The sequence below is a fragment of the Dyella sp. SG562 genome (assembly GCF_011759495.1).
Taxonomy (GTDB): domain Bacteria; phylum Pseudomonadota; class Gammaproteobacteria; order Xanthomonadales; family Rhodanobacteraceae; genus Dyella_D; species Dyella_D marensis.
In genome coordinates this window covers 112,208-169,878 of the sequence record NZ_JAAOYS010000003.1, presented here as the reverse complement: position 1 = coordinate 169,878, position 57,671 = coordinate 112,208, and the positions used below count along the sequence as shown (strand labels likewise).

The 57,671-nt window shown below is 69.1% G+C and carries 49 protein-coding genes (2 of these 49 running past the window's edge); 37 read left to right on the top strand and 12 right to left on the bottom strand.

Going from position 1 to position 57,671, the window contains the following annotated elements; translation table 11 throughout:
- Positions 1–642, bottom strand: the 5' portion of a protein-coding gene (locus tag FHW84_RS07710; RefSeq protein ID WP_343203584.1) for a transporter. 327 nt of this gene lie to the left of the window's left edge; 642 of the gene's 969 nt are visible here — the first part of the coding sequence; it begins with the start codon at positions 640–642; its stop codon lies beyond the left edge, outside the window.
- A 122-nt stretch (positions 643–764) separates the two neighbouring features.
- Here FHW84_RS07710 and FHW84_RS07705 point away from each other — a divergent pair, with 122 nt between their 5' ends.
- Positions 765–2,240: a PLP-dependent aminotransferase family protein gene (locus tag FHW84_RS07705; protein ID WP_167254106.1), complete on the top strand. Its 1,476-nt coding sequence runs from the start codon at positions 765–767 to the stop codon at positions 2,238–2,240.
- A gap of 1 nt (position 2,241) precedes the next feature.
- Here FHW84_RS07705 and FHW84_RS07700 read toward each other — a convergent pair whose 3' ends face one another.
- Entirely contained in the window at positions 2,242–2,871 is a 630-nt protein-coding gene (locus tag FHW84_RS07700) for a YceI family protein (protein ID WP_167254104.1), read from the bottom strand.
- 210 nt (positions 2,872–3,081) lie between these two features.
- Here FHW84_RS07700 and FHW84_RS07695 point away from each other — a divergent pair, with 210 nt between their 5' ends.
- Entirely contained in the window at positions 3,082–3,948 is an 867-nt protein-coding gene (locus tag FHW84_RS07695; protein WP_167254102.1) for a hypothetical protein, read from the top strand.
- A 21-nt stretch (positions 3,949–3,969) separates the two neighbouring features.
- Here FHW84_RS07695 and FHW84_RS07690 read toward each other — a convergent pair whose 3' ends face one another.
- Positions 3,970–4,746 (bottom strand): LytTR family DNA-binding domain-containing protein, encoded by a 777-nt coding sequence (locus FHW84_RS07690; RefSeq protein WP_167254100.1) that lies wholly within the window; start codon positions 4,744–4,746, stop codon positions 3,970–3,972.
- Positions 4,743–5,801, bottom strand: coding sequence for a histidine kinase (locus FHW84_RS07685; protein ID WP_243867985.1), 1,059 nt, complete (start codon positions 5,799–5,801; stop codon positions 4,743–4,745). The genes FHW84_RS07690 and FHW84_RS07685 overlap by 4 nt, the downstream gene beginning before the upstream one ends.
- 186 nt (positions 5,802–5,987) lie before the next feature.
- Between FHW84_RS07685 and FHW84_RS07680 the strand changes: the two genes are divergently transcribed.
- Positions 5,988–6,323 (top strand): hypothetical protein, encoded by a 336-nt coding sequence (locus tag FHW84_RS07680; protein ID WP_167254096.1) that lies wholly within the window; start codon positions 5,988–5,990, stop codon positions 6,321–6,323.
- Positions 6,324–6,485: 162 nt separating this feature from the next.
- Here the strand turns inward: FHW84_RS07680 and FHW84_RS07675 are convergent, their stop codons facing one another.
- On the bottom strand, positions 6,486–7,427 hold the full coding sequence (locus FHW84_RS07675; RefSeq protein WP_167254093.1) for an alpha/beta fold hydrolase: 942 nt from the start codon (positions 7,425–7,427) through the stop codon (positions 6,486–6,488).
- Positions 7,428–7,445: 18 nt separating this feature from the next.
- Positions 7,446–8,048: a TetR/AcrR family transcriptional regulator gene (locus FHW84_RS07670; RefSeq protein ID WP_167254091.1), complete on the bottom strand. Its 603-nt coding sequence runs from the start codon at positions 8,046–8,048 to the stop codon at positions 7,446–7,448.
- 112 nt (positions 8,049–8,160) lie between these two features.
- Between FHW84_RS07670 and FHW84_RS07665 the strand changes: the two genes are divergently transcribed.
- The 3 genes from FHW84_RS07665 to FHW84_RS07655 all read left to right on the top strand — a co-directional run bounded on the left by FHW84_RS07665 (position 8,161) and on the right by FHW84_RS07655 (position 9,861).
- Positions 8,161–8,964, top strand: coding sequence for a M48 family metallopeptidase (locus FHW84_RS07665; RefSeq protein ID WP_167254089.1), 804 nt, complete (start codon positions 8,161–8,163; stop codon positions 8,962–8,964).
- A 142-nt stretch (positions 8,965–9,106) separates the two neighbouring features.
- Positions 9,107–9,436, top strand: coding sequence for a YXWGXW repeat-containing protein (locus tag FHW84_RS07660; protein WP_167254088.1), 330 nt, complete (start codon positions 9,107–9,109; stop codon positions 9,434–9,436).
- A 74-nt stretch (positions 9,437–9,510) separates the two neighbouring features.
- A complete protein-coding gene (locus FHW84_RS07655) occupies positions 9,511–9,861 on the top strand; it encodes a YXWGXW repeat-containing protein (RefSeq protein WP_167254087.1) in 351 nt (116 codons plus the stop codon).
- 12 nt (positions 9,862–9,873) lie between these two features.
- On the opposite strand, the gene FHW84_RS07650 is transcribed toward FHW84_RS07655, so the two are convergent.
- Complete coding sequence (locus FHW84_RS07650) at positions 9,874–10,602, bottom strand: AraC family transcriptional regulator (RefSeq protein WP_167254086.1); 729 nt, start codon at positions 10,600–10,602, stop codon at positions 9,874–9,876.
- A gap of 139 nt (positions 10,603–10,741) precedes the next feature.
- Here FHW84_RS07650 and FHW84_RS07645 point away from each other — a divergent pair, with 139 nt between their 5' ends.
- The 17 genes from FHW84_RS07645 (at position 10,742) to FHW84_RS07565 (ending at position 33,620) form a co-directional block, all read left to right on the top strand.
- A complete protein-coding gene (locus FHW84_RS07645; protein ID WP_167254085.1) occupies positions 10,742–11,683 on the top strand; it encodes a 4-hydroxyproline epimerase in 942 nt (313 codons plus the stop codon).
- The gene (locus tag FHW84_RS07640) at positions 11,680–12,786 is read left to right on the top strand and encodes an FAD-dependent oxidoreductase (protein WP_208399697.1); all 1,107 of its coding nucleotides are present in this window, start codon (positions 11,680–11,682) and stop codon (positions 12,784–12,786) included. Before FHW84_RS07645 ends, FHW84_RS07640 begins: the two co-directional genes overlap by 4 nt.
- The gene (locus FHW84_RS07635; protein WP_167254084.1) at positions 12,783–13,028 is read left to right on the top strand and encodes a 2Fe-2S iron-sulfur cluster-binding protein; all 246 of its coding nucleotides are present in this window, start codon (positions 12,783–12,785) and stop codon (positions 13,026–13,028) included. The genes FHW84_RS07640 and FHW84_RS07635 overlap by 4 nt, the downstream gene beginning before the upstream one ends.
- On the top strand, positions 13,021–14,310 hold the full coding sequence (locus FHW84_RS07630) for an FAD/NAD(P)-binding oxidoreductase (protein ID WP_167254083.1): 1,290 nt from the start codon (positions 13,021–13,023) through the stop codon (positions 14,308–14,310). Before FHW84_RS07635 ends, FHW84_RS07630 begins: the two co-directional genes overlap by 8 nt.
- Complete coding sequence (locus FHW84_RS07625) at positions 14,307–15,212, top strand: dihydrodipicolinate synthase family protein (RefSeq protein WP_167254081.1); 906 nt, start codon at positions 14,307–14,309, stop codon at positions 15,210–15,212. The genes FHW84_RS07630 and FHW84_RS07625 overlap by 4 nt, the downstream gene beginning before the upstream one ends.
- 1 nt (position 15,213) lies before the next feature.
- Positions 15,214–16,800 carry an aldehyde dehydrogenase family protein gene (locus FHW84_RS07620; protein ID WP_167254079.1) on the top strand — a complete coding sequence of 529 codons (1,587 nt, stop codon included), beginning with the start codon at positions 15,214–15,216 and terminating at the stop codon, positions 16,798–16,800.
- Positions 16,797–18,002: a Xaa-Pro peptidase family protein gene (locus FHW84_RS07615; RefSeq protein WP_167254077.1), complete on the top strand. Its 1,206-nt coding sequence runs from the start codon at positions 16,797–16,799 to the stop codon at positions 18,000–18,002. The genes FHW84_RS07620 and FHW84_RS07615 overlap by 4 nt, the downstream gene beginning before the upstream one ends.
- Positions 18,003–18,022: 20 nt before the next feature.
- Positions 18,023–19,786: a DUF885 family protein gene (locus FHW84_RS07610; protein WP_167254075.1), complete on the top strand. Its 1,764-nt coding sequence runs from the start codon at positions 18,023–18,025 to the stop codon at positions 19,784–19,786.
- 28 nt (positions 19,787–19,814) lie between these two features.
- Positions 19,815–21,239, top strand: a complete 1,425-nt coding sequence (locus FHW84_RS07605; protein ID WP_167254073.1) for an amino acid permease — start codon at positions 19,815–19,817, stop codon at positions 21,237–21,239.
- Positions 21,240–21,248: 9 nt separating this feature from the next.
- On the top strand, positions 21,249–23,603 hold the full coding sequence (locus FHW84_RS07600; RefSeq protein WP_167254071.1) for a twin-arginine translocation signal domain-containing protein: 2,355 nt from the start codon (positions 21,249–21,251) through the stop codon (positions 23,601–23,603).
- A gap of 283 nt (positions 23,604–23,886) precedes the next feature.
- Positions 23,887–24,255 carry a hypothetical protein gene (locus FHW84_RS07595; RefSeq protein WP_167254069.1) on the top strand — a complete coding sequence of 123 codons (369 nt, stop codon included), beginning with the start codon at positions 23,887–23,889 and terminating at the stop codon, positions 24,253–24,255.
- Between the two features lie 153 nt (positions 24,256–24,408).
- Positions 24,409–27,282 carry a TonB-dependent receptor gene (locus FHW84_RS07590; RefSeq protein WP_167254067.1) on the top strand — a complete coding sequence of 958 codons (2,874 nt, stop codon included), beginning with the start codon at positions 24,409–24,411 and terminating at the stop codon, positions 27,280–27,282.
- 225 nt (positions 27,283–27,507) lie between these two features.
- Entirely contained in the window at positions 27,508–28,611 is a 1,104-nt protein-coding gene (locus FHW84_RS07585) for a Glu/Leu/Phe/Val dehydrogenase (protein ID WP_167254065.1), read from the top strand.
- 517 nt (positions 28,612–29,128) lie between these two features.
- A complete protein-coding gene (gene yccS, locus FHW84_RS07580; protein ID WP_343203576.1) occupies positions 29,129–31,270 on the top strand; it encodes a YccS family putative transporter in 2,142 nt (713 codons plus the stop codon).
- Positions 31,271–31,367: 97 nt separating this feature from the next.
- Positions 31,368–31,916 carry a hypothetical protein gene (locus FHW84_RS07575; RefSeq protein ID WP_167254063.1) on the top strand — a complete coding sequence of 183 codons (549 nt, stop codon included), beginning with the start codon at positions 31,368–31,370 and terminating at the stop codon, positions 31,914–31,916.
- 55 nt (positions 31,917–31,971) lie between these two features.
- A complete protein-coding gene (gene fabG / locus FHW84_RS07570) occupies positions 31,972–32,700 on the top strand; it encodes a 3-oxoacyl-ACP reductase FabG (protein WP_167254061.1) in 729 nt (242 codons plus the stop codon).
- Positions 32,701–32,729: 29 nt separating this feature from the next.
- Positions 32,730–33,620 carry an aldo/keto reductase gene (locus FHW84_RS07565; protein WP_167254059.1) on the top strand — a complete coding sequence of 297 codons (891 nt, stop codon included), beginning with the start codon at positions 32,730–32,732 and terminating at the stop codon, positions 33,618–33,620.
- Between the two features lie 5 nt (positions 33,621–33,625).
- Here FHW84_RS07565 and FHW84_RS07560 read toward each other — a convergent pair whose 3' ends face one another.
- Positions 33,626–34,093 (bottom strand): hypothetical protein, encoded by a 468-nt coding sequence (locus FHW84_RS07560; protein WP_167254057.1) that lies wholly within the window; start codon positions 34,091–34,093, stop codon positions 33,626–33,628.
- Between the two features lie 282 nt (positions 34,094–34,375).
- Here FHW84_RS07560 and FHW84_RS07555 point away from each other — a divergent pair, with 282 nt between their 5' ends.
- Entirely contained in the window at positions 34,376–35,533 is a 1,158-nt protein-coding gene (locus FHW84_RS07555; protein ID WP_167254055.1) for an isovaleryl-CoA dehydrogenase, read from the top strand.
- Positions 35,534–35,568: 35 nt separating this feature from the next.
- Here FHW84_RS07555 and FHW84_RS07550 read toward each other — a convergent pair whose 3' ends face one another.
- Positions 35,569–38,379 carry an autotransporter serine protease gene (locus FHW84_RS07550; protein WP_243867983.1) on the bottom strand — a complete coding sequence of 937 codons (2,811 nt, stop codon included), beginning with the start codon at positions 38,377–38,379 and terminating at the stop codon, positions 35,569–35,571.
- 247 nt (positions 38,380–38,626) lie between these two features.
- On the opposite strand from FHW84_RS07550, the gene FHW84_RS07545 reads away from it, so the two are divergent.
- The 6 genes from FHW84_RS07545 (at position 38,627) to FHW84_RS07520 (ending at position 47,532) form a co-directional block, all read left to right on the top strand.
- Positions 38,627–39,808 carry an acetyl-CoA C-acyltransferase gene (locus FHW84_RS07545; RefSeq protein WP_167254053.1) on the top strand — a complete coding sequence of 394 codons (1,182 nt, stop codon included), beginning with the start codon at positions 38,627–38,629 and terminating at the stop codon, positions 39,806–39,808.
- A 146-nt stretch (positions 39,809–39,954) separates the two neighbouring features.
- On the top strand, positions 39,955–40,308 hold the full coding sequence (locus tag FHW84_RS07540; RefSeq protein ID WP_167254051.1) for a hypothetical protein: 354 nt from the start codon (positions 39,955–39,957) through the stop codon (positions 40,306–40,308).
- Positions 40,309–40,473: 165 nt separating this feature from the next.
- On the top strand, positions 40,474–42,081 hold the full coding sequence (locus FHW84_RS07535) for a carboxyl transferase domain-containing protein (RefSeq protein ID WP_167254049.1): 1,608 nt from the start codon (positions 40,474–40,476) through the stop codon (positions 42,079–42,081).
- 126 nt (positions 42,082–42,207) lie between these two features.
- Positions 42,208–43,944: a J domain-containing protein gene (locus tag FHW84_RS23075; protein WP_208399696.1), complete on the top strand. Its 1,737-nt coding sequence runs from the start codon at positions 42,208–42,210 to the stop codon at positions 43,942–43,944.
- A 40-nt stretch (positions 43,945–43,984) separates the two neighbouring features.
- Positions 43,985–45,667 (top strand): molecular chaperone HscC, encoded by a 1,683-nt coding sequence (locus FHW84_RS07525; RefSeq protein WP_167254047.1) that lies wholly within the window; start codon positions 43,985–43,987, stop codon positions 45,665–45,667.
- Positions 45,664–47,532, top strand: a complete 1,869-nt coding sequence (locus FHW84_RS07520) for a J domain-containing protein (protein ID WP_167254046.1) — start codon at positions 45,664–45,666, stop codon at positions 47,530–47,532. The genes FHW84_RS07525 and FHW84_RS07520 overlap by 4 nt, the downstream gene beginning before the upstream one ends.
- 170 nt (positions 47,533–47,702) lie before the next feature.
- On the opposite strand, the gene FHW84_RS07515 is transcribed toward FHW84_RS07520, so the two are convergent.
- From FHW84_RS07515 to FHW84_RS07505, 3 genes are read right to left on the bottom strand one after another with little or no spacing between them, the layout of a single operon-like run.
- Positions 47,703–48,005 carry a DUF6587 family protein gene (locus FHW84_RS07515; RefSeq protein ID WP_167254044.1) on the bottom strand — a complete coding sequence of 101 codons (303 nt, stop codon included), beginning with the start codon at positions 48,003–48,005 and terminating at the stop codon, positions 47,703–47,705.
- Positions 48,002–49,861 (bottom strand): ferrous iron transporter B, encoded by a 1,860-nt coding sequence (locus tag FHW84_RS07510; protein WP_167254042.1) that lies wholly within the window; start codon positions 49,859–49,861, stop codon positions 48,002–48,004. The genes FHW84_RS07515 and FHW84_RS07510 overlap by 4 nt, the downstream gene beginning before the upstream one ends.
- Positions 49,858–50,118, bottom strand: coding sequence for a FeoA family protein (locus FHW84_RS07505; protein WP_167254040.1), 261 nt, complete (start codon positions 50,116–50,118; stop codon positions 49,858–49,860). The genes FHW84_RS07510 and FHW84_RS07505 overlap by 4 nt, the downstream gene beginning before the upstream one ends.
- Positions 50,119–50,291: 173 nt before the next feature.
- Between FHW84_RS07505 and FHW84_RS07500 the strand changes: the two genes are divergently transcribed.
- The 7 genes from FHW84_RS07500 to FHW84_RS07470 form a co-directional block, all read left to right on the top strand.
- Positions 50,292–51,086 (top strand): enoyl-CoA hydratase-related protein, encoded by a 795-nt coding sequence (locus FHW84_RS07500; protein WP_167254038.1) that lies wholly within the window; start codon positions 50,292–50,294, stop codon positions 51,084–51,086.
- Positions 51,087–51,131: 45 nt separating this feature from the next.
- A complete protein-coding gene (locus tag FHW84_RS07495; protein ID WP_167254036.1) occupies positions 51,132–51,521 on the top strand; it encodes a VOC family protein in 390 nt (129 codons plus the stop codon).
- 111 nt (positions 51,522–51,632) lie between these two features.
- Positions 51,633–52,151 (top strand): cupin domain-containing protein, encoded by a 519-nt coding sequence (locus tag FHW84_RS07490; RefSeq protein ID WP_167254034.1) that lies wholly within the window; start codon positions 51,633–51,635, stop codon positions 52,149–52,151.
- Between the two features lie 193 nt (positions 52,152–52,344).
- On the top strand, positions 52,345–54,342 hold the full coding sequence (locus FHW84_RS07485) for a biotin carboxylase N-terminal domain-containing protein (RefSeq protein ID WP_167254032.1): 1,998 nt from the start codon (positions 52,345–52,347) through the stop codon (positions 54,340–54,342).
- A gap of 53 nt (positions 54,343–54,395) precedes the next feature.
- A complete protein-coding gene (locus FHW84_RS07480) occupies positions 54,396–55,292 on the top strand; it encodes a hydroxymethylglutaryl-CoA lyase (RefSeq protein ID WP_167254029.1) in 897 nt (298 codons plus the stop codon).
- A gap of 195 nt (positions 55,293–55,487) precedes the next feature.
- The gene (gene typA, locus FHW84_RS07475) at positions 55,488–57,317 is read left to right on the top strand and encodes a translational GTPase TypA (protein ID WP_167254027.1); all 1,830 of its coding nucleotides are present in this window, start codon (positions 55,488–55,490) and stop codon (positions 57,315–57,317) included.
- Between the two features lie 147 nt (positions 57,318–57,464).
- Positions 57,465–57,671, top strand: partial view of a carbohydrate porin gene (locus FHW84_RS07470; RefSeq protein WP_243867982.1) — the 5' portion only. 1,119 nt of this gene lie beyond the right edge of the window; 207 of the gene's 1,326 nt are visible here — the first part of the coding sequence; the start codon lies at positions 57,465–57,467; its stop codon lies off the right edge, out of view.

The window sequence follows — 57,671 nt, the reverse complement described above, 5'->3', positions numbered from 1 at the left end:
ATCCTGGCCGGTGCCATAGGTGCTGATGCCTTCGACGTCCGCGCGTCCGGCAAAAGTAGTGGTGGCATTGAGGCGCGCGCGCAGGATGCGTCCGTTCGGCATCCAGAAGAAACTCTGCATGTTCAGGCCCACGGTGGTGGCGTAGGCGCCGGCGCCCATGCCATTGGCGGGGCGCCGGCCCAGGCGGTCGTAGCGTCCGGTGGGCACCGCTTCCTGCACCATCAGCGAGACGGTCGGCACCCAGCTGCCTTCGTGGAAGCGGATCAGCCGGTACTGGAACTGCAGGATCTGGTCGCCCAGGCCGATGCCGGAACTGTTCGGGCCGTTGCTGACCCGGTTGTAGCCGATGATCGGTATGGCGCCGACGGTGATGCGGTCGGTCAGGCCGTACAGCACGTAGGCGCGCGAACCGAACGCATCGACGCCCGGCGTCATCACGTCATAGATGTAGGGCTCGATCAGCATATGGCCCTGCGGCAAGGTCTCGGCGCCGTTGGCCAGCATGGGGCCGGTCCACCAGGCGTCGTCGCGCGACTGGCGGATCGGCGCGCCGGCGTCCTGCGCCATCGCCGCCGAGGCCAGCAGGCATGCCAGCCCACCCAGGAACCCACGCTTCGCCCTGCCCTTCATGATGTGCCCCACGCTCAAGTCCGTCTCCGCTCTCCTGCCCGGCTATGCGCCGCCGGGCAACACTACGAATGGCAGTGGCGAGGGCGAATAGCCACTTGGCTATGATCCGCCATGACCACTTGAGGCCCACCCCCATGCCGCGAGCGTCCACTTCGTTCCTGCCCCCGATCGCGCTGGAAAACGGCAGCGGCGTGCCGATCTACCAGCAGCTTTCCGAATGGTTCCGCCGCGCCATCGCCGACGGGCAGTTGCGCCCCGGCCAGCGCGTGCCATCCACCCGCAGCCTGGCCACCGAACTGCGCGTGTCGCGCCTGCCGGTGCTCAGCGCCTACGAGCAGTTGCTGGCCGAAGGCTATCTGCAGAGCTTCGTCGGCGCCGGCACCTGCGTGGCCCGCTCGATCCCGGCGGCGGCACTGAAGCCCGCGCGCCCGCGGCTGTCCGTGGTTCCGGTCGCCAGGCACAACGCCAACCGCCGGGTGGCACAGCGCGTGGCCGCCATGCGCACGCCGGAGCAGACCTGGCTGGACAGCCAGGGCGCGTTCCGCGTCGGCCTGCCCGCGCTGGAGCATTTCCCGACCGAGCTGTGGGCGAAGCTGCTGAACCGCCACGCGCGCACGCCGAGCACCGAGTCGCTGGTCTATGGCGATCCGCGCGGCTGCCCGCTGCTGCGCGAAGCGATCGCCGACTATCTCGGCGCGGTGCGCGCGGTGCGCGTGGATGCGGCGCAGGTGCTGATCACCACCGGTTCGCAACAAGGCGTGCAGATCTGCGCGCATGCCCTGCTCGATGCCGGCGACCGCGCCTGGCTGGAAGACCCCGGCTATCCCGGCGCGCGCCAGGCCTTCGGCACCATCGGCGCGCGCATCGTGCCGGTGCCGGTGGACCAGGAAGGCCTGGACGTGGCCGAAGGCATCCGCCGGGCGCCTGATGCGCGGCTGGCCTATATCTCGCCCTCGCACCAGTTTCCGCTGGGCATGACCATGAGCGCGGCGCGGCGCATGCAGCTGCTGCGCTGGGCCGCGCGCTCCGGCGCGTGGATCGTGGAGGACGACTACGACAGCGAATACCGCTTCGGCGGCCGCCCGGTAGCCTCGCTGCAAGGCCTGGATACCGAAGAGCGCGTGATCTACGTCGGCACCTTCAGCAAGGTGATGTTCCCCGCCCTGCGCCTGGGCTACCTGGTGGTGCCGAAGGACCTGGTCGACACCTTCGCCGCCTGCCGCGACGCGCTGGATACCTGCACCGCCACGCTGCCGCAGCTGGCCATGAACGACTTTATCCGCGAAGGCCATTTCGCGCGGCATATCCGCCGCATGCGCGTGCTGTACGCGGAGCGACGCGCGGCCCTGGTCGCCTCGATCCGCACGCACCTGCCGCAGCAGCTCGAAGTGATCGGCGCCGAAGCCGGCATGCAGCTGGTGGCGCTGCTGCCGCCGGGCGTGGACGACGTGGCGCTGTCGCGCCGCGCCGGACAGGTAGGCGTCTCCGCGCGGCCGCTGTCGCTGTGCTACGCGCAACCGCCCGCGCGGGGCGGGCTGATCATGGGCTACGGCGGCGCCGACGCACGCGCGCTCGACGAGGCGGTGCGCCGGCTGAAAAGCTGCCTGTGAATCAGTGCGCGCCGGCGGTTTTCCTGGCGTCGGCTTCATCGATCAGCGCCTCGACCTGGATGCGCAGCGCCACGTCCATCTTGAAACCGTAGTCCTTGCCGGCGCCCATGCCGTAGTCGTCGCGCTGGAAGCTGGCGCTGGCGTCGGCGCCGCACAGTTCGCGCTTGAACAGCGGATGCGGCATGCACTTGAACGAGTTGACGGTGAGCTCCAGCGGGCGCGTCACGCCGTGCAGGGTCAATTCGCCCACCACCTTGGTCGGCTTGCCGTCGACGAAGCCGGCGAGCTTGCCCTTGTAGGTGGCCTTGGGGTACTTCGCGGTTTCGAACAGCTCGGGGCCGCGCGCGGCCTCGTCCATCTTGTCCAGGCCGAAGTTGGCGCTGTCCATGTCCTCGGTGATGTCGACCGTGCCGGCGCCCGCGGCCTTGTCCAGCGTGATCTTGCCGCTGGTGCGATTGAACTTGCCGCGCCATACCGACAGGCCGCCGAAGTGGTCGGCCTCGAAGCTCGGGTAGGTGTGGGCGGGGTCGATGGTGTAGGTGGCGGAAGCGGCGTGCGCGGATGCGCCGGCCAGGGCCAGGGCGGCCGTGGCGAGCAGGGTGCGCAGGGGGCGGTGGGCGATGGCGTGCATGGTTGGCGTTCCTCGAGTAGACGATGGATGTTTCGCCGGTGCGATGACCGGCTTGCCAAGGCGACGAACCACGATGTCGAAAATCGACACGTCGCCTCTAGCGGGTTGTCATCGCCGCGCGACATACTCGAGCCTCGGCAAGACAACCAGGGGAAGTCGATGAAACGTTTAGGACTGTTGCTGCTCTGCGCAGCAACTTGCGGAATAGCTGTGGCGCAGACTGCCAGCGAAGTGCGCGCGAAGGCTGAGTCCAGCCTGCTGGTCAATGGTCACGTCGTCGTGGCGCCGGACGGCACGGTAAGTTCTTTCGACCTCGACAGGCAAGAGTCGGACGCGGTGACCGCGCTGATCAAGCAGTACTCCTCCAGCTGGCGCTTCGAACCGGTGCTGGACAACGGCAAGCCGGTGGAGGCGAAGGCGCCCATGCACCTGCGCGTGGTGGCTTCGCCCGATGGCGACGGGTATCAGCTGCACGTCGTCAGCGCCTCCTTCGGCAGCCCAAGTGACCATCGCGATGAGCTCGTCACGATCAAGGACCACAGCGCACGCCCCACTTTTTCCGCCAGGGCAAACTTTCAGATGCAGCAGGGCGGCAGCATCCGCCAGGCCGGCCCCGCACACCCGGCGGGTGGCACCTATCCGACCGGCACCGTCTTCATGGTTGCGCGTGTCGAGCGTGACGGCAGCATCAGCCATGTGACCGCCGAACAGGTCAATCTGGACAAAGTGGGTTCCGAGCCGGTCATGCGCGAGATGCGCAAGACGCTGGCCGAAGTCAGCACCCGCGCCGTGCGCCTGTGGACCTTCAATCCGCCATCTGCCGGTCCGCTGAAGGATGCCGACGGCTGGATCGTCCGCGTGGCGATCTCCTACCACCAGTACGCGCCAACCGAGAAGGATGCGCGTGACGCCACCTGGCACACCTATATCCCCGGCCCGAAGGAACCGGTGCCGTGGATGGACGAATACCGCAGCAAGACAAAGCCCGAAGGGCTGGGCATCGATGCCTTGCCGGACGACGGCGTGCTCACTCTTGGCACCGGCTTGCACCTGCTCAATCAGTCGGACCACACCTGATCCGCTCCTGCGCGGACGCCGCTACGGCGTCCGCGCATTCAGCCGCACCAGGTCGCGGAACGCATCGTGCTGGTAGCGGCTCATGCGCAGCTCCTGCCCGGTGCTCAGCACCAGCATGTGATAGCCCTTGAACCACGGGTGGATCGCCTGGATGCGGTCGATATTGACGATGGCCGAGCGGTGCACGCGTGCGAACTGGCGCGGGTCGAGGCGTTCTTCCAGCGCAGCCATGGTCTCGCGCAGCTCGTAGGTGTCCTTGCCCACGTGCAGGCGCACGCAGTTGCGGTTGGCTTCGATCCAGTCGATGCGCGCCACCTCCAGCAGGATCACGCTGCCATCCAGCGGAATCGGCAGGCGGCGCGCGTAGCTCTGTTCGCGCCGCAGCTCGGCCAGCGCCTGCCATACCCGTGCGGGCGCGGCGTCGCCGCCCTCGCCTGCCAACCGCCGACGCACTCGGCGTAACGCGGCGTCGAAGCGTTCGCTGCTGAAAGGCTTGACCAGGTAGTCCACCGCGTTCGCTTCGAACGCGCGCACGGCGTATTGCTCATAAGCCGTGACAAATACGGTAGCCGGCAGATTTTCCTCGCCCAGCGCCGCGGCGACGTCGATGCCGGTCATCTCCGGCATCTGGATATCCAGGAATACCAGGTCCGGCCGCAGCTGGCGGATCGCTTCCAGCGCGCTGGCACCATCGCCGAATTCGCCGGCAATGGCGATCTCCGGCTCCTTGCGCAGCAGGCGCGCGATGCTGTGCCGCGCGATCGGCTCGTCGTCGACGATGAAGGCGCGGATGCTCATGCGGCCGCCGCGCCCAGCGCTCGGAACGGCAGGCGCAGGCGGCAGGACACGCCCTGCGGCGACAGCGCGTCGATATAGACGGTGGCGAGATCGCCATACAGCTCTTTCAGCCGCAAGCGCGTGTTGGACAGGCCGATGCCGCGCGTGAAGGCTTCTTCCGGCGTCACTTCCAGCACGCCGTTGCGGTTGCGCACTTCCAGGTAAAGGCTGTCGGTATCGCGGTGCGCGAACACTTCCACCGTGTCGCTGCCGGCATGCCGGCCGATGCCGTGATGGATGGCGTTCTCCACCAATGGCTGCAGGATCAGGCCGGGCACCGCGCCGCCGAGCGCGGAGACGGCCGCATCGACACGCGTATCGAGGCGGTCCTTGAAGCGCACGCGCTGGATGCCGAGATACAGGTCCAGCAGTTCCAGCTCGCGGGCCAGGGCGATTTCATGGCGGTCTTCATCGAGATAGACGCGCAGCAATTCGCTCAGGCGCAGCAGCATGTCCTCGGCGACCTCCGGCTCCTCGCGGATCAAGGTGGTGATCGCATGCAAGGTGTTGAACAGGAAATGCGGCTGCAGCTGCATCTTCAGCACCTGCAGGCGCGACTGCGCCAGCAGCGCCTGCAATTGGTCCGCGCGGCGGTCCTTCTCGCGGAAGAAGCGCATGGCATGCCAGCCCACCACCAGCACCCAGTAGATAAAGAAATCGATGAAGACGTATTTGTCGATGAACTGCTGCAGCTGGTCGTCGAACGGCGGGTTACCAGGTTCCAGCAGATGGCCGAGCGTGGCGCCGATCAGCACGGCGCAGGCAGAGAACACCACGCTGCCGGCGATATAGACCGGCGCGTAGCGCCACTGCGCGGTGCTTTCGACGGTGAAGCGGCGCGCCAGCGCGAACACGCCCGGCGCCAGCACGGCCAGCGTGTACCACTGCACCATCGCCCAGCGGATGTAGTCGCCGGCGTTCCAGGTATGCCCGCGCATCGCATCCATGCTGTAGCCCTGGATGGCGAACAGCACGGCCGGCACGCTCCACGCGGCCAGGTAACGCCAGAATCGCATCGCACTCCTCCATCCACGAGGCGTCCGCATCCTACACAGGCCCGGCCGCTGGCGAACAGACTCGGAGGTCACGGCTGCCATTCGTCCCGCGCCGGCTACGATCCGTCCCGCTGCGGCCGCTTCCGACGGGCGCTTCGCGCCCAATCCGCGCATCGCCGCCCGGGCGGCATCTGTGGAGAGGAAGCCATGAACCGTCGCCTTGCGGTGTTGCTCGCCTGCGTGTCGCTGCCAGCGGTAGCCGCCGCGCAGACGCGCTATCTGGAGGTCTACAACGACGCGCCTTCCAGCCTGGTGGCGCTGGCCGTTGCGCCGGCGGGGACGGAGGCGTTTCGCGAGCTCGCCATCGGCGATCGTCCGCTGCAGGGCGGCGGCAATGCCGTCACCGTCGCAATCGATGGTCAGGAAGGTTGCCGCCGCGATCTGCGCGCCACCTTCGCCGACGGGCGCTCGCTGTTGCAGCGCAACTTCGACGTGTGCCGTTATCGCAGCTACCGCACGGGACGCGCACTACCGCCCAAGTAGGTTGGGGTGACAACCCCAACAACACGATGCCACCACCTCGCAAGCGGCAACGTTGGGGTTGCCACCCCAACCTACGCAGCTATCACGCGGGACGCGTGCTGCCGCCCCAACAACACGATGCGGCTACCTCGCAAGCGACGATGTTGGGGTTGCCACCCCAACCTACGCCACGCCGTAAGGCAGGTTTGGCGTGGCGACCACGCGTTCGCCCACCGTCTCGCCGCGCAGGAAAGCGAAGGTCGCCTCGATCACTTCCGGCGCATCGAGCACGCGGTGATGTCCCAGCCCCTGCGTGGTGAGCAGACGCGCGCCCGACCAGTAGCGGGCATAGCGTTCGCCCTCTTCCCACGGCACGTCGCGGTCGTCGAGATCGTGGATCACCAATCCTGACTGGCCCAGCGCCGGCAAGTGCTTGTGCACCTGCAGATCGCGCACCATCACCCCGGTGCGCCGTTCCAGCCAGCCATAGAACGCCTCGCGCAGATGGTCGCCCAGCCTTACGAAGCGGAAAAAGCGGCCGGTGGCGGCTTCCATGTCGGCCGCGGGCGCAACCAGCACGAGTTGGCGCGCCAACCAGGTTTCGCTCTGCGCCAACGCCAGCGCGGCGCCGCCCAGCGAATGGCCGATCGCCAGCGCCGCGTGCCCATAGTGCTGGCCGACCGCGCGGATGGTGGCGATGAAATCCGGCAGCGTGCACAGGCGCCCCGTGCTGCGGCCATGGCCGGGCTGGTCGAATGCGACCACCGCCAGGCCTGATTCGCGCAAACGCTGCACCCAGGGCAGATAGCGCAGGCCGAAGCTCGACCAGCCGTGCACCAGCAGCGCATAAGGCTGCGTCGCCGGATCGCCCCATACGTACGTGGCGATCTTTTCTCCGCCGACCTCCAGCTCACCCTGCCGCATCGCCTCGTCCGGCCGTGCCGCCAGCGCGCGGCTGCGGCTGCTGGCGAACGGCGTGGCGAACAGGCGCGCGGCACGGTCCACCGTGCGGCGCGGGGCAAGGCGCCCGCCGACGGCAAAGCTGGCGCGCACCGCGCCGAGTTTCAGCAGAAGACCGGCGCCGGGGCGGCCGTGCGGGCGATGGGCGCGTTGCGTGCGGGGCATGGGCTGGCTCCTGGGGGTTCAGGTGCGATAACTGGCGAACAGGCGATCGACAGCTGACAAGGTGCGGCGGCGCGCTTCCTCGAAGCCGAACAGGCCGGCGTCGTGATGCAGCACGAGCATGAAGGCGTAGATCTCGAAAGCGAGCTGGCTGACGTCGGTACCGCGGCCGAGATGCGCTTCGTCCACCGCCTGCCCGATGGCCTTTTCCAGCTGGCCGCGCCAGCCGGACTGCTGCCGCACCACGGCATCGTGCAGGGCGCCGTCGCGGCCGTCGTATTCGCCGACGGCGGACAGCAGCACGCAGCCGCGCTCGTAGCGCTGTACCCAGTCGCACCAGTTCTCCACGATGGCGCGCAGGCGCGGCAGGCCGCGCGGGGTTTTCAGCGCGGGCAGCAGCACGTTGTCCATGAAGCGCTGCGCGCCCAGCTCCAGCACGGCCAGCTGCAGGTCTTCGCGCGAACCGAAATGCGCGAACACGCCGCTCTTGGACATATCCGCCGCCTGCGCCAGCGTGCCGATCGACAAGCCTTCCAGGCCGTCGTTGCAGGCCATGGCGTAGGCACGGTCCAGGATCATTTCGCGGGTGGCGGCGCGCTTGCCGGGGGCGGTGGTGGTGTTCATGGGGCCTGAAAATAGAACGACCGTTCGTTCTTTTCAAGTGCCAAACTGGCACACAATGCGCCGCCGAACGCAAGGTTATGCTTCGGACCAGTTTTCCAGGGAGGTAAAACGCATGAAATTCCGCCTGCCGCTCGTGCTGGCCCTAGGCGCCCTGCTCTGTGGCTGCTCCACCTCGCCCACCGGGCGCAAGCAGCTGATGATGGTCTCCGACGGGGATATGTCGAAGATGGGCCTGGCCGCATTCAACGATATGCGCACCAAGGGCAAGTTCGCCGACGCGCCGAAGGAGCGCGCCTACGCCACCTGCGTCGCCAACGCCCTGGTAGCCGTGCTGCCGGCGCCGTGGAATACGCAGCAGTGGGAAGTGCAGATCATCGACGACAACACGCCCAATGCCTTCGCCTTGCCGGGCGGGCGCATCGGCGTCAACCGCGGCATGTTCAAGGTGGCGTCCAACCAGGACCTGCTCGCCGTGGTGCTGGGGCATGAGCTGTCGCACGTGGTGTCGCGCCATGGCGCCGAGCGCATGTCCGACAACATCGCCGCCCAGGTGGTGGTGGTCGCCGGCAGCGCCTATGCCGCCAGCCGCGGCACCAACGTCGGCTACGCCGCGGCCGCGCTGGGCGTCGGCGCGGAGGTCGGCATGCTGCTGCCGTTCTCGCGCATGCAGGAAAGCGAGGCGGACACGCTGGGCCAGCGCTACATGGCGCAGGCCGGCTTCGATCCGCGCTCGGCCCCCACGCTGTGGGAAAGGATGGCGGCGCAGGCTCCCGGCGGTCCCAAGCAGCCGGCCTTCATGTCGACCCATCCGGCTTCGTACAACCGCCAGCAGGCGCTGACCAAGCAGGCCGACCAGCTGATGCCGGTGTACGAGCAGGCGCGCGCCAGCGGGCACAAACCGAACTGCGCGATGTAGCGGCTTGCGCGGCCGCGCCTGACCGCGGCCGCGCCTTCCACCCTGCCCATGTCTGAACGAGCCGGCCGGCCGCGGTCAACAGGCGCAGGCCCATGCCGTTTTTCCGTGCGAGCCACACGCTGCGTGGCCGAGGAGAAACCGCATGAACACGCTGGCACGAAGCTTCGCCGTGCTGACCGCGCTGGGCCTGGGCCTGGGCGCTTGTGCCTACGCCCCCGATGCCGCTGCCCGCACGCAGATTTCCGTGGGCATCAACGTCGCCCCGCCCGCGCCGCGCTACGAAGTGGTGCCGCCGCCGCGCGTCGGCTACGCCTGGGCGCCGGGCTACTGGCGCTGGGATCCCTATGCCCGCCGCCACGTGTGGGTGGTCGGCCGCTGGATTCCGGCGCGCCACGGCTACGTCTATCGCGCGCCGCGCTGGGAGCCGTACCGCGGCGGCTGGCGCTTCCACGACGGCTACTGGGGCCACTGAGCCCGGTTCGATTCCGACGCGGCTGCCTTGAGGCAGCCGCGTTTTTCTTGACTCTCGAAGAAGGGGTACTTCCGATGCAGATCCGAATCGCGGCGCTGGCCGCGCTCACCATGCTCGCCAGCGGTTGCGTGGAAGAACGCGTGGTGCACGACCGCCCGGTGGTGGTGGAACGTCCGATCGTCCGCCGCGAGGTGGTCGAAGTGATCGCACCGCAACCGCCGCCGGAGCGGATCGTGGAAGTGGAACCGGCACGGCGCCCCGGCTACGTATGGGCGCGCGGCTACTGGCGCTGGACCGGGCGCGAATACGTCGCCATGCCGGGGCATTGGGAAGTCGAGCGTCCCGGTTACCACTACGTCCATCCGCATTACGAACACCGCAACGACGGTTGGCATCTGAACGTCGGCGTGTGGGTGAACGGCTGAGTTCGATGCGCTTTACGCCGCCGGCGCCGCACGCATGGCGCCGGCGGCCATCGCCCGGTAATCCCGCGGCGTCATGCCCACCGTCGCCTTGAACTGCCGCGCGAATGCGCTCTGGTCGGCAAAGCCGCAGGCAAGGCCGATCGCCGCCACGCTCTGGTCGCCGCGCAGCAGGCGCATGGCCGCTTCGATGCGCAGCTTGGTCTGCACCTGCTGCGGCGTCAGCTGGAACACGCGGCGGAAATGCCGCTCCAGCTGCGCCACCGACACGCCGGCCAGCTCCGCCAGCTTCGCCACGCGCACGCCTTCGGCGTAGTGCTCCTGCAGATAGGCGAGCACGCGGCGCAGCCGCACATAGGTGGGGTGGCGGCCATCCGGCTTGCCCAGGTCGCGCGAGATGCCGACGATGCCGTGCACCTCCCCGCGTTTCAGCAGCGGCCGCTTGCAGGTCAGGCACCAGCCCGGCACGCGGTTGGGGAAGATGTGCACTTCGAGCTGGTTCTCGATCACCTCGCCGTCGAGCACGCGGCGGTCCTGCGAGGCGTAGGAGCCGCCCAGCGTGGCGGGAAACAGCTCGACCACGCTGCGGCCGATCACGTCCGCGCGCTGCTTCAGGCCCAGCCGGCGCACCAGGGTGAGGTTGGCATGCGTGTAGCGGCCCTGGCCGTCCTTCACGAAGAACACCACGTCGGGCAAGGCGTCGAACAGCGCCTCCAGCTCGTCGGCCGAAATCTTCATGTCCATCGCAGGTCCTGCCCCGTCGCGAAACCTTGTGCAATCGCAGCATGGCACAAAACCGGCCTAGCGCATTATGCCGATTTCCGCATGCAGCGATGCCAAGCCCTGCTAGACGCCCACCGCCGCGGCGGCGAGCATGTCCGGCATGCATACCATCGACGTGATCGACTCGCACACCGGCGGCGAACCCACCCGCACCGTCATCGCCGGCTTCCCCGACCTCGGCGCCGGCACATTGATGGAGCAGCGCGAACGCTTCCGCCGCGATTTCGACCGCTGGCGCGCCGGCATCGCCTGCGAGCCGCGCGGCTCGGCCACCGTGGTCGGCGCCCTGCTGCTGCCGCCGCAGAGTGCGGAGGCCTGCGCAGGCGTGATCTTCTTCAACAACGTCAGCTATCTGGGCATGTGCGGCCACGGCACCATCGGCGTGGTGCGCACGCTGCAGCACCTGGGCCGCATCGGCCCCGGGCTGCACAAGATCGAGACGCCGGTGGGCACGGTGGGCGCGGAACTGCATGCGGATGGCCGCGTGTCGATCGACAACGTCGAAAGCTACCGCCACGCCAAGGACGTCAGGATCAGCGTGCCCGGCTACGGCGACGTCACCGGCGACATCGCCTGGGGCGGCAACTGGTTCTTCATCACCAGGGACACCCCGCTGCCGCTGGAGATCCACCACCAGCGCGAACTCACCGCCTACACCGAAGCGATCCGCCGCGTGCTCGAAGCGCAGGGCATCACCGGCGCCGAAGGCGGCGAGATCGACCATATCGAGATCAATGCCGACCTTGGCGCCAAGGCCGGCCGCAACTTCGTGCTGTGCCCCGGCCTGGCCTACGACCGCTCGCCCTGCGGCACCGGCACCAGCGCCAAGCTGGCCTGCCTGGCCGCGGACGGCAAGCTCGCCCCGGGCGAGGTGTGGCGGCAGGAGAGCATCCTCGGCGCGGGCAGCGAGTTCGAAGCCACCTACACCCCCTCGGCACGCGGCGTTAAGCCGCGCATCACCGGCAGCGCCTTCGTGGTGGCGCGATCCACCTTGCTGTTCGACGAAGCCGACGCATTCACCTGGGGCAGCGGCGCGGAATGAGCGTGCCCGGTTACGACCTGATCGTGATCGGCGCCGGCATCGTCGGCGCCGCCTGCGCGGACGCGGCCAGCGGCGACGGCCTGCGCGTGGCGATCGTCGAACCCGGCCCGATCGGCGGCGGCGCCACGGCGGCGGCGATGGGGCATCTGGTGGCGATGGACGACGACCCCGCCGAACTGGCACTCGCGCGCTACTCGCTGCGCCAATGGGAAGCCTTCGCCGACCTGCCCGAAGCCGAATTCAGCCGCTGCGGCACCTTGTGGGTGGCGCGCGAGGAGCGCGAGCTGGCCGCCGCCGCGGCACGCGCCGCGCGCCTGGCCGCGGCCGGCGTGGAAGCGCAACTGCTGGACGACCAGCAGCTCTACGAACTGGAACCCGAGCTCGCCCCCGGCATGAGCGGCGGCATGCTGGTGCCGCGCGAGGCCGTGGTGTATCCGCCGCGCGTGGCGCGGCACCTGGTTGCCCGCGCGCAGTCGCGCGGCGCGGTGCTGTATGCCGGACGCCGCGTGCAGGCGCTGCGCCGCGGCGGCGCGCAACTGGACGATGGTTCCTCGCTCAGCGGCCCGGTGCTGGTCGCCACCGGCTGCGCCCTGCCCGCGCTGCTGCCGCAGTTGCCGCTGCGCGCGCGCAAGGGGCATCTGGTGATCACCGACCGCTATCCCGGCCTGCTGCGGCACCAGCTGCTGGAACTGGGCTATGCCGACAGCGCGCACGGCGATGCGGACAGCAGCGTCGCCTTCAATGTGCAGCCGCGTCCCACCGGGCAGATCCTGCTCGGCTCCTCGCGCGAATTCAGCGCCACCGATGCGGCCGTATCGCCGGCCATGCTGCGCCGGATGCTGGAACGCTGCTTCGCCTTCGTGCCCGCGCTGCGCGAGCTGCAGGCGCTGCGCGCGTGGACGGGCTTCCGCCCCACCACGCCGGATGGACGTCCCTATCTCGGCGCCGTACCCGGCGCCACCGACCAATGGGTGGCCGCCGGCCACGAAGGCCTGGGCGTCACTACCGCCCTGGGCAGCGCGCGCCTGCTGCTGGACCTGATCCAGCAGCGCCAGCCGGCGCTCGATCCGGCGCCTTACGCGCCGTCGAGGCTGGCCGCATGAGCGCAACGGTGCGATTGCAGGTCAACGGCCAGCCGGTCGAAGTACCGGCCGGCGCCAGCGTCGCCGCCGCGGTGGCGCATTGGACCTTGCATTTCCGCACCTCGGTCAGCGGCGAAACGCGCGCCCCGCTGTGCGGTATGGGCGTGTGCTTCGAATGCCGCGTGCGCATCGACGGCGTCGCGCACCAGCGCGCCTGCATCACGCCCGCACGCGACGGCATGCAGGTGGACAGCCATGACTGAGCGCTACGACGTGCTGGTGGTCGGCGCCGGCCCCGCCGGCCTGGCGGCGGCGGGCACGGCGGCGGCGCATGGCGCGCGCGTCGGCCTGCTCGACGCCCAACCGCGCGCAGGCGGCCAGGTGTGGCGCCACGATGTGCGCAAGCCGGCGCCGCGCGCCGCGCGCGACGCCATTGCCGCCCTGCATGGCGTGAACCTGCTGGCGCAGCACAGCGTGATCGCCAGCGAAGACGGCGCGCTGCGCGTGGAAACGCCGGAAGGCTCCGCCCTGCTCACCTACGGCGCCCTCGTCCTCGCCACCGGTGCGCGCGAACTGCTGCTGCCCTTCCCCGGCTGGACACTGCCGGGCGTGAGCGGCGCGGGTGGCCTGCAGGCGCTGACCAAGCAAGGCTGGCCGGTGGCCGGCAAGCGCGTGGTCATCGCCGGCAGCGGGCCGCTGCTGCTCGCCGCCGCCGCCACCTTGCGCGCGCACGGCGCGAAAGTCGTCGGCATCCACGAACAGGCCTCCTCTGACAGCGTGCACGCCTTCGCGCGGCAACTGCTGCACTGGCCCGCTCGCGCCGCGCAAGCCTTGTCCCTGCGCGCCAGACTCATGGGCGTGCCGTATCGCTTCGGTTCGATCGTGCGCCACGCGCATGGCGAAGACGCCGTGCGCGTGGTGGAAATCGAAGACGCCCACGGCACCGCCTGCGTGGACTGCGATCTGCTCGCCGTCGGCTACGGCCTGGTGCCGAACGTGGAACTCGCCCAGTTGCTCGGCTGCGCGCTCGACCACGCGCCAACCCATCCGCACGTGCAGGTGGACGAACTGCTGCGCACCAGTGTGCCGGCCGTCTTCGCCGCGGGCGAAGCCTGCGGCATCGGCGGCCTGGCGGCCGCGCGCATCGAAGGCGCCATCGCCGGCCATATGGCCAGCGGCCATGCCGACGAAGCCCGCGCCCTGCTGCCGGAACGCGATCGCGCCCGCCGCTTCGGCGCACTGCTGGCCCGGCACTTCGCACCGGGCTCACGCGTACACGCACTGGCCACGCCGCAGACCCTGATCTGCCGCTGCGAAGACGTAGCGCTCGGCGCACTCGACGGCTATGCCGACGCGCGCGATGCCAAGCTCGCCACCCGCTGCGGCATGGGCGCCTGCCAGGGCCGCATCTGCGGCACCGCGCTGGCGGAACTGGGCCGCTTCCCGCGCGGCGCCGGCCGCCCACCTTTGTTTCCCGCGCGCCTCGCCACCCTGGCGGGGCTCGCCACCTCCCCTTCCGACGACGCATCGAGGTCAACGACATGAGCACTGCATCCATCTGGCGCGGCGTGATTCCCGCCATCACCACGCCATTCACTACCGACGGCCAGGTCGACCACGCCTTCCTCGCCAAGCATGCCAACCAGCTGATCGACGCCGGCTGCACCGGCATCGTGCCGCTCGGTTCGCTGGGTGAAGCCGCTACGCTCTCGTTCGAAGAAAAGCTCGCCATCATCCGCACCCTGGTGCAGGCGCTGAACGGTCGCGCGCCGGTCATTCCCGGCATCGCCGCGCTGTCTACCGACGAAGCCGTGCGCCTGGCGCAGCAGGCGAAGGCGCTGGGCTGCTCGGGCCTGATGGTGCTGCCGCCGTATGTGTATTCCACCGACTGGCGCGAAATGGGTGCGCATCTGCGCGCGGTGATCGCGGCCACCGACCTGCCCTGCATGCTCTACAACAACCCCGTCGCCTATAAAACGGACTTCGCGCCGGAACAGATCGCCGAACTGGCGCATGAATTCCCCAATGTGCAGGCGGTGAAGGAATCCTCCGGCGACGTGCGCCGCTTCGCCGGCATCCGCGCCCTGCTGGGTGACCGCGTGGAATTGCTGGTGGGCATGGACGACGCCATCGTTGAAGGCGTGGCCATGGGTGCGCGCGGCTGGATCGCCGGCCTGGTCAATGCCTACCCGAAGGAATCGGTGAAGCTGTTCGAGCTGGCCCGCGACGGCGGCGCCGATGCGGCGCTGGAGCTGTATCGCTGGTTCCTGCCGCTGCTGCGCCTGGACACGGTGCCGACCTTCGTGCAGCTGATCAAGCTGGTGCAGGCCAAGGTCGGCATGGGCAGCGAACACGTGCGCGCGCCGCGGCTGGCGCTGGTCGGCGAACAGCGCGAAGCTGCACTGCGCGTGATCGATCACGCCATGGCCCACTCACCCAAGGTATGACATGGATATTCAGCCCATCCTGATCGACGGCGACTGGCGCGCGGCAAGCGCGCCGGCCGGCCAGTTCCGTGCCGAGAATCCCGCGACCGGCGAAGCGATCGGCCCGGCCTTCCCGGTCTGCGGCGCGCAAGATGTCGAGGCGGCGCTCGCCGCCGCGACCGCGGCGGCCGCCGAACTGGCCGCCGCCCCGCCGGAACGCATCGCCGCCTTCCTCGAAGCGTATGCCGATGCGATCGAAGCCGACGCCGAAGCGCTGGTCGACACCGCCCACGCCGAAACCGGGCTGCCCAAGCAGCCGCGCCTGGCTGCCGTGGAACTGCCGCGCACCACCAACCAGCTGCGCCTGGCCGCAAAGGCCGTGCGCAGCTATGCGTGGACGCAGCCGGTGATCGATACCGCCGCCAACCTGCGTTCGCACTTCGCGCCGCTGGGCAAGCCGGTGCTGGTGTTCGGCCCGAACAATTTCCCGTTCGCCTTCAACGCCATCGCCGGCAGCGATTTCGCCTCGGCCATCGCCGCGCGCAATCCGGTGATCGCCAAGGCGCACCCCTCGCATCCGGCCACCAGCGAGCGCCTGGCGCGCGCGGCATTCGCGGCGCTGCGCCAGGCCGGCCTGCCGCCGGCTTCGGTGCAGATGCTCTATCACTTCGATCATGCGATCGGCGGAAAGCTGGCCGGCGACGCGCGCCTGGGCGCGATCGGCTTCACCGGCAGCCGCGCGGGCGGACTCGCGCTGAAGGCCGCCGCCGATGCGGCGGGCGTGCCGGCTTATGTGGAGCTGTCCAGCGTCAATCCCGTGTTCCTGCTGCCGGGGGCGCTGGCCGAACGCGGCGCCGCGCTGGCGCAGGAGTTCTTCACCTCCTGCACCATGGGCAGCGGCCAGTTCTGCACCAATCCCGGCGTGGTGATCGTGCCGCGCGACGAGGCCGGCGATGCCTTCGTCGAAGCGGCCAAGGCCCATTTCGCCGGGGCCGCGCCGGGCGTGCTGTTCTCGCGCGGCGTGCTGGAACATCTGCAGCACGGCATCGCCACGCTGCGCAAGGCCGGCGCGCAGCTGCTGGCCGGCGGCGTGGCCGGCTCGCCCGGCTACCGCCATGCGCCCACGCTGCTGGAAGTCGACGCCGCGCAGTTCCTGCGCGAACCGCAGGCGCTGCAGACCGAAGCCTTCGGCCCGGCCAGCCTGCTGGTCCGCACGCACGGCCTGGCGCAGATGGTCGAGGTGGCCAATGCCTTCGAAGGCAACCTCACCGGCACGCTGTACACCGGCAGCACCGACGACGAAGCGTCGGCCGCCGTCGCGCGCGCCTTGCGTCCGCGTGTGGGCCGCCTGATCGGCAACCGCATGCCCACCGGCGTGGCGGTCAGCCCGGCCATGAACCATGGCGGTCCGTATCCGAGCACCGGCCATGCGGGCTTCACCGCGGTGGGCATGCCGGCGGCGATCCACCGCTTCGCCGCCCTGCACTGCTACGACAACCTGCCCGAACACCTGCTGCCGGCGGAACTGCGCGACCACAACCCCGGCGGCGTGGCGCGGCAGATCGATGGCTGCTGGTGCGTGGACGATCTGGGAAGCAAGAACGCATGAGTTCCAGCCAGATCGGCGGCCTCGATCCCGCCCAGGCGCGCGCGCGCCTGCAACCGTGGCAAGCCGCCGCGCCCGCCATCGGCGCGGACGAATACCAGCACCGCCTGGAACACGCCCGCGCGCTGCTGCGCGTGCAGCGGCTCGACGCCCTGCTGGTCACCGCCGGTACTTCGCTGCGCTATTTCACCGGCGTGGCCTGGGGCGCGAGCGAGCGGCTGGTCGGCATGCTGCTCACCGCGCAGGGCGATCCGATCCTGATCTGCCCCGGCTTCGAGGCCGGCTCGCTCGCCGCGGTGCTGCGCATTCCGGCCGAGGTGCGCCTGTGGGAAGAACACGAGGACCCGCAGCAGCTCGTCGCCGACGCATTGGCCGAGCGCGGCGCCGGCAGTCTGGCGCTCGATCCGGCGGCGCCCTTCGCCGTGGCCGAACGCCTGCGCGCCGTGCTCGGCGGCAAACCCATCGCCGACGCCAGCGCGATCGTCGACGGCTGCCGCATGTGCAAATCCTCCGCCGAACTGGCGTTGATGAAGCAGGCCACGGCGATGACGCTGGAGGTGCACCGCCTTGCCGCCGGCCTGATGCGCGAAGGCATCTCGCGCACCGAGCTGGTGCGCTTTATCGACGAAGCGCACCGCGCGATGGGCGCGGACCACGGGTCCACCTTCTGCATCGTGCAGTTCGGCCACGCCACCGCCTACCCGCACGGCATTCCCGGCGAGCAATACCTGGAGCGCGACCAGCTGGTGCTGATCGACACCGGCTGCACCGTGCAGGGCTACCACTCCGACATCACGCGCACCTACTGCTTCGGCACGCCCACCGCCGAGCAGGCGCGCATCTGGGAACTCGAACAGGCCGCGCAACGCGCCGCGTTCGAAGCGGTGCGGCCCGGCGTCACCTGCGCCAGCGTCGACGATGCCGCCCGCGCCGTGGTGGAAGGCGCGGGCCTGGGTCCGGACTACCGCCTGCCCGGCGTGCCGCACCGCACCGGCCATGGCTGCGGCATGGCCATCCACGAGATGCCCTATCTGGTGCGCGGCTCGCGCACCGCGCTGCGGCCGGGCATGTGCTGCAGCGACGAACCGATGATCGTGGTGCCCGAGCGTTTCGGCATACGCCTGGAGGACCACTTCTACGTCACCGAGGACGGCGCGGCCTGGTTCACCCCGCCCTCGCCGGCCATCGACCAGCCCTTCGCCTGACGCCCCCCGGAGAGGAGCCGATGAAACGACCGATCGCCCATCTTGCCTGCGCCATCTGCCTCGCCATCGCTCCTCTCCTCGCCCACGCCGCCGACGATGCGGACGCGCGCTTCCGCGCGATCTACACGCAGGAATGGCAATGGCGCCAGGCGCAGTTCGCCGGCGGCGACGACGAGGACGGCGAGGGCGAGGCGGCCGATCATCTGCCGAAGGTCGATCCAGCCACGCAGGAACAGCGCCAGCGCTACTGGGCCGACGTATTGAAGCGGCTCGACGCCATCGCGCCGCAGCAGCTGCACGGCGACGATGCGGTGAACTACGCGGTCTACCGCGAACAGATCGAAACCCTGCTGGCCGACCAGCGCTTCCGCACCTGGGAAATACCGTTCAACAGCGACACGGCGTTCTGGACCGACCTGGGCTTCACCGCGCGCAAGCCCATGCGCACCGCGGACGACTATCGCCGCTACCTGAGCCAGCTGCGCGATATCCCGCGCTATTTCGACGAACAGATCGCCAATATGCGCGCCGGCCTGGCGCGCGGTTTCAGCGTGCCGCGCGTGACCCTGGCCGGGCGCGATCAATCGATCGCCGACGTGGCGAACGCCAAGGGCGACGACAACCTGTTCTACACGCCGTTCCGCAAGATGCCGGACACCATCCCGGCCACCATGCAGGAACAGCTGCGCGCGCAAGCGCGTGCCGCCATCGAACGGCAGGTGATTCCCGCCTACGCCAGGCTGCTCGGCTTCATGCGCAACACCTACATGAAGCAGGCCCGCACCACCCTGGCCGCCGAAGCCATGCCGGACGGCAAGGCCTTCTACCAGGCGCAGATCCGCGAGTTCACCACGCTGGACCAGAGCCCCGAACAGATCCACGCCACCGGCCAGCGCGAAGTGGCGCGCCTGCGCGCCGAGATGGAGCGCACCATCGGCGAAACCGGCTTCAAGGGCAGCTTCGCGCAGTTCCTGCACTACCTGCGCACCGACCCGAAGTTCTATCCCAAGAGCGCCGACGAGCTGCTCAAGGACGCCGCGTGGATCGCCAAGCGCGTCGACGGCAAGCTGGGCCAGTACATCGGCCGCCTGCCGCGCCAGCGCTTCGCCATCGAGCCAGTGCCGCCGGATCTGGCGCCGTTCTACACGGGCGGCCGCGGCGGCCCGGGCATCTACCTGGTCAACACCTACGACCTGCCCTCGCGCCCACTGTACTCGCTGACCGCGCTGACCCTGCACGAATCCGCGCCGGGCCATGCGCTGCAGATGCCCCTGGCCGCCGAGCACGAGGGGCTGCCGGACTTCCGCCGCTACACGTATATCTCCGCCTATGGCGAAGGCTGGGCGCTGTATTCCGAGCGGCTGGGCGTGGAGATGGGCATGTACGACACGCCGTACGACCGCTTCGGCCATCTCAGCTACCAGATGTGGCGCGCCTGCCGCCTGGTGGTGGACACCGGCATCCATCACCTTGGCTGGACGCGCGAACAGGCGCAGGCCTTCATGCGCGACCACACCGCATTGAGCGAGCACGAGATCGAGACCGAGGTGGACCGCTATATCGCCTGGCCGGGCCAGGCGCTGTCGTACTACCTGGGCGAGATGGCGATCGTCGATGCGCGCGCGAAGGCTGAAAAAGCCCTGGGCGAACGCTTCGACCTGCGCGCCTTCCACGACACCGTGCTGTCGCTCGGCTCCGTGCCGCTGCCCGTGCTGCAGCAGCAGGTGGATCGCTTTATCGCCAAGGGTGGCAAGTCGCCTTACGCGCAGGCACAAGCGCCGTAACGAACACTGTGGTTTCGGGGAGGAACCGATGGGCCTGATCGACGACATCACCCGGCGCAAGCCGGTGGAAAGCCTGCAGCGCGAGGCGGGCCAAGGCACCGGCCTGCGCCGCGTGCTGGGCCTGTGGCAACTCACCGCCATCGGCCTGGGCGGCATCATCGGCGTGGGCATCTTCGTGCTCACCGGCACGGTGGCGGCGACGCAGGCGGGGCCCGCCGTGCTGCTGTCCTTCCTGCTCGCCGGCATCGCCAGCGCGGCGGCGGCACTGTGCTATGCGGAGTTCGCCGGGCTGATTCCCGTCACCGGCAGCGCCTACACCTACGGCTACGCGGTGCTGGGCGAATTCGCCGGCTGGATCATCGGCTGGGACCTGCTATTGGAATATGCGCTGATCGCCGCGGTGGTGGCGGTAGGCTGGTCCGGCTACGCGCAGGTGCTGCTCAACAACTTCGGCTTGCCCTTGCCCACCTGGGCGCAAGGCGCATGGGGCACCGGCCCCGGACGCGTGGTGAACCTGCCGGCCATCCTGATCTCGGTGGCCATCACCGCCCTGCTCGCGGTGCGCATGGAATGGGGCGCGCGCTTCAACACGCTGATCGTCGGCATCAAGATCGCCGGCGCCGCCTTGATCGTGATCGCCGGCGCGGCTTACGTGAAGCCGGAACGCTGGCATCCGTTCATGCCGTTCGGCATGCATGGCGTGGTGACCGGCGCGGCCGTGGTGTTCTTCGCGGTGTTCGGTTACGACATGCTGACCACCGCCGCCGAGGAATCGCGCAACCCGCAGCGCGACCTGCCGCGCGCGGTGCTGCTGTCGCTGGGCATCGCGATGCTGCTGTATTTCGCCATCTGCCTGGTGCTGACCGGCATCGTGCCTTACACCACGCTGGACAACGACGCGCCGGTGGCCAACGCGTTCATCCGCATCGGCATGCCGTGGACCATGGCGGTGATCTCGCTGGCTTCGGTGTGCGGCATCACCAGCGTGATCTTCGCCAACCTGCTGGCCGGCGCGCGCATCGGCTTCAGCCTGGGCCGCGACGGCCTGCTGCCGGGATGGTTCGCCGGCATCCATCCTCGCTGGCGCACGCCGCATCGGGCGACCTTCCTGCTGGGCACGGTGACGGCGGTGGCGGCGGGGCTGTTTCCGCTGGACGAGCTGGCGAAGCTCGTGAATATCGGCGTGCTCGCTGCCTTCATCGTGATCTGCACCGCGGTGGCGGTGTTGCGCTGGCGGCGGCCGGATCTGCACCGGCCGTTCCGCACGCCATGGGTGCCGGTGGTGCCGCTGATCGGCGTGGGGTTTTCCTGCTGGCTGATCTGGGGGCTGCCGGCGGTGACTTATATGCGGTTTGCGCTTTGGCTGCTGGTGGGTTGCATGGTGTATCTGGGGTATGGGCGCAGGCATAGCCGCCTGGCTCAGCGGAACACGCCGGCATCGGAAACGGTTTAGGGGGATCGAATGGATCGGCGTCGTTTTCTGCAGGGCCTGGCCGCGACGAGTGCGGGCGCGGGGCTGGTGGGTTGGGAAGGGGCATCGGCGCAGTCGGGCGCGCCGGCGGGAGGCGCCGGCACGCTGGCGCCGCCGCCACGCATCCCGCTCGCCGCGCTTTCCACCGAAGGCCATGCGCGGCTCGCGGGTTTCGATGTGCAAGGCGCCGCGTGGTCGGTGTTCGAAGACCTGAGCACGCCGGATGGCGCGATCACCCTGGCCGGCCCGGATGGCGGCTGCGTGCTGGGCAAGCGCACGGAGTCTTGCGCCGCCGAAGCGGGCACGCCTTATCTCGGCCTCGCGCTGAAGGACCTGGCCCTGGCCGACGCCGACCTGCTGGCCGATCGCCTGCTCAAGCGCGGCGAACCCGATCCCGAACAGGTGCGCCTCGCCGCGCCTCCGCTCGCCTCGACGCTGGACCCGAAGGACTACAACGGCCGCCTGCCGTGGACCACCTTCGTCGGCAACGTGGCCTGCGCCGACACCATGCCGGTGTTTCCGGACGGCCGCACGCGCACCTTCAAGCCCATGCAGGAAACGGCGGCGCTGCGCGACGAGAAGCTCGCGCCGCAGCGGCGCGAAGGCCTGCTCGGCGGCTGGCTGCCGGCGGTGCACAAGGTGTTCCCGCTGGGCGACGGGCGCTGGTACGACGTGCTGGTGTTCGCCGACGTCGACGCGGCCGACCGCTTCGTGGTGCAGACCTGGCACCGCACCGCGCTGATCGAGCATGGGCGCGTGAGCGAAGTGCATTACGGCTACAGCTATCCCTCGTATCCACCCACGCGGCAGCCGCCATCGGCGGAAGCTTTCTATCGCGCCCTGCTGCGCTTCCACGACGCCTGGCAGCAACAGCTTGCCGATGCCTGCGCCATGCGCACGCCGGATCCGAGCTGGGCCGACATGGCGCGCCATGCGTTTGCGCGCGAACTGGTGGTGCGGCCGGGCGGCAGCTATCCGAAGTACGGCGCGGTGGATCGCGACTACTACGGCAACGAGTACGACGGCTTCCAGGACACGTTCACCAGCTCGCTCTACGCGAACCTCGAATGGGGCCGCAACGCGCAGGCCGCGGCGGTGCTGGACGGCTATTTCACGGATTTCGTGCAGGCCGACGGCATGGTCAACATGCGCGGCGCGGAAACCGGCCAGTTCGGCCTGACGCTGTCGCTGCTGGCGCGCTATCTGCACTACACCGGCGACGCGGCGCTGCTGCGTAAGCACCAGGGCAAGATCGAAGCCACCGCGCGCATCCTGCTCGACCTGCACGATGCCAGCCTGCGCCTGCCGAACAACGACCCCGGCCATGGCCTGCTGCATGGCTGGAACGAGTCGGACGCCTGCCTGTTCCCCGAGCCGCAGCTGTGGTGGAAGCCTTACTACGCCAACAGTGCGCTGGCTTCGCGCGGCCTGCGCGATCTGGCGGCGGTGTGGGAGCGCATCGATGCCCATGGCAAGGCCTTGGCGGATCGCTGGCAGGAGCGTTCGCGCGTACTCGCCGCGCAGCTCGTGCGCAGCGTGCGCGCCAACGTCCGCCACGATCTGCATCCGCCCTATGTCGGCCCGCTGCCCGGCGCGAAGCTCACCTTCCGCCAGTCGCTGCTGCAGGAAAAGCCCAGCGAACAGCAATGGCCGCATCGCGCCTATGCCGAACTGCTGCAGGCGGACGTGCTGCCGGACGACCTCGCCCACCTGGTGATCGACTGCATGCGCGGCCACGGCGCCACCTCGATCGGCGTGGTGGCGAACGTGGCGCCGCCTTCGCCGGACGGACGCGACATCCTGGGCTTTATTTCCTACGGCTATGCGCAGCAGTTGCTGCGGCTGGGGCGGATCGACGAGTACCTGCTGTTCCTCTACGCGCACCGCTATCACGCGCATACGCCGGGCAGCTGGACCGCGGGCGAGGTGAGCGACCTGAGCGGCGGCATGCCGCTGTTCTGCATGCCGGCGCAGTTGACGATGCCGTTGCTGCTGCGGTGGATGGTGGTGTTCGAGGACAGCGAGGGCGAGGTCTTGCACCTGGCGCGCGCGGTGCCGCGGCGGTGGATGGGTGGAGATCAGGCCATCGAGATGCGCGGAGCGCCGACGCGGTGGGGGCGCGTGGATGTGCGTCTGCAGCCGGATGGCGGGCATGGCGTGACGGGGGAGGTCAGGCTGCCGGAACGTGCGCCCGGTGCCGTGTGGTTGAGTCTTCGGGCACCGGAAGGTAAGCGGCTGGGGAATGTGCGCGCCGAGGGAGCCGTGGTGAAGGAGCGGCGTGGGGAGAGCGTGCGATTGGATGGCAAGGCCACCGAAGTCGTGCAAATTTCCGCAACGTTTATCTGAGAAACCCTTCTCCCTTCGGGAGAAGGTGGCGGCAGCCGGATGAGGGTACGGGCGAAGCGATGCACTTCGCTCCCCCGACCCCTCACCCCGGCCCTCTCCCGGGAGTGGAGAGGGAGTACGTTGCGCTGCGCTGAAACCACTATGCGCAATTCCGCACGCCTCTTTCCCAAATACGACAAGACGCCCCGCGCATGTGACGGCAGGATGAAACCATGCGCATCGGGGGACGCGCCGCCAACCGCCACGCCGCGTCCACGCGCGGCCGCACGCACGGGGAGAGGGCATGCCGTCCGGCTGTAGCGATCACCGCAAGCGATTCCTGACGAAGGCTGCCGCCGCGGCGAAATTCCGCCACTCGCCGGCTGACTCGTTCTGGTGCCGTACCGGCTCGGTTGCCGATGCATTCGCCCGTTTCGATGCCAGCATTCGCTCCCATGACGACGACGGCCCGCACGCCGCTTCCCCTTCGAAACCCAGACCCCGGCCGGCGCCGGGCGTGGCAGCCGGGCGGCCTGGAGCGGCCGCCCGGCTGCGCACGCTTTCGGCGCACGGGCTTCGTCTCGAGGCCGTCGCGGCGCGACCGCTGAAGGAACTCCACGGGGAGCGCCACACCGTGTACCGCCAGCAATCCGACGCGCCCGGCCAGGGCTGAGCGCGTCACGCCCGCCTCGCGCGGGCCGCAGCAACGCAACGCACCCGGCCGGGCCGCCAGCCCGGCACGGCGTGCTGTTGCCCGACGAAACGCAATCGCCGCAGGGACGGCCGTTGCGCATGCCCCATCACTGGCACCACGAGGTATCCGCCCATGCATCCACGTTCCGCCTGTCGCCATCCACGCGCGCTCAGCCTCGCCGTCAAGCTCGCCATCGCCAGCACCGCGGTCGCCATGGCAGCACCTGGCTGGGCGCAGGACGCGCCGCCGCCCGACGCCGCCGATCCGCAGAAAGCCAAGAGCCTGGAAACCGTCACCGTCACCGGTTCGCGCATCCGCCGCGTCGACGTCGAAACCGCCAACCCGGTGGTGACGCTGGACCGCGCGCAGATCGCTGCCACCGGCAAGGCCACGCTCGGCGACCTGGTGCAGGAACTGCCGTCGATCGCCGGCAACGCCACCAATGCCAATACCAATAACGGCGGCGGCACCGGCGCGGCCACCATCTCGCTGCGCGGCATGGGCGACAAGCGCACGCTGATCCTGGTCAACGGCGTGCGGCTGGCCTACAACGACGTCAACAGCATCCCCGCCAACATGATCGACCGCGTGGAAGTGCTGAGCGACGGCGCCTCGGCCATCTACGGTTCGGATGCGATCGGCGGCGTGGTGAACTTCATCCTGCGCGAGCATTTCAGCGGCGTGCAGCTGTCGGGCGATTTCGCCCAGAGCAGCCGCGGCGACGGCACCCGCCGCAACTTCACGCTGACCGCAGGGCAAGGCAACGAGCGTGGCAGCGTCATCGCCGGATTAGGGCACCAGAGCCTGGATGCCGTATCGGCGCGCGACCGCTCGTTCTCGCGCGACGCGCTCAACCTCACCGGCGGCAAGGTGATCGTCAGCGGCTCCTCGGCGACGCCATACGGCGCGATCACCCTGCCCGGCGCGCAGGCCAGGGCCCTGGGCTGCACGTCGCGCGTGGCACTCAACGCCGGCGTCAGCGGCGCCACCACGCCCGGCGACTATCATTGCTACAGCGTCGCGGACAGCTACAACTACCAGGGCGACAACATCCTGCAGACGCCGCAGAAGCGCGACCAGTTCTTCGTGCTGGGCAAGTACAAGCTCAATGACAAGCTCGAAGCCTACGCCAACCTCTACTACACCAAGACCCAGTCCGAATCGCAGATCGCGCCGGTGCCGGTGTTCGCCAACGGCGACAACTTCATCGTGTCCAAGGACAACTACTACAACCCGTTCGGCGTGGACTTCGGCACCGACCGGGTGAGCGGCGCCAACAACGGCGACTTCAATACGCGCTTCACCACCCTGGGCTATCGCCGCTACAGCTACAACACCTACAACCTGCAGGTGACACCGGGCCTGCGCGGCGGCTTCGGCGACAGCAGCTGGCAATGGGATGCGGCATTCAACTACGGCAAGGTACGGCAGAAGTCGGTCAACTACGGCTTCCTCGATTACGCCGGCTTCCAGCAGGGCCTGGGGCCTTCGTATCTCGATGCGTCCAGCGGCAAGGTGACCTGCGGTACGCCAGGCAACCCGATCGCCGGCTGCACGCCGATCAATATCTTCAACGTCAACGACCCCACCACTATCGCGGCGCTGAAGAACATCCAGCGCAATCCGGTGACCACCACCGCGTATACGGTGAAGCAGTTCGAAGCGAACGCCAACGGCGGCCTGTTCGACCTGCCCGCCGGCACGGTGAACCTGGCCACCGGTTTCTCCTACCGCAAGGAGAGCACGTCCACGCGCACCGATCCGCTGGCGGTGGCCGACCTCAACGGCCTGTGCGGCGTGGTGGAGTTCTGCAGCTCGGTGCTCGCCGGCAGCTTCAACGTGAAGGAGGCCTACGCCGAAACGCTGATCCCGCTGCTGTCGGGCAAGCCCTGGGCGCAGGCGCTGAACCTCACCCTGGGTACGCGCTGGTCCGACTACAGCAGCGCCGGCCGCAGCACCAACAGCAAGCTGGCGGTGGAATGGCGGCCGATCGACAACCTGCTGCTGCGCGGCACGGTGTCCGAGGTGTTCCGCGCGCCGAACATCAGCGAGCTGTACGGCGGTATCGCGGGCGACGCGCCCACGGTGAACGACCCCTGCAACGGCTATACCGGCGGCCATCCGCAGGCCTGCGCCAGCGTGCCCACCGACGGCAGCTACCGGCAGGCGAATCCGGAAATCTCGGCCAAGACCTCCGGCTCGCTCGCCGCCGGTTACCAGCTGAAGCCGGAGCAAGGCAAATCCTTCGACTTCGGCGTGGTGTACGACCCGCAATGGGTGCCGGGGCTGTCACTGAGCGCGGACGTGTGGCGCATCAACCTCAACGACACCATCACCGCCATCTCGGCGCAGACGGTGCTGAACCAGTGCTATGCCAACCCGGCCAGCCCGTTCTGCAGCTTTATCCACCGCTTCGCCAGCGGCGCGATCAACTACGTGGCGGAGCCGACGGTGAACCTGGGCGCGCTGTCCACCAAGGGCGTCGACGGCAGCGTGGCGTATCGCTTCAACACCGAGCGCTACGGCCGCTTCAACCTGCGCCTGGATACCACCTACGTGGCGCGCTACGACGTCAATCCCGACCCGTCCGACGCCACCTCGGTGACCATCCACAACGCCGGCCGCTACACCTACGCCTATGGCAACTTCCCGCGCTGGCGCGGGCTGGCCACGCTGAACTGGGCGCAGGGTCCGTGGAGCGCGAGCTGGCGCCTGCGCTATGTCGGCCGCACCGAGGTAGGCAGCCCCGACGCGCGGCAGCAGCTGTCGGCCGACCTGACCGTACCGTCGGTGGTGCGCAAGGTCGGCGCGTACGCCTACCACAGCGTGCAGCTGGGCTACGAAGTGAAGGGCTGGCGCACGCGCTTCGACATCGGCGTGGACAACCTGGCCGACAAGCAGCCGCCCCTGCTGTACCAGAACAACGTGAACAACTCGAACACCGACGTAGCCACTTACGACGTGATGGGCCGCTATTACTGGGCCCGGGCGACGCTGACGTTTTGATCGAGTGAAATGAGGCGGGCCAAGGGCTGGCGCGCGGTGCCGCGCCGGCCCTGCTGCAACGCAACAGCGCCCTGCCGGGTGACCCGCTAGACTTATGGACTGTGTTGACACCCCGACCCCCCGGTCGGGGTTTTGACTTTAGAGGCATGCGCACGCCGCCCCGCGGCCGCCGTACCGACCACCGCATCGCCAACCGCGCCACCCCACCGTGGAGTCACCGTTCCAATGATTTTCGAAACCATCGCCAAAACGGGTCACGAAGAAGTCGTCTTCTGCCACAACAAGGACGCCGGCCTGAAGGCCATCATCGCGATCCACAACACGGTGCTGGGCCCGGCCCTCGGCGGCCTGCGCATGTGGCCGTACAAGACCGAGCAGGACGCGGTCAACGACGTGCTGCGCCTGTCGCGCGGCATGACCTACAAGAACGCCGTGGCCGGCCTGAACCTGGGCGGCGGCAAGGCGGTGATCATCGGCGATCCGTCCAAGGACAAGTCCGAAGCGCTGTTCCGCGCCTTCGGCCGCTTCGTCAACTCGCTCAACGGCCGCTACATCACCGCCGAAGACGTCGGCATCGACGTCAACGACATGGAATACGTGTTCCGTGAAACCGAATACGTGACCGGCGTGCACCAGGTGCACGGCGGCTCGGGCGATCCCTCGCCGTTCACCGCGTTCGGCACCCTGCAGGGCCTGATGGCCGCGCTGCAGGTCAAGCACGGCAACGAGGACGTGGGCAAGTACAGCTACGCCGTGCAGGGCTGCGGCCACGTGGGCAGCGAGTTCATCAAGCTGCTGCGCGAGCAGGGGGCGAAGGTGTTCGTCACCGACATCAACAAGGATGCGGTGCAGCGCTGCGTGGATGAGCTGGGTTGCGAGGCCGTGGGCCTGGACGAAATCTACGACGTCGACGCCGACGTGTATTCGCCGTGCGCGCTGGGTGGCACACTCAATGAGCAGACGATTGATCGCATCAAGGCGAAGATCATCTGCGGTGCGGCCAACAACCAGCTGGCTACCGATTCGATCGGTGATGAGCTGACGCGCCGCGGGGTGCTGTATGCGCCGGATTATGCGGTGAACGCGGGTGGCGTGATGAATGTGTCGCTGGAGATCGACGGGTATAACCGTGAGCGGGCGATGCGCATGATGCGTACCATTTATTACAACCTGGGTCGGATTTTCGAGATTTCGAAGACTGAGGGTGTGCCGACGTATAAGGCGGCTGATCGCCTGGCGGAGGAGCGGATTTCCTCGATCGGGAAGATCAAGTTGCCGCATATGGGTAATGGTGCGCCGCGGTTTGCGGGGCGTATGCGCGGGCAGTAAGCGGCGCGCTTTGGTGTTTGGGAACGCCTCCCGTTTGGGGGGCGTTTTTTTTGCTCGTCATTCCGGTGTAGGCCGGGATCCAGTAGCGACTAGGTGCGGTGGTCGCGACTTGGCCGCTTATGCAGCGGGCATTCCGGACGCCTGCCGGCGCCCGGGTCACTTTCTCTTTGCTGGCCCAAAGAGAAAGTAACCAAAGAGAGAATGGCCTGAGAGCAACGGCTCGCGACGCGACTAGAAGGAGCGGTGGGCGGCTGCGGTAACCTGATTAACCTGGGTCTACACGAAACGGCAGTGCGTTTACGTAGCGGGTGCTTCAACGTGCCGTGGCCGAGAGGATGTTCAAGAATTGAGGCCGCTTGAGCGGTGCGTTTTGCCTCAACTTCTCAGGTCGAACCCTTCTCCCTCCGGGAGAAGGTGCCGGCAGGCGGATGAGGGTGCGGGCGGAGCGGGACGCACCACGCTGCCCGTACCCTCCCCCCTCTCCCGGAGGGGGAGGGGCTTTCCGTATCCTTGTGGGGTGACCCTGGCCCCATCCTCCATCGCCGACACCTGGCGCCGCATCCGCGGCTCCGACCGTTTCGCCGAATGCCTGCGTGTGCTGCTCGGCCTTGGCGGCGTGGTGCTGTACTGCCTGGCGGATGGCCATTTCGCCGACGCCATCCCCGCCCTGCTCGGCGTGATCGCCTGCGCGCTGGCCGAAACGGAAGACCATTGGCGCAGCCGCCTGGCCACCCTGCTGGTGACGCTGGCCTGCTATGCCGTCGCCGCCAGCTCGGTGCAGCTGCTGCTGCCGCATCCGGTGCTGTTTGCGCTGGGCCTGCCGCTGGCGACGTTCGCGCTGGTGATGCTGGGCGCGGCCAGCCATCGCTACGCGACCATCGCCGGCTCCGCCCTGCTGCTGTCGGTGTACACCATGATCGCGGCCGATGCCGGCGCGCATCCCGGCTCGCTGCGCGAACCGGCGCTGCTGCTGGCCGGCGCGGCGTGGTACGGCCTGCTCTCGCTGCTGTGGAGCGCGCTGTCGCCGCAGCAGGCGGTGCGCCATGCACTGGCGCGCACCTTCGATGCGCTGGCCGGCTATCTCGAAGGCAAGGCGGCGCTGTTCGCGCCGCTGCCGGGCGTGGATCGCGAGGCCCTGCAGCAGGAGCTCGCCATGCGCAACGAGAAAGTGGTGCAGGCGCTCAACGAGACGCGGCTGATCCTGATCGACCGCATCGGCCCGCGCCGGCCCAGCGGCCCCACTGCGAAACGCCTGCGCCTGTACTTCGCCGCGCAGGACATCCACGAGCGCGTCAGCTCCTCGCACTACCCGTACGACGCGCTGGCCGAAGCGTTCTTCCACAGCGACGTGCTGTTCCGCTGCGAACACCTGCTGCGCCGCCACGCCGGCCTGTGCCGCCAGCGCGCGCGGACGCTGCGCCTGCGCACGCCGCTGCAGGTCGACGACGGCGCGCGCGCCGCGCTGGACGACGTGCGCGATGCGATCGAGGCGCTGCATGCCCAGGCCACGCCGCCGGATGCGCACCTGCTGCGTTCGCTCGATGCGCTGCTGCGCAATATGGATGCGATCCAGTCCCTGCTCGAACGCGAGCAGCCGGCGAGCGGCCCGGTGCCCGGCGAGGAAAGCGCCCTGCAGGACCCCGGCCCCGGCAACCTGGCCGAGGCGTGGGAGCGCATCCGCATCCAGTTCACGCCGCGCTCGTTCCGCTTCCGCCATGCGCTGCGCCTGGCCTTGGCGCTGCTGGCCGGCTATGCGGTGCTGCGCGTGGTGCATCCGCAGAACGGCTACTGGATCCTGCTGACCACCTTGCTGGTGTGCCAGCCCAGCTACGGCGCCACGCGGCGGCGCCTGCTGCAGCGGACCACCGGCACGCTGGCGGGGCTGGTGGCTGGCTGGGCGGCGCTGCGGCTGCTGCCGTTCGGGCCGGCGCAGGTGCCGCTGCTGATCGTGGCCGGCGTGTTGTTCTTCGCCGCGCGCCAGCGGCGCTACACGCTGGCCACCGCGGCGATCACGCTGTTCGTGGTGCTGTGCTTCAACCAGGTGGGCAATGGCTACGAAGTGATGTGGCCGCGCATGGTCGACACCTTGATCGGCGTGGCGATCGCCGCGCTGGCCATCCACCTGGTGCTGCCCGACTGGCAGGGGCGGCGACTGGACCAGGTGATGGCCGACACGCTGCGCTGCGATGCGCGTTATCTGGCCAGCATCCTGGCGCAGTACGCCGACGGCCGGCGCGACGACCTGCCCTACCGCATCGCGCGGCGCGACGCCCACAACGCCGATGCCAACCTCAGCGGCGTGCTCTCCAACATGCTGCGCGAACCGGGCCGGCACCGGCGCGGCGGCGAATCCCTGCTGCGCTTCCTGGGCGCGGCGCACGTGCTGCTCAGCCAGCTTTCGGCACTCGGCGCCAACCGGCAGGCGCTGGCCGCGGGGCATGCGCGCGAGGCCGTGCAGTCCTGCGGCGCGCAGACCGTGGAAGCGCTGGAGCAGCTGGCCGAATCCGTGGAGACGAACGAACCTGCGCCGCTGCTGCTGACCATGCCCGCGTATGCCGGCGGCGACGAGACCGCCCGCCTGGTGCTGGGCCAGCTCGCCCTGATCCTGGCCCAGCGCGAGCGCCTGGCCGAGCTGGCGCTGGAAGTGCGGGACAGCTAGCCGCCTCTGGTAGCATGCCGCCGGCCCGCGCACCGCGCGGGCGCATAGTCGCGGAGGTGGCGAGCCCCGCCTGCTTCGTGGAGTGCCGACCGGCCGCATGCGCAAACTCACTTCCTTCCTGCTGCTCGCCGTCGGCGTGCTGTATCCCTTCCTGGTATATGCCGGCATGCGATACGTGCCGCCGCAGATCTTTGCGCTGGCGCTGGGCGCCGCCTGGCTGCTGCGTGCGCCGGCGCTGTGGAACCAGCCGGGCGGCCGCTGGATGCTGGGCGCGGCGCTGGCCTATTGCGCGCTGCTGGCGCTCAGCGGCGAATCGCAGCTGCTGCGCTGGTATCCCACCCTGGTCTGCGCGCTGCTGCTGCTCGCCTTCGGGCTGACCCTGCGCTACGGGCCGCCGATGATCGAACGCATCGCCCGCGTGCAGGACCCGCAGCTGCCCGCCGCCGCCGTGCCGTACACGCGCAAGGTGACCTGGCTGTGGATGGGCTTCTTCGCCGCCAATGCGCTGGCCTCGGCCGCGCTTACGCTGTGGGCGCCGCTGCGCTGGTGGACGCTGTACAACGGGCTGATCGCCTACCTGGCCATGGGCGCGCTGTTCGCCGGCGAATGGCTGGTGCGGCGGCGCGTATTGCGGCAGGCGGCGTGATCGCCGCGCGCCGCTTCGCTATCGTTGCCGCTGCGCTTATCGAGGACAGCCACGCATGACCGACACCATCCTGGTCACCGGTTCCAGCCGCGGCATCGGCCGCGCCATCGCCCTGCGCCTGGCGCAGGCGGGCTACGAGCTGGTGCTGCATTGCCGCTCGCGGCGCGACGAGGCCGAGGCGGTGCAGGCATCGATCCAGGCGCTGGGCCGGCAGGCGCGCGTGCTGCAGTTCGATATCGCCGACCGCGCCGCCTGCGCCGCCGCGCTGGAAGCGGATGTCGCCGCGCATGGCACGTACTACGGCGTGGTGTGCAATGCGGGGCTGACCCGCGACGGCGCGTTTCCCGCGCTCAGCGAGGAAGACTGGGACCAGGTGCTGCGCACCAACCTCGACGGCTTCTACAACGTGCTGCATCCGCTGGTGATGCCGATGATCCGCCGCCGCGCGCCGGGGCGCATCGTGTGCATCACCTCGGTGTCCGGCCTGATCGGCAACCGCGGGCAGGTGAATTACAGCGCATCCAAGGCCGGCGTGATCGGCGCGGCGAAGGCGCTCGCGCTGGAGCTGGCGAAGCGCAGGATCACCGTCAACTGCGTGGCGCCGGGCTTGATCGATACCGATATGGTCGATGCCGGACTGCCGCTGGAAGAGATTCTCGCGGCGATCCCGATGCAGCGGATGGGTACGCCGGAGGAAGTGGCCGGTGCGGTGCAGTTTCTGATGAGTCCGGAGGCGGGCTACATCACGCGGCAGGTGCTCGCGGTCAACGGCGGCTTGTGCTGACATCTTCTGGATAGAACGAAAGAGCCATCATGCCATCGCCCTTCCCCGTACCTGACCTGCAGCTCTCTCCCATCGTCGCCGGCCTGTGGCGGCTCACCAGCTGGAAGCTCGACGTGCAGGCGCGCGTGCGCTGGATCGAGCAGGCGCTGGAGCTGGGCATCACCTCGTTCGATCACGCCGACATCTATGGCGACTACGAAGAGGAAGCCACCTTCGGTGCGGCGCTGAAGGCCGCACCGGCTTTGCGCCGGCGCATGCAGCTGGTGACCAAGTGCGGCATCCGCCTGCGTTCGGCCAAGCGGCCGTATCCGATCAACTACTACGACACCACGCCGGCCTACGTGCGCGCGCAGGTGGAGCGCTCGCTGCAGTGCCTGCATGCCGATCAGCTGGACCTGGTGCTGATCCACCGCCCCGATTACCTGATGGATGCGGAGGAACTGGCCGACACCTTTGCCACGCTCACCCGCGAAGGCAAGGTGCGCCACTGGGGCGTGTCCAACCACAGCGCCAGCCAGTTCGCGCTGTTGCACCGGCACGTGCCCTTGCTTACCAACCAGCTCGAACTGTCGCCGCTGCATCTGGATGCGCTCGACGACGGCACGCTCGACCAGGCCCAGCAGCTGGGCCTGCGGCCGATGATCTGGTCGCCGCTGGGCGGCGGCCGGCTGTTCACCGGCACCGATGAACAGGCCGTGCGCGTGCGCGCCTGCATGGAGGCGATCGCCGCGCGGCTGCGGATCAGCCTGGCCACGCTGGCCTTCGCCTGGGTGCTGCGCCATCCCTCGCGGCCCTGTCCGGTCACCAGCAGCGGCCGCATCGAAGGCCTGCGCGAAGCGGTAGCCGCACTGGAAGTGCGGCTGAGCAACGAGGATTGGTATGCGATCTGGACCGCCAGCCAAGGGCACCCGGTGCCCTGAGCCTGCTACGCCGGCTGCCGCTGCGCGTGCCCGTAGCGCACCGGGAAGCGGTGCATCGCGCGCTCCAGCTGCGCAAAGAATTCCTGCAGCTGGATCTGCGTGACCAGGAACAGCAGGCCGCGGCCGGCGTGCCAGGTGTCGTACAGGGTCTGGCCGTCGCGCGCGGGATCGACCAGGGCCACCGTCACGGCGGTGAGGTCTTCCTGCACCGGCCGCTGCAGATGCAGGCCGATGCGGTCGCTGACGCTGCACAGATGCAGTTCGGTCAGCTCGCCTTCCAGCAGCGGCGGCAGTTTCAGGCACCAGGCCTGCAGATCCACCGCGGACAGCAAGGTGCCGTGCGCGTGCAGCGCGCGCTCCTGCGCTTCGCAGCGGGCGTCGACCAGCAGTTGATTGCGGCACCAGGCGTCGGCGGCGGACGGCTGTTCCCGGCGCAGCACGCGCAGGCGCAGCCCGCCCAGCTCGATGCTCACCGATGCGCCGCGTGTCCAGACTCCCCTGCGCAGCCGCCGGCGCGCCCAAGCGCTCAAGCCCCCGAGCAATGCCGGGAGCGCGAGAAAACCTCTCACATCCATAGTCCCTGAGGTGCCCCCACCCACTTATTCTGCATAACTGTGATCCACCTCACGGACAGAAGCAATCGGACTTATTCCAGCCCGATGCCGCCCCGACGGCGTCGTGGTGCGCTGCGCCATAGGCCGGCACCGCTCCTGCGTTAGCATTTCCGGCTCCCCCGCCTCTGCCGGAAGCTTCCGATGCGTCCATTTTCCCTCGGTGAAGAGCTCGACCTGTTGCGCGAAAGCGTGCACGCCTTCGCGGAAAAGGAGATTGCTCCCCGCGCAACCCAGCTCGACCACGACAACGTCTTTCCGGCCGACCTCTGGCGCAAGTTCGGCGAGATGGGCCTGCTCGGCATGACGGTTCCGGAGACCTACGGCGGTACCGGCCTGGGCTACCTCGCGCACATGGTGGCGATGGAAGAGATCTCGCGCGCTTCCGGCTCGGTGGGTCTGTCCTACGGCGCGCATTCCAACCTGTGCGTGCAGAACCTGTTCCACAACGGCAACGAGGAACAGCGCCGCAAGTACATCCCCAAGCTGTGCTCGGGCGAATACGTGGGCGCGCTGGCCATGAGCGAGCCCGGCGCCGGTTCCGACGTGGTCGGCTCGATGAGCTGCAAGGCCGAGCTGCGCGGCGACGTGTGGGTCGCCAACGGCTCCAAGATGTGGATCACCAACGGTCCCGACGCCGACGTGCTGCTGGTCTACATGCGCACCGCGCCGCGTCCGGCCGGCAGCCGCTGCATGACCGCCTTCATCGTCGAAAAAGGCATGAAGGGTTTCAGCACCGCGCAGAAGCTGGACAAGCTGGGCATGCGCGGCTCCAACACCTGCGAACTGGTGTTCGAGGACTGCGAGATCCCCGCCGAAAATATCGTGGGCGAAGTCAACGAAGGCGTGCGCGTGCTGATGAGCGGTCTGGACACCGAGCGCCTGGTGCTCTCGGGCGGCCCGCTCGGCCTGATGCAGGCGGCGATGGACCTGGTGCTGCCGTATGTGCGCGAGCGCAAGCAGTTCAATGCGCCGATCGGCACCTTCGGCATGATGCAGGCCAAGGTCGCCGACATGTACACCGCGCTGCAGTCCTCGCGCGGTTTCGCCTACATGGTGGCGCAGGAATTCGACCACGGCAGCAAGTCGCGCATCGACCCGGCCGCCTGCCTGCTCAACGCCTCGCAGAACGCGGTGAAGGTGGCGCTGGAAGCGATCCAGGCGCTGGGCGGCAACGGCTACATCAACGAGTTCCCGGCCGGCCGCCTGCTGCGCGATGCCAAGCTGTACGAGATCGGCGCCGGCACCAACGAGATCCGCCGCATGCTGATCGGCCGCGAGCTGTTCCACGGCAAGTCCTGAGCCGCCGGCGGAGCGCGCGCTGGCGCCGCGCTCGCCTACCAGCGGTACTGATACGCCAGGGTGGCCATGCTCGACTGGTCGCGCTGGCCGAAGTACTGGTCGTAGCCCAGCAGCAGCGCGCCGCGCGGCGAGAAGCGCCAGTCCAGTTCCAGCCCGGCCAGGCCCGCATAGCGCGCCAGCCCGATGCCGCCGAGCGGCGCCCATTGATTGAGCCCGGTGAAGCTGGCGTCGAACACGTCGCCGCGCGTGGCGAACGACTGCTGCCAGGACAGCCGCGCTTTCAGATCCAGCCGGCCCAGGCTGGGCACCAGCCAGCTGCGCGCCGCGCGCAGGCCTGCGCCGGCCTGCCAGCGTTCGATGGTCTGGCCCGGCGACTTCAGGCCGAAGCCGTAGCCGCCCAGTTCGTTGAAGCCGTCGCGCTGGATGCGCGTGTATTGCACGTCCACATAAGGCGTGACGCGCAGGCCGGCGGCATCGAAGCGGTAGCCGCTTTCGCCGTAGGCCACGCCGTAGCGGCCGCGCGTATCGCTGGCCACCGCGGTGGTGGCGTCGCCGAGCTGCAGTTGGCGGCGCATGTTTTCCTGGTAGCCGCCGATGCCGAGGCGGCCCATCGCATACCAGGAATCGCGCATGACGCCGGCATACAGGCTGCCCTCGACCGCGCGGCTGCGGCCCTGGTCGGCGCTTTCGGCCAGGCGGCCCAGGCCCTGCATCTGCGCCACCGCGAAACCGGCGAACCCATTGGGGCCGAGGCGGCGGTCCTGGCCGACCATCCAGCCGCTCAGGTCCATGCCGACGCTGCCGTAGCCGGCGCGCGCCATCGAGCCCTGGTAGCCAAGGTTCTGCGCCCAGCCGCCGGCCTGCGGCGCCTGCGCGAGTTCGTCGAAGCGGTCGGAGAACGCGCGCGTGCTGGCGTCGATCGCCTGCAAGGTCATCGCCGCACTCGCCGCATGCAGCTGGCCGGACAGGCTTTCCAGCGACTGCTGCGCGGAGCCCAGGTTCGGCGACTGCTGCAGCAGCGCGGCGCCCTGGATAAAGCCGGACGCCGCCGCCTGCCCGCCCGCGCCGTTCTGCGCGAGCTGCGTATTGAGCTGCTGGAAGGCGCCGTCCACGCGCTGCGCCGCGCCCATCGAGGCGGCGGTGTAGCTCATGCCCTGCACCGCCGTCACCTGCACCTGGGTGACGTTGAGCCAGGCGCTGGTGGCGTCGTAATTGATCGACGCATTGAGGAACACATTGGACGCGGTGTTGACCGCCGAGAACGTGCCGGTGAGCCCGCCGTTCGCCACCAGCACATTGGTATGCGCATTGGCGACATAGCCCGAGCCCGCGCCGATCACGTAGAGATCGCCGCCGCCCAGCGTGGCGCTGCCGCCGGTGCGCAGCGCCGAGCCCAGTTCCAGCGCGAGCCGGCCGCCGCTCATCTGCTGATAGCTGCCGGCCACGTTGACGTCGCCGCCGCGCACGGTGAGCACGCCGGCATTGGCCACGTTGCCGCCGATGCCGTGCGTGTCGGTGAGCGTGCCCTGCGCGCTGATCGCCACGCCGGAAGCCAGCGACTTCGCCGACAGCACGCCACCCTGCACCTGGGTCAGGCCCGTGTAAGTGGACGGCTGGGTCAGCAGCAAGGTACCGGTGCCCTGCTTGATCAGGCCGCCGGCGCCGGAGATCGGGTTGTTCCAGCTGGAGCTGCCGGTGAAGTTCACCGTGACGTCGCCCCAGTCGAACTTCGCCGGACCGTTCACCGCCTTGCCCACGTCGAGCATGCCGTAGCCGAAGGTGGTGTCCGGCCCGGGCGTGCCGAGATCCGCCGCGGTGCCGAGCAGGGTCTGGCGCACCAGGTCGTTGCTGAAATACGGATAGGCCTGCCACACCAGGGCCGCCGCACCCGACACCTGCGGCGCCGCGAACGAGGTGCCGGTGATGATGTAGTAGCTGGTGCTGGCGGCGGTGTCGTCCTTGCCGGTGACGATGAGGTTGCCCGGCGCGGCCAGGCAGTAGTTCATGGCGATGCCGCAGGCGTTCGAATAGCTGGCCAGCTTGGTGGGGTTGTTGCTGTCCACCGCCACCACCGTCAGCCAGCCGCGGGTGAGGTCGGGCGCGCGCGCCGGCAGCGCCGCCACGTCGCTCGGGTTGGCTTTGGAATCGTTGCCCGCGGCGAACACCACCAGGCCGCCCCAGCTGTTGACGAAGCGGTTGTAGGCGTCGTGGAAGCTCTGCGTGGTGGCGGTGGCGGTGGCGTCCCAGTACAGGCCGCCCCAGGAGTTGTTCATCACCTTCACGCCGTTGGCGATCAGGTCGTCGTTGATCGCGCCCAGCGGGTCGGCGGTGGTGACGCGGTTGCCCTGGCCGGAGCCGTCGTCGGTCGGCGCCTTGTCGGCGATAATGCGCGCCGACACGATGTCCGCCCCCGGCGCGATGCCTCCGACGAACTGCCCCACCGGCTTGCCCGCGGCCACCTGCGACACCCAGGTGCCGTGGCCGACCACGTCGTCGATGCTGGTGTTGTTGACGCTGGGGTCGACGTAGATCAGGTCCGCCAGCACGCGCCCGGCCAGCGCCGGGTGGTTGCGCATGACGCCGCTGTCGACCACGCCGATGGTGACGCCCTGGCCGGTATAGCCCTGCGCGTGCGCCGCATTGGTGTCGGTCAGCGTGAGCTGCGCGTCGATCGGCGGCTGCGGGCTGGACGGCTGCGAGGGGGTCGAGGGCGTGCTTGGCGGCGTGCTCGGCGAGACGCGGACATTGCCGCTGCCGCCGCCTCCGCCGCAGGCGCTCAAGCCCAATGCCACGACGACGGCCAGGCACACTTCGCGCTGGCGCGGATAACCGTTCCCCATACCCATGATCTTGATCCCCAGGCTTTGACGACCCATGTCAGAGCCGGCGCGGCTTGCCCGCGGCCGGCGATTCCTGCGGCTAATGTTGGCACAAAGCCGGCGCAACGAATTGCGAAGGAATAATGACGGAGGTCGCATGCAAACCCTTGGCACGGCAACGGTTTGCCGACAGTGGTAGGCGGCTGCGATAATCCGGCGATCGCTACACACCCTACGGGCATCCCCTGCCCACCCAGTCCTTGCGGAGATCTCCATGTCGGACGTCAGTGTTGTCATCGCGGGCGCCAAGCGCACCGCCATCGGCTCTTTCCTCGGCCAGTTCACCGGCGTGCCCACCCCCACGCTGGGCGCCACCGCCATCAAGGCCGCACTGGAGCAGGCCGGCATCGCCGCACAGGACGTCAATGAAGTGCTGATGGGCTGCGTGCTGCCCGCCAACCTCGGCCAGGCCCCGGCCCGCCAGGCGGCGCTCAAGGCCGGCCTGCCCACCGCCGTCGGCTGCACCACCGTCAACAAGGTGTGCGGTTCGGGCATGAAGGCCATCATGCTCGGCCACGACCTGATCAAGGCCGGCTCGTCCGCCGTGGTGGTGGCCGGCGGCATGGAGTCGATGACCAATGCGCCGCACATGGTCAACGCGCGCACCGGCATCCGCTACGGCGACGGCCAGCTGGTCGACCACATGGCCTGGGACGGCCTGACCAATCCGTACGACGGCAAGGCCATGGGCGTGTTCGGCGAGCTGTGCGCCGACAAGTACCACTTCACCCGCGAGGAGCAGGACGCCTTCGCCATCGAGTCGGTCAAGCGCGCGCAGGCCGCGCAGCAGAACGGCGCCTTCGCCGGCGAGATCGTCCCGGTCACCGTGGCCGGCCGCAAGGGCGACGTGGTGGTCGACACCGACGAGCAGCCGGGCCGCTCGGACATCGCCAAGGTGCCGGCCCTCAAGCCCGCCTTCCGCAAGGAGAACGGCACCATCACGGCCGCCAGCTCCTCCAGCATTTCCGACGGCGCCGCCGCCGTGGTGCTGCTCTCGGCCGACGACGCCAAGGCCCGCGGCATCCAGCCGCTGGCGCGCATCGTGGCGCACGCCACCCATTCGCAGGAACCCGAATGGTTCACCACCGCCCCGGTCAGCGCCATGCAGAAGGTGCTGGAAAAGGCCGGCTGGAAGGTCGCGGACGTGGACCTGTTCGAGGTCAACGAAGCCTTCGCCGTGGTGGCCATGGCGCCGATGCGCGAGCTGGGCATCCCGCACGACAAGCTCAATGTCAACGGCGGCGCCTGCGCGCTCGGCCATCCGATCGGCGCCAGCGGCACCCGCCTGGTGGTGACCCTGCTCAACGCGCTGAAGACCCGCGGCCTGAAGCGCGGCATCGCCTCGCTGTGCATCGGCGGCGGCGAAGCCACCGCCATCGCGGTCGAACTGCTCTAAAGCAGAACAGGCATGGCCCGGCCGGTACCCCCATGAAAGGGGGATAACCGGCTATGGCCTTGTTAAATAAAGATGTGGCGCAAATTCCGCGAAAGCGCTATTAATACGCCCGCCAAACGGCATTCCACGGCAAAGGAGATTCAACAATGAAGTTCACGCGTACCCTACTCGCCTCCGCGCTCGTCGCGCTGCTGGCGGCTTGCAGCAACGGCGCGCAGGATTCCGCGCAGGACGCCCAGAAGTCGGCTGACCAGGCTCAGCAGTCGGCTGACCAGGCTCAGAAGGCTGCCGAGGCTCCGGCTGCCGCCGCGACCGCCGCCGCTCCGGCTGCTGCTCCGGCTTCGACCGCTGCTGCCCCGGCTGCTGCCGGCACCGCTCCGGCCGCCGCCATGGAGCAGGCTGCCGACGCCGCTTCCAAGGCCGCCGACGCTGCCAAGGACGCTGCCGGCGCCGCCAAGGACGCTGCGGACAAGGCGAAGGACGCCGCCAAGGGTCAGTAATCCCTTAGCGATCTGCTTCAAGGAAAACCGGTCGCGCGAGCGGCCGGTTTTTTTTCGTCCGCGAGAAATAGCGCGGCGCCGCGCGAGGAAATGCGGCGGTGCGTTTCGGCCCCGGCGCGCCGGCCGCTATCATCCGGCCTTTCCCTTCGAACGCGCCCTCGCCTCATGAGTGTCCTTACCTCGCAGCTCGATACCCGCTCGCCCGAATTCCAGGCCGGCAGCGCCAACCTGCGCGCGCTGGTGGACGACCTGCACCACCAGCTGGCCGTCAGCGCGGAAGGCGGCGGCGACAAGGCGCGCGAGAAGCACACCGCGCGCGGCAAGCTGCTGCCGCGCGAACGCATCCGCGCCCTGCTCGATCCCGGCTCGCCCTTTCTCGAACTCTCGCCGCTGGCCGCGCACGGCATGTACGACGATGCCGCGCCGGCCGCCGGCATCATCACCGGCATCGGCCGCGTGCACGGCATCGAGGTGGTGGTGGTCGCCAACGACGCCACCGTCAAGGGCGGCACGTATTTCCCGATGACCGTGAAGAAGCACCTTCGCGCGCAGGAAGTGGCGCTGGAAAACCGCCTGCCCTGCGTCTACCTGGTCGATTCCGGCGGCGCCTTCCTGCCGCTGCAGGACGAAGTGTTTCCGGACCGGGAACACTTCGGCCGCATCTTCTACAACCAGGCGCGCATGTCGGGCTTGGGGATTCCGCAGATCGCCGTGGTGATGGGCTCCTGCACCGCCGGCGGCGCCTACGTGCCGGCGATGAGCGACGAGACCATCATCGTGCGCGAGCAGGGCACCATCTTCCTGGGCGGCCCGCCGCTGGTGAAGGCCGCCACCGGTGAGGTGGTGGACGCCGAGGCGCTGGGCGGTGCGGACGTCCATACGTCTGTCTCCGGCGTGGCCGACCACTTCGCCGAGAACGACGCCCACGCGCTGTCGATCGCCCGCGACATCGTGGCCAGCCTCAATCGCCGGAAGGACATCCCGCTGGCGCTGCGCCCGCCGGCCGAGCCGCGCTACCCCGCCGAGGAGCTGTACGGCGTGATCCCGCAGGACACGCGCCGCCCGTTCGATATCCGCGAGGTGATCGCACGCATCGTCGACGGCTCCGAATTCCACGAATTCAAGGCGCGCTACGGCAAGACCCTGGTCTGCGGCTTCGCCCACATCCACGGCTACCCCGTGGGCATCGTCGCCAACAACGGCATCCTGTTCGCCGAGAGCGCGCTCAAGGGCGCGCACTTCATCGAGCTGTGCAACCAGCGCAACGTGCCGCTGGTGTTCCTGCAGAACATCACCGGCTTCATGGTCGGCAAGAAGTACGAGAACGCCGGCATCGCCAAGGACGGCGCCAAGATGGTCACCGCCGTGGCCTGCTCGCACGTGCCGAAGTTCACCGTGGTGATCGGCGGCAGCTTCGGCGCCGGCAACTACGCCATGTGCGGCCGCGCCTACGGCGCGCGCTTCCTGTGGATGTGGCCGAACGCGCGCATCAGCGTGATGGGCGGCGAGCAGGCCTCCTCGGTGCTGGCCACCGTGCGCCGCGACGGCCTGGAAGCGGCCGGCAAGAGCTGGAGCGCCGAGGACGAGGAAGCCTTCAAGGCGCCGATCCGCGAGCAGTACGAGCGCCAGGGCCACCCCTACTACGCCAGCGCGCGCATGTGGGACGACGGCATCATCGACCCGGCCGACACCCGCCGCGTGCTGGGCCTGGCCATCTCCGCCTCGCTCAATGCGCCGATCGAGCCGCAGCGCTACGGCGTGTTCCGTATGTAGCCGAAACGCGGCATGCTCTTTCGACAGGGGGACGGAACGTGCACGCAGAACGCATAGCAGCCATCGCGCCGGACGGCGCGATGGGCCGGCCCCAGGGAGAGGACCGGCACCACAGCAGGGAACCGCATGATCCACGGCATCTTTGAACGGCTGGGCCTGGCGCCCGACGCCGACGAGCAGGCGATCAGGCGCGCCTACGCGCAGCTGTTGAAGCAGCACCGGCCGGACGAGGACCCGGCCGGCTTCCAGCGCCTGCACGATGCCTACCAGCAGGCGCTGCAGTGGTGCCGCAACCGCGTCGCCATGCCCGCGCCCGCCGCGCCTGCGCCAGCTCCCGCCGAGCGCTCCCCGCGCCCGCAGCCAGTCCCGCACGCGCCTCCCGCCACGGCGATGGAACGCCACGACGCGATCCAGGTCGACCCCGACGACTTCCTGCGCGAACTCTCGCTGATCGCCGTCCAGGGCGACGCCGCCGCGCTGCGCGGCTGGCTGGAGCACCACCCCGGCCTGTGGTCGCTGCGGCTCAAGCAGCAGCTCGGCGACGCCGTGCTGCGGCAGCTGCGCCACAACCCCATGCCGATGCCGGCGACCTGCATCGATACGCTGCTGGACTACTTCGAACTGGACCAGGTCGCCCGCGGCGCCGATGGCCCCCTGCTTTTCTACCTGCGCGAAACCTGCCACCAGCGCTACGTGCCGATCGGCCGCTATCTCGCCCAGCACCCGGAACAGCCGCGGCTCGGCGCACGCTTCGAACCGGAAAGTTTCCTGGCGCGCCTGCAGGAGCTGTGCACGGCCGGCGACCCGGCCGACCTGTGGGCCTGGCTCAGCCTGCGCAACATGGCCTGGTCGCTGGCGGAAGAACAGCAGGCCGGCCGCGCCGCGCTGGACTGGCTGCGCGCCGAACCGCGGCCGATGCCGCGCATGTGCTACGAGCAGCTCGCCGAATTCTTCGCATGGACGGACGCGGCGCTGGGCGGCGACGCGCAGGCCACGCAGTCGGCGGTGGCCGAACGCCACCTGGCCTGGCTGATGGCGCCGGCCCGCGTGAACCTGCTGGCGCGCGCGGTGGAAGACCCGCAGCAGCGCTATATCGACGTGGCCCGCACGCGGCGCCTGCGCGACCAGCTTGCGCGCCCCTTCAGCTGGCCGCGCATCCTGCTGCTCGCGCTGTCGCTGTCGCTGCCGCGCGAACTGGGCGATTTCATTTTCCGGCTGCGCGCCGCGGTCGGCCTGCATGGCCGCCACGTGCGCCTGCTCGGCCGCTACTTCGACCACCGCTCGCTGTATTTCTGGAGCGAAGCCGGCGCGCCGGGCCAGCTGACCCGGCCCAAGCTGATCGTATGGGGCGTGCGCCTGCTGGCTGCGCTGGCCGCGGAAGCGTCGATCTGCTTTTTCGTCGCCTGGCAGGCCGGGCCCGCGGCAGATCCGCGGCGCTATGTCGACATCGCGATACTGGCGACGTTCGCCCTGCCGCTCTATGTCGTCGTGTTCAACTTCCTGCTGTTCTGGCAGACCTTGCCGGGGCCGCATTCGCGCCTGGCCACGGCGATCCAGGCGAGCTTCGTTCCGCTGCTCGCCGCGCTCTCCTTCGCCGCTGCCGCGCAGCTGCCGCCGCCGCATCACGTCTCCAACGGCGTGGCGGCGTCGGCGATGCTGCTGGCGCTGCTCACGTATCTGAAGCGCGAGGACGCCAACAAATACCTGCCCAGGGTGATCCTGCTGATGGGCGCGATCTGCGCGTTCCGCAGCTACGTCGTGGGCAGCACGCTGTGGTTCCAGTGGACGTCCGCCCTGGCCATGGTGTTCTGGGGCATGGGCCAGTCCTGGCTGATGCGCAAGGCCACGCCCGGCGTGCGCTGAGCGCGCCGCGGGTTTCATTTATCGACAAGGGTTCGCAAGCATGATCGTCGGCATCGACCTAGGCACCACCCACTCGCTCGTCGGCCGCTACGGCGAAGCCGGTTCAACACTGTTTCCCAATGCGCTGGGCGAACTGCTGACGCCTTCGGTGGTGAGTGTCGACGAGGAAGGCCACATCATCGTCGGCCAGGCCGCGCGCGACCGCATGATCAGCCACCCCGCTGACAGCGTGGCCGCGTTCAAGCGCTGGATGGGCACCGCGCGCGAAACCCGGCTGGGCGCCCGCACGTTCCGGCCGGAAGAACTCTCGGCGCTGATCCTGCGCACGCTCATCGCCGACGCCGAGGCGGCCACCGGCGAGAAAGTGAGCGAGGCGGTGATCAGCGTGCCGGCCTATTTCTCCGACGCGCAGCGCAAGGCCACCCGCGCCGCCGGCGAGCTGGCCGGCATCCGCGTGGAGCGGCTGATCAACGAACCCACCGCGGCGGCGCTGGCCTACGGCCTGCAGGAACAGCGCGACGGCACGCGCTTCCTGGTGTTCGACCTGGGCGGCGGCACCTTCGACGTGTCGATCCTGGAGATGTTCGACGGCGTGGTCGAAGTGCATGCCAGCGCCGGCGACAACTATCTCGGCGGCGAGGATTTCCTCGACGTGCTGGAAACGGCCTTCCACGCCGACCACAAGCTGGGCGAGCTGTCGCCGCAGGAACGCGGCCAGCTGCGCCGCCGCCTGGAGCAGGCCAAGCGCGAGCTCGGCGCCGGCCAGGCCCAGGTGAACTGGAAGCGCGGCGAGGAGCTGCTGTCCTGGAACATCGACGAGGAACGCTTCGCCCGCCTCAGCGAGGAACTGGTGCAGCGCATGCGCGCGCCGCTGGAACGCGCCATGCGCGACGCGCGCCTGCAACCGAACCAGCTCGACGAGATCATCCTGGTCGGCGGCGCCAGCCGCATGCCGCTGGCGGCGCGCCTGGTCTCGCGCATGTTCGGCCGGCTGCCGCTGCGCCACATCAACCCCGACCAGGCCATCGCGCTCGGCGCCTGCGCGGCGGCCGGCATGAAGGCGCGCGACCAGCGCCTGGACGAAGTGATCCTCACCGACGTCTGCCCCTACACGCTGGGCATCGCGGTATCGCGCCGCGACGAAGGCGGCACCGAGCAGGACGGCTTCTTCGCGCCGATCATCCACCGCAACAGCACGGTGCCGGTGAGCCGCGAGGAGCAGTTCTATCCCACCCGCGACCACCAGCGCGAAATCAAGCTGCGCGTGTTCCAGGGCGAGAACCCGATGGTCGAGCGCAACATCAAGCTGGGCGAGCTGGACATTCCCCTGCCGCCGCAGCGCAGCACCCAGGAGAACGCGGTGAACGTGCGCTTCACCTATGACGTCAACGGCGTGCTGCAGGTGGAAGCCGAGGTGATCGCCACGCGCGAGCGCCACGAGCTGGTGCTGGAACAGAACCCCGGCGTGCTCAGCCCCGAGGAAATCCGCGCGCGCCTGCTGGCGCTGGAAAGCATCAAGGTGCATCCGCGCGACAAGCAGGAGAACATCGCCATGCTCGCCCGCGCCGAACGCCTGTACGAGGAATACGTGCAGGCACGCGACCAGCTGCAGCACTGGATCGCGCGCTTCCGCTCGATCCTGGAAAGCCAGGACGAGCAGATGATCCGCGAGCACCGCCGCCACTTCGGCGAGGCGCTGGATACGCTCGAGGCCAGCCTGTGAAGTCCCCGCTCGACTGGTTCGGCCTGCCGCCGGAAGCAGACGAGCGGGAGATCAAGCGCGCTTATGCCAGGCGCTTGCGGACGGTGCGTCCGGACGAGGATCCGGCCGGCTTCCAGCAGCTGCACGAGATGTATCAGCGCGCCCTGGCCTGGCAGGCGCGCGCGGCGATGATGGCGATGGCGCCGGACGAGGACGAAGCCGGAGAGGACGACGGCGAGGAGCTGGAGCGCGCCGGAGAAATCGCCGCGCCGGTCCAGCCGCAGCCTATGCCGGAGCTGCCGCCGATGCGGTCCGCACCGCAGATGCCGCGCGTGCCGCCCGCGGCGGCGCCCGCACCGATGCCCCCGCCGCCGCCCGTGCCGGACAGGCACCAGCCGTGGCGCCCCGTGCAGTTCGGCCAGCCGCCCACCGCCGCGGCGCCGCAGGTCTTCGATCTGCAGGTCTTTATCGAGGCCTATCTGAAGCTGGCGCCGCTAGGCGACCCGCGCCAGCTGAAAACCTGGCTGCACGAGCAGCCCGCGCTATGGTCGCTGCAGATCAAGCAGCAGGTGGGGCGCGCGCTGATCCAGCGGCTGCTGCAGGAAGTGCCGCCGATCGACGCGGCGAGCATGGACGCCACACTGGGCTTCTTCGATCTGGAGCACACCCAGAGCGGCGTCGACGCGATGCACCTGCACCAGCTGCGCAACCTCGCGCAGGAGCGCTACCAGCTGGTCAAGCGCCACTCGCCCACCATGCAGCCCTGGGGCGCGAATGCGCAGTGGCTGGACATGGACGGCTTCTATGCCTGGCTCAGCGCGCAGGCGCTGGCCGGCGACCGCGCGGCGCTGGAAGCCGTGCTGTGCGTGCAGCCGGCGCTGCGCAACTTCGCCGTGCGCCAGGCCGCCGCGCGGCCCTTGTTCGAACGGCTGTGGCTGGAGCGTCCGCCGATGCCCGCGGCCTGCGCCGCGCTGCTGATCCAGTTCTTCGGCCTGCGCCCGCTGCTGGCGCAGGCCGGGCAGGCGCCGCAGGATTTCGCCGCGCGCCTGGAGCTGTCGTGGCTGATGCAGGAGCGCAACAAGAATGTGCTCGCCACCGTCACGCGCGATCCGAAAAAGCCCTATCCGATGCCGAACCAGGCCTGGCGCGAACTGCAGCGCCTGCGCCAGCCGTTCCGCTGGTGGTGGATCGCGTTCGCCGCGCTGATCCCGCACCGGCTCAGCTCGCTCGGGCGCTTCGCGCTGCGGCTGTGCGGCGGCAACGTGGCCTTGCTCGACAGCTTCTTCGATCCGCGCCTCACGCGTTTCTGCATCGGCGCGGCCGAGCGCTTCGTGGTGACGCGGCCGCGGGTGATCGTCGGGGCGATCCGCTGCTTCGCGCTGCTGCTGTCCGGCACGCTGCTGTATGCGGTGGTGGACGACCCCGAAGGCCGCAACGTTTTTCCGGTCCTGGCCGGCATCGCCACCGGCGCCTGGGCTTACTACCTGCTGTTCCTGGTGGCCTGGCGCTGGCAGCAGCAGCCGGAACAACCGGTGACGCCATGGCCGCTGCTGCGCATGGCCTTCGTGCCCGTGCTGGCGCTGGCCGCGTTCGCCATCTACAGCCTGGGCCAGACCGACGACGGCAAGCCCCTGCTGTTCCCCGCCCAGCTGCTGGCGATACCGGCGCTGGCCCTCGGCTTCCTGCGCATGCGCGCGCGCAATCCGGGCAAGCGCTCATGGCTGAGCAAGCTGCCGGATACGCTGGTCGGCGTGCTGGTGATCATCGCGGCCGTGGTGCTGCTGAGCGACGCGCGGCTGCCCGCGGCGGGCGCCGTAATGTTCTGGATGGTGGATCTGTTCAAGCAGCGCAAGCAGCTGCGCTTCCGGCGCGGCGGTGATGCCTGATCGATAGGGAAGCGCTGCCTACACAGCGTCATCCCGGCGCAGGCCGGGATCCAGTAGCGACATGGCTCATCTGAGCGATGACGTAAGGCCGAAGCTCTTGCACCCTTGCGCGACAATCCAGCGGTAACGCCACTGGATCCCGGCCTGCGCCGGGATGACGAGCAGAAGCGTCAACGCTGACGCGGACGGAATTCCAGCGGCTGCGCCTCGGGCCGCGCCGCGGACGGCGGCGTCGGCCCGCAGCTGCCGCAGGTACCGCAGCCGTCGCCGCAGTTGCCGGTGGCCTGCGCCGGCTGCAGCCGGCGGCCCAGGGCGCGCAGCCAGGGCTTGCGCCACGGCTTGTTGAGCGAGGCCGAAGCCGCCGCCAGCCAGCGCGTGCTCAGGCCCGGCAGCAGCTTGCGGAAGGCGTACAGCGCGCTGCACAGCACCAGCGCGCCGATGATCACCGCCTGCACGATGGCGAACGCAGTCACGACAGCGCCCTCGCCACCTGGTAGGTGATCAGCGAAGCCAGATAGGCCAGGCCGAACAGATAGCCCGCCGTGATCGCCACGTTGCGCCAGGAATTGGTCTCGCGGCGGATCACCGCCATGGTCGACATGCATTGCGGCGCGAACACGTACCAGGCCAGCAGCGACAGCGCCGTGGCCAGCGACCACTGCTGCGCGATCACCGGACCGAGCTGGCTGGCCAGCGCATCGTCGCCGCCCGCGGCCGCGGACATGGCGTACACCGTGCCCAACGCCGACACCGCCACTTCGCGCGCGGCCAGGCCCGGGATCAGCGCGATGCAGATCTGCCAGTTGAAGCCGATCGGCGCGAACACGTAGTGCAGCGCGCGGCCCAGGCGGCCGGCCAGGCTGTAGTCGATGGCCGGCTGGGTGGCGCCTTCCGGCGGCGCCGGGAAGCTGGACAGGAACCACAGCAGCACGGTGAGCGCCAGGATGATGCCGCCCACGCGCTTGAGGAAGATCAGCGCGCGCTCCCACAGGCCCAGCGCGATGTCGCGCGGATTCGGCAGGCGGTACGAGGGCAGCTCCATCAGCAGCGCGTGCTCGCTCTTGTCCTTGCGGAAACGCTTGATCACGAAGGCCACGCTGAGCGCGCTGACGATGCCCGCCACGTACAGCGTGAACAGCACGATGCCCTGCAGGTTGAACACGCCCCACACCGTGCGCTGCGGAATGAAGGCGGCGATCAGCAGCGTGTACACCGGCAGGCGCGCCGAGCAGGTCATCAGCGGCGCCACCAGGATGGTGGTGAGGCGGTCGCGCGGGTCGGTGATGCTGCGCGTGGCCATGATGCCGGGGATGGCGCAGGCGAAGCTCGACAGCAGCGGAATGAAGGCGCGCCCGGTCAGGCCCGCCTTGAACATCAGCTTGTCCAGCAGGAAGGCCGCGCGCGGCAGGTAGCCGGATTCCTCCAGCACCAGGATGAACAGAAACAGGATCAGGATCTGCGGCAGGAACACCAGCACCGCGCCCAGGCCCGCGAACACGCCGTCGTTGAGCAGGCTGTGCAGCGCGCTCCCCTGCGGCAGCGCGCTGGTCACCCAGCCGCCAAGCGCGGCCACGCCGGCGGCGATGGCATCCATCACCGGCTGCGCCCAGGAGAACACCGCCTGGAAGATCAGGAACATCAGCACCGCGAGAATGCCGAGACCGAACACCGGATGCAGCGCCCAGCGGTCGAGCGCGTCGTCGATGGCGTCGGTACTGCGCGGCATCGCCACGGTGGCGGCGAGCAGCTCGCGCACCTGGCCGTGCAGGTCGGCGCGGCTGGCCGGGTCGTCCGGCAAGGCGGCCGGCGCTTCCGGAATCGCACCGTCCACGCGCTCGATCAGCGCCTTGGCGCCACCGCGCTTCACCGCGACGGTCTCGACCACCGGGATGCCCAGGCGGCGCTGCAGTTCGTCCACGTTGATATCGATGCCGCGGCGGCGCGCCGTATCCATCATGTTCAGCGCCAGCACCACCGGGCGGCCCAGGCGCTTCACTTCCAGCACGAAGCGCAGGTGCAGGCGCAGGTTGGTGGCGTCGGCCACGCAGACGATGAGATCCGGTGCCGGCTCGCCCGGATAGGCGCCGGCGCAGACGTCGCGGGTGATCTGCTCGTCCGGGCTGGTGGCGTCGAAGCTGTAGGTGCCCGGCAGGTCGATCAGGTGCAGTACGCGGCCGCTGGGCGCGGTGAAGCGGCCTTCCTTGCGCTCCACGGTGACGCCGGCGTAATTGGCCACTTTCTGGCGGCCGCCGGTGAGCTGGTTGAACAGCGCCGTCTTGCCGCAGTTGGGGTTGCCCACCAGGGCGATGCGCAGGGTGCTGGCGCTCATCCGTGCACTCCTTGGACGTGTTCTTCCGTGCGCACCGTGACGCGCGCCGCTTCGCTGCGGCGCAGGGCGAAGCGCGTCGAGCCGATCTGGATCAGCAGCGGATCCGCGCCCAGCGGCCCGCGGGCCACCACGCGGACGGGCTCGCCAGCAACGAAACCCAGGTCGCGCAGGCGTTGCGCGATCGGATCGCCGGCAAGCACATCGTCCACTCGGTCCACCACGGCAGGCGCCCCTTTCGGCAGGTCGGACAGTCGCACGGCCAACACTCAAATAAGAATGGTTCGCATTGTAACCAGGTTGTGATGGAAACGGGGGAATCAACACCGGCTGTGCCATTGCCTACGGGTGGATCGCAAGCTCTTGCTGCCCCTTGGCCGTTGGCCGCCGCCTTTGACTAACCTAGGCGCTTTCCCCAGACCTCCAGGCCGCCATGTACCCCAGCCTCCAGCTCGCCGATCGCGCCGGCGTCCGCACCATCGCGATGAATCGCCCGCAGGTGCACAACGCCTTCGACGACGGCCTGATCGCCGAACTGACCGATGCGCTCGCCGCCGCCGGCCGCGACCCGGCCGTGCGCGCGGTGGTGCTCACCGGCGCGGGCGCCAGCTTCTCCGCCGGCGCGGACCTCCACTGGATGCGCGGCATGGCCAAGGCCAGCGAGGCGGAGAACCGCGAAGATTCGCTGCGCCTGGCCGCGCTGATGCGCACCCTGCAGTTCCTGCCCAAGCCCACCGTCGCGCGGGTCAACGGCGCGGCCTACGGCGGCGGCGTGGGCCTGGTCGCCTGCTGCGATATCGCCATCGGCGTGGACGGCGCGAAGTTCGGCCTGACCGAGGTCAAGCTCGGCCTGGTGCCGGCGGTGATCTCGCCGTACGTGATCGCCGCGATCGGCCTGCGCCAGTCGCGCCGCCTGTTCCTGACCGGCGAACTGTTCGACGCACCCACCGCCCAGCGCATCGGCCTGCTGCACCAGTGCGTGCCGGCGCAGGAACTGGACGGCGCGGTGGACGCCGTGCTGGCCGCGTTCGCCAAGGCCGGCCCCGTCGCCCAGGCCGAGGCCAAGCGGCTGGCCCTGCGCGTGGCCGGGCAGGACCAGGCGCAGGCCGAGCGCGTCGACCGCGAGAACGCCGAACTGATCGCCCGCCTGCGCGTTTCCGCCGAAGGCCAGGAAGGACTCGGCGCTTTCCTCGACAAGCGCGCTGCGGCCTGGGCCGCACCGGCATAAACTCGCCGCGCCAGCCACCGTCATTCCCTGCAAGGAGTAGCTTCCATGCTCGACCATATCGGCGTGCCCGTCTCCAACTACGCACGCAGCAAGGCCTTCTACGAACGCGTGCTGGCCCCGCTCGGCGGCGGCCTGGCGATGGAAGTCACCCAGGAAGTGACGGGCAGCCGCTCGCATGCCGGCTTCGGCAAGGACGGCAAGCCCAGCTTCTGGATCAGCGCCGACCCGATCGCGCCGCTGTCGGCCATCCACGTGGCCTTCGTGGCGCCGACGCGCGAAGCGGTCGACCGCTTCTACGCCGCGGCGCTGGCCGCCGGCGGCACCGACAACGGCCCGCCGGGCCTGCGCCTGCATTACCACGACAACTACTACGCGGCTTTCGTACTGGATCTGGACGGCCATAACGTGGAAGCCGTCTGCCACCTGCCCGCCTGACGCCGCGGCGCAGGTTGGGGTGAGCGCAGCGAACCCCGACACCACCACCTCCACGCGCATCGCATTGTTGGGGTTCGCCTCCGGCTCACCCCAACCTACCCAGGACTTGCCATGGCCCGCCAAATCGTCAATGTCGCCGACGTCGAACCGCAGCCCATCCCGCTCGCCTTCGCCCCCACCGGCACCGCCGCCGAACGCTACGGCCCGCGCATCGCGCGCATCTCGATGCAGCTCGGCGCGCAGAAGCTCGGCTACAACGTGACGGTGCTGCCGCCGGGCAAGCGCGGCTATCCGTTCCACAACCATCGCGTGAACGAGGAAATGTTCTTCGTGCTGGATGGCGAAGGCGAAGTGCGCATCGGCGAGGAACGCCACCCCATCCGCGCCGGCGACATCATCGCCTGCCCGCCCGGCGGGCCGGAGACCGCGCACCAGATCGCCAACACCAGCGACAAGGAGCTGCGCTATCTGAGCATCAGCACGCGGCAGTATCCGGAGGTGTGCGAGTACCCGGACAGTAACAAGTACGGCGTAATGGCGGAGTACGGCCCGGGGGCGGACGGGATGCCGCAGTTTTTCCGCGTAGTGGGGAGGCAGGGCGAGTCGGTGGATTACTGGGAAGGCGAATAACGCCCTCATCGTCGACGTAGGTTGGGGTGAGCGCAGCGAACCCCAACAAATAGCCGCCGGCACGCCATCGTTGGGGTTCGCTGCGCTCACCCCAACCTACGCCATTCGCATGAATGCTGCGCCGCGCATCGGCCTGAAACGCCCGTTCTGCTAGTTTTACGGACTTTGCACCCCACCTACGACGGACCCGTGCATGTTCGAGCGCGTACTCATAGCCAACCGCGGCGAGATCGCCTGCCGCGTGATCCGCACCTGCCGCCGCCTGGGCATCCACACCATCGCGGTGTACTCCGAGGCCGATGCCGATGCGCAGCACGTGCGCCTCGCCGATGAGGCCTGGCCGATCGGCGGGCCGCGTCCGGCCGACTCCTACCTGCGCGCCGACGCCATCCTCGACGTGGCCCGGCGCAGCGGCGCCCAGGCCATCCATCCTGGCTACGGTTTCCTGTCCGAGAACACCGCCTTCGCGCGCGCCTGCACCGAGGCCGGCATCGCCTTTATCGGCCCGCGCCCGGCCAGCATCGACGCCATGGGTTCCAAGGCGGCCGCCAAGGCGCTGATGGAAAAGCACGCGGTGCCGCTGGTGCCGGGCTACCACGGCGACAACCAGGACGCGGACTTCCTCGCCGAGCAGGCGCGCCGCACCGGCTTCCCGCTGATGATCAAGGCCGCTGCGGGTGGCGGCGGCAAGGGCATGCGCATCGTGCGCGCCGAGAAGGAATTCGCCGACGCGCTCGCCTCCGCGCAGCGCGAGGCGGCCAATGCCTTCGGCGATACGCGGGTGATCCTGGAACGCTACGTCGAGCATCCGCGCCATATCGAATTCCAGGTGTTCGGCGACAGCCACGGCAACGTCATCCATCTCAACGAGCGCGAATGCTCGGCGCAGCGCCGCTACCAGAAGGTGCTGGAAGAAACGCCCTCGCCCTTCCTCACGCCGGAACGCCGCGCCGCCATGGGCGAGGCGGCGGTAGCCGCGGCGCGCGCGGTGGATTACGTCGGCGCGGGCACGGTGGAATTCATCGTCGGCCCAAGCGGCGAATTCTTCTTCATGGAAATGAACACGCGCCTGCAGGTGGAGCATCCGGTCACCGAGGAAACCTTAAGGGTCGACCTGGTCGAATGGCAGCTGCGCGTGGCCGCCGGCGAAGCGCTGCCGCTGCGCCAGGATCAGATCCACGCGCAGGGCCATGCCATCGAAGTGCGCCTGTATGCGGAAGACCCGGAACAGAACTTCCTGCCCGGCTCCGGCAAGCTGCTGCGCCTGCGCCTGCCGGCACCGTCGCGCCACGTGCGCCTGGACGGCGGCGTGATCGAAGGCGACACGGTCACTATCTTCTACGACCCGATGATCGCCAAGCTGATCGTGCACGACCGCGACCGCGCGCAAGCGCTGCAGCGCCTGCGCGAAGCGCTGATGGCCTGCGAGATCGCCGGGCCGAAATCCAATATCGCCTTCCTCGAGCGCCTGGTGCGCCACCCGGTGGTGGTGGAAGGCCGCATCGACACCGGCTATCTCGACCGCCACCTCGAGGAATTCCTGGCCGGCGACGCCGCGCCCGCGCCGCAACTGCTGTTCGCCGCCGCCGTCGCCGCGCTGCTGCACGACGAGCATGCCGTGGCGGCGCAGGCCGCGCATGGCAGCGATCCCTATTCGCCCTGGTCCCGCGCCGACGCCTGGCGCGTCGGCCATGCCGGCAAGCGCATCGTGGCGCTGTCGCTGCGCGAGCAGCGCTACGAAGTGGAAGCTCACGGCCACGACGGCAACTATCAATTGCGCCACGGCGAGGCCAGCTGCCAGGTGCAGGGCGCGCGCCACGACGGCAATGCGCTCAGCGCCCGCTTCGACGGCGAAGCGCTGCGCCTGCCGCTGCGCGCCGATGCGCAGCGCGTGCTGCTGCACGACGCCGACGGCCGCCGCCACGCGTTCATGCGCGCGGCCGCGTTCGAGTGGGCCGCGAAGGAAGGCGGCGGCGGCAACCAGGTGGCGGCGCCGATGCCGGGCCGCATCGTGCTGGTCAAGGCCAGGCCGGGCGACCAGGTGGAAGAAGGCCAGGAGCTGCTGGTGATGGAAGCGATGAAGATGGAACTGGCGCTCAAGGCCCCGCGCGCCGGCACCATCGACAGCATCGGCGCCGCGCAGGGCGATTTCGTCGAAGCCGACGCCGTGCTGGTGCGCTTCGCCACTTGACCGGCGCCGCGCCGGACGCATCTCCCTTCACGTTGCCACGGGTCACCACCGCCATGAACGACAACCACGTCCGCATCGTCGAAGTCGGCCCCCGCGACGGCCTGCAGAACGAAAAGGCCATGCTCCCGGTCGACGTGAAGATCGCCCTGATCGACCGCCTCTCCTCCACCGGCCTGGCCACCATCGAGGCCACCAGCTTCGTCAGCCCCAAGTGGGTGCCGCAGCTGGCCGACGCCGCCGAGGTGTTCCAGGGCATCCGCAAGGTGCCCGGGGTGAGCTACCCCGTGCTGGTGCCGAACGAACAGGGCTACCGGCGCGCGCGCGAAGTGGGCGCCACCGAAGTGGCGGTGTTCACCGCGGCCTCCGAGGCGTTCAACCGCAAGAACATCAATGCCGGCATCGACGAATCGATCGAGCGCTTCCGCCCCGTGCTGGAGCTGGCCCGGGCCGAGGGCGTGAAGGTGCGCGGCTACGTGTCCACGGTGCTGGGCTGCCCCTACCAGGGCGAGGTGCCGGTGGCGGACGTGGTCCGCGTGGCCGCGCGCCTGCACCAGCTCGGCTGCCATGAGATCTCGCTGGGCGACACCATCGGCGTCGGCACCCCCGCCAAGGCCCGCGCCATGCTTAAGGCCGTGGCGGCCGAGGTGCCCATGGCCGCCCTGGCCGTGCACTTCCACGACACCTACGGCCAGGCCCTGGCCAATATCCTCAGCTGCCTGGAGGAAGGGGTGCGGGTAGTGGACAGCGCCGTGTCCGGCACCGGCGGCTGCCCGTACGCCAAGGGCGCCACGGGCAATGTGGCCAGCGAGGACGTGGTCTACATGCTGCACGGCATGGGCATGGAAACCGGGGTGAACCTGGACCTGCTGGTGGCGGCGGGGGCCTGGCTGGCGGCGCAGCTGCACAAGGAAACGGCCAGCCGGGTGACCCGGGCGCGCACTGCCGCCTGAATGGGCTCTTCAGGGCGCTTCGCCGCGAACAGGCGTTTTCGCGAGCCCCGGCCCCTCACCCCGGCCCTCTCCCCAAGGGGGAGAGGGCGCAAAGCAGGCGGACGACAAGCAAGTTGTCACATAAGCCCGTATAATCCGCCGATTCGCCCTTGAGAAAACCACGCGACGGCCATTCCGGCCGCCCGAGCCCACTCCATGTCCATCGAAAATCTGCGCAATATCGCCATCGTCGCCCACGTCGACCACGGCAAGACCACGCTCGTCGACCAGCTGCTGAAGCAGTCCGGCACGCTCTCCGAGCGCACCGTGCTCGCCGAGCGCGTGATGGACAGCAACGACCAGGAAAAGGAACGCGGCATCACCATCCTGGCCAAGAACACCGCCATCACCTGGCAGGGCAACCGCATCAACATCGTGGACACGCCCGGACACGCCGACTTCGGCGGCGAGGTGGAGCGCGTGCTGTCGATGGTCGACACCGTGCTGATCCTGGTCGACGCGATGGACGGCCCGATGCCGCAGACCCGCTTCGTGACCCAGAAGGCCTTCGCGATGGGCTTCAAGCCGATCGTGGTGGTCAACAAGATCGACCGCCCCGGCTCCCGCCCCGACTGGGTGGTGGAGCAGGTTTGGGACCTGTTCGACCGCCTCGGCGCCACGCCGGAGCAGATGGACTTCCCGATCGTCTACGCCTCGGCCCTGAACGGCTACGCCTCGCTCGATCCCGAGACCCGCGAAGGCGACATGACCCCGCTGTACGAAGCGATCATGAAGCACGCGCCCAAGCCGGAAGTCGATCCGGAAGGCCCGTTCCAGATGCGCATCAGCCAGCTGGACTACAACAACTTCGTCGGCGTGATCGGCATCGGCCGCATCCAGCGCGGCACCCTGAAGAAGAACATGCCGGTGGCCGTGATCGACCGCCACGGCAAGAAGCGCCAGGGCAAGATCCTGCAGGTGCTGGGCTTCATGGGCCTGGAGCGCATCGAGCAGGAGACCGCCGAGGCCGGCGACATCGTGGCCATCTCCGGCATCCAGGAGCTGACCATCTCCGACACCGTGTGCGCGCTCGACACCCCCGAGGCGCTGCCCGCGCTGACCGTGGACGAGCCCACCATCAGCATGACCTTCCAGGTGAACAACTCGCCGTTCGCCGGCAACAAGGACCTCTCCGGCGGCAAGTTCCTCACCAGCCGCCAGATCAAGGAGCGCCTGGAGCGCGAGCAGGTCCACAACGTGGCGCTGCGCGTCGAGCAGGGTTCGGACGCCGACAAGTTCCTGGTTTCCGGCCGCGGCGAGCTGCACCTGTCGGTGCTGATCGAGAACATGCGCCGCGAAGGCTACGAGCTGGCCGTGTCGCGTCCGGAAGTGATCATCAAGGAGATCGACGGCCAGAAGATGGAGCCGATCGAGCAGCTGGTGGTCGACGTGGAAGAAATCCACCAGGGCCCCGTGATGGAGCGCCTGGGCGTGCGCAAGGGCCAGCTCAAGAACATGGAGCCGGACGGCAAGGGCCGCGTGCGCCTGGAGTACATGATCCCGGCGCGCGGCCTGATCGGCTTCCAGAACCAGTTCAAGACCCTGACCCAGGGTTCGGGCCTGCTGTTCCACGTGTTCGACCACTACGGTCCGAAGGAAGAAGGCCAGATCGCCAAGCGCCTCAACGGCGTGATGATCGCCAACGCCGCCGGCAACACCCCCGCCTATTCGCTGGGGCCGCTGCAGGAGCGCGGCAAGCTGTTCGCCGCCGAAGGCGACGCGGTGTACGAAGGCCAGCTGGTCGGCATCCACTCCAAGGACAACGACCTCACCGTCAACGCCATCAAGCCCAAGCCGCTGACCAATATGCGCGCCTCCGGCAAGGACGATGCGATCCAGCTCACCCCCGCGATCAAGTTCTCGCTGGAGCAGGCGCTGGACTTCATCGACGACGACGAGCTGGTCGAGATCACCCCGAAGGAAATCCGCCTGCGCAAGAAGCACCTCACCGAGAACGACCGCAAGAAGGCTTCGCGCGGCGGTTGATCGGCTGTTGGATGCTTTGACGAAAGGCCGCCGCAAGGCGGCCTTTCCGTTTCCGGTGCCGGCACCTCGTTGACGTTGACGTGCCACACCCGCGTGCCACCATGCGCCTTGCCGCGGAAACATGGGCCGCGCCGCCACGGAGTAAGGATGAAATCGCTGCGTTTCCTGGCAGTCGCCGCCCTGCTGTCCGCCGGCCCGGCCCTGCGCGCTGACGAAGCACCGGTGTTCGTGCCGCAATTCCTCGGCGCGCAATACACCATGATCGACCAGCACCAGGACCGCGTGCATTCGCCCTACTCGGGCCCGCTCAGCCTCAGCGCACGCACCGACACCGCCCGCTCGCACACCTTCGGC

Coding starts and splice junctions, on each gene's coding strand:
- FHW84_RS07705 (WP_167254106.1), top strand. CDS start 765: ATGCCGCGAGCGTCCACTTCGTTCCTGCCCCCGATCGCGCTGGAAAAC.
- FHW84_RS07700 (WP_167254104.1), bottom strand. CDS start 2,871: ATGCACGCCATCGCCCACCGCCCCCTGCGCACCCTGCTCGCCACGGCC.
- FHW84_RS07690 (WP_167254100.1), bottom strand. CDS start 4,746: ATGAGCATCCGCGCCTTCATCGTCGACGACGAGCCGATCGCGCGGCAC.
- FHW84_RS07685 (WP_243867985.1), bottom strand. CDS start 5,801: ATGCGATTCTGGCGTTACCTGGCCGCGTGGAGCGTGCCGGCCGTGCTG.
- FHW84_RS07680 (WP_167254096.1), top strand. CDS start 5,988: ATGAACCGTCGCCTTGCGGTGTTGCTCGCCTGCGTGTCGCTGCCAGCG.
- FHW84_RS07675 (WP_167254093.1), bottom strand. CDS start 7,427: ATGCCCCGCACGCAACGCGCCCATCGCCCGCACGGCCGCCCCGGCGCC.
- FHW84_RS07670 (WP_167254091.1), bottom strand. CDS start 8,048: ATGAACACCACCACCGCCCCCGGCAAGCGCGCCGCCACCCGCGAAATG.
- FHW84_RS07665 (WP_167254089.1), top strand. CDS start 8,161: ATGAAATTCCGCCTGCCGCTCGTGCTGGCCCTAGGCGCCCTGCTCTGT.
- FHW84_RS07660 (WP_167254088.1), top strand. CDS start 9,107: ATGAACACGCTGGCACGAAGCTTCGCCGTGCTGACCGCGCTGGGCCTG.
- FHW84_RS07655 (WP_167254087.1), top strand. CDS start 9,511: ATGCAGATCCGAATCGCGGCGCTGGCCGCGCTCACCATGCTCGCCAGC.
- FHW84_RS07650 (WP_167254086.1), bottom strand. CDS start 10,602: ATGGACATGAAGATTTCGGCCGACGAGCTGGAGGCGCTGTTCGACGCC.
- FHW84_RS07645 (WP_167254085.1), top strand. CDS start 10,742: ATGCATACCATCGACGTGATCGACTCGCACACCGGCGGCGAACCCACC.
- FHW84_RS07640 (WP_208399697.1), top strand. CDS start 11,680: ATGAGCGTGCCCGGTTACGACCTGATCGTGATCGGCGCCGGCATCGTC.
- FHW84_RS07635 (WP_167254084.1), top strand. CDS start 12,783: ATGAGCGCAACGGTGCGATTGCAGGTCAACGGCCAGCCGGTCGAAGTA.
- FHW84_RS07630 (WP_167254083.1), top strand. CDS start 13,021: ATGACTGAGCGCTACGACGTGCTGGTGGTCGGCGCCGGCCCCGCCGGC.
- FHW84_RS07625 (WP_167254081.1), top strand. CDS start 14,307: ATGAGCACTGCATCCATCTGGCGCGGCGTGATTCCCGCCATCACCACG.
- FHW84_RS07620 (WP_167254079.1), top strand. CDS start 15,214: ATGGATATTCAGCCCATCCTGATCGACGGCGACTGGCGCGCGGCAAGC.
- FHW84_RS07615 (WP_167254077.1), top strand. CDS start 16,797: ATGAGTTCCAGCCAGATCGGCGGCCTCGATCCCGCCCAGGCGCGCGCG.
- FHW84_RS07610 (WP_167254075.1), top strand. CDS start 18,023: ATGAAACGACCGATCGCCCATCTTGCCTGCGCCATCTGCCTCGCCATC.
- FHW84_RS07605 (WP_167254073.1), top strand. CDS start 19,815: ATGGGCCTGATCGACGACATCACCCGGCGCAAGCCGGTGGAAAGCCTG.
- FHW84_RS07600 (WP_167254071.1), top strand. CDS start 21,249: ATGGATCGGCGTCGTTTTCTGCAGGGCCTGGCCGCGACGAGTGCGGGC.
- FHW84_RS07595 (WP_167254069.1), top strand. CDS start 23,887: ATGCCGTCCGGCTGTAGCGATCACCGCAAGCGATTCCTGACGAAGGCT.
- FHW84_RS07590 (WP_167254067.1), top strand. CDS start 24,409: ATGCATCCACGTTCCGCCTGTCGCCATCCACGCGCGCTCAGCCTCGCC.
- FHW84_RS07585 (WP_167254065.1), top strand. CDS start 27,508: ATGATTTTCGAAACCATCGCCAAAACGGGTCACGAAGAAGTCGTCTTC.
- FHW84_RS07575 (WP_167254063.1), top strand. CDS start 31,368: ATGCGCAAACTCACTTCCTTCCTGCTGCTCGCCGTCGGCGTGCTGTAT.
- fabG (WP_167254061.1), top strand. CDS start 31,972: ATGACCGACACCATCCTGGTCACCGGTTCCAGCCGCGGCATCGGCCGC.
- FHW84_RS07565 (WP_167254059.1), top strand. CDS start 32,730: ATGCCATCGCCCTTCCCCGTACCTGACCTGCAGCTCTCTCCCATCGTC.
- FHW84_RS07555 (WP_167254055.1), top strand. CDS start 34,376: ATGCGTCCATTTTCCCTCGGTGAAGAGCTCGACCTGTTGCGCGAAAGC.
- FHW84_RS07550 (WP_243867983.1), bottom strand. CDS start 38,379: ATGGGTATGGGGAACGGTTATCCGCGCCAGCGCGAAGTGTGCCTGGCC.
- FHW84_RS07545 (WP_167254053.1), top strand. CDS start 38,627: ATGTCGGACGTCAGTGTTGTCATCGCGGGCGCCAAGCGCACCGCCATC.
- FHW84_RS07540 (WP_167254051.1), top strand. CDS start 39,955: ATGAAGTTCACGCGTACCCTACTCGCCTCCGCGCTCGTCGCGCTGCTG.
- FHW84_RS07535 (WP_167254049.1), top strand. CDS start 40,474: ATGAGTGTCCTTACCTCGCAGCTCGATACCCGCTCGCCCGAATTCCAG.
- FHW84_RS23075 (WP_208399696.1), top strand. CDS start 42,208: ATGATCCACGGCATCTTTGAACGGCTGGGCCTGGCGCCCGACGCCGAC.
- FHW84_RS07525 (WP_167254047.1), top strand. CDS start 43,985: ATGATCGTCGGCATCGACCTAGGCACCACCCACTCGCTCGTCGGCCGC.
- FHW84_RS07510 (WP_167254042.1), bottom strand. CDS start 49,861: ATGAGCGCCAGCACCCTGCGCATCGCCCTGGTGGGCAACCCCAACTGC.
- FHW84_RS07500 (WP_167254038.1), top strand. CDS start 50,292: ATGTACCCCAGCCTCCAGCTCGCCGATCGCGCCGGCGTCCGCACCATC.
- FHW84_RS07495 (WP_167254036.1), top strand. CDS start 51,132: ATGCTCGACCATATCGGCGTGCCCGTCTCCAACTACGCACGCAGCAAG.
- FHW84_RS07490 (WP_167254034.1), top strand. CDS start 51,633: ATGGCCCGCCAAATCGTCAATGTCGCCGACGTCGAACCGCAGCCCATC.
- FHW84_RS07485 (WP_167254032.1), top strand. CDS start 52,345: ATGTTCGAGCGCGTACTCATAGCCAACCGCGGCGAGATCGCCTGCCGC.
- FHW84_RS07480 (WP_167254029.1), top strand. CDS start 54,396: ATGAACGACAACCACGTCCGCATCGTCGAAGTCGGCCCCCGCGACGGC.
- typA (WP_167254027.1), top strand. CDS start 55,488: ATGTCCATCGAAAATCTGCGCAATATCGCCATCGTCGCCCACGTCGAC.